Here is a 41,732-nt window from a genome sequence, read left to right on the forward strand (position 1 = left end):
TGCGTGAACTGGTCGTAGACGAGGCGGCGCGGCGCACCGATGTCGGTGTGCTCGATGATGTTGGTGACCTTCACCTTCTTGCCGCCGCCGCCCTTCTTCAGGGCGCCGCCGACGGTGTCCTTCAGCCGCCCGAACAGGCCCTTCTTCTCGCCGCCCTGCTCACCGGGCTCACCCGCGGCCGGCTCTTTCGGGTGGGCAGGGCCGAGAACTGGCCTCATCGGGTGTTCACTGGTCGGCCGCAAGGGCGGCCTGATCTTCGATTCCTCTGGCGCGGGCAGACGCCCCCCTTTCCCGGGTAGGCGGGGCAGGGCGTGGGAAGCGCCTGCAGACCCCTGGATTACACACATGGCCCCTCCGACTCGGTCAAAGATTGATCAACGAGCGTCAGGCTTTCGCCGCCACCGCGTGCCGGCATCGGCGGGGGGTACGACCGCCCCGCTTGATCAACATTGAGGCGGAGGGTCTGTCTCCGTCCTCACCATCTGTGATCGAAAGGGACGGGTGCAATGCGTCATATTCGGGAGCGTGCGCGGTCCAAGCGCCCGCTCGCCGCGGCCGCCGCGGCGGGAACGCTCGGTGCGGCCTGCATGCTGGCGACGCTGGGGCCGGGTACCAGCACGGCCTCCAGTCACCGGGAGGCGCCGCTGATCGCCGGTGACCCGCAGGCTGACAACACCGACGTGTACGCCTTCACCAGCCCCGACCGCCCGGACACGGTGACGCTCACCGCGAACTGGATCCCGTTCGAGGAGCCCAACGGCGGCCCGAACTTCTACCCCTTCGCGACCAAGGCGCACTACAACATCAAAATCGACAACGACGGCGACGGGTACGCCGACATCACCTACCGGTGGACGTTCCGCAACGAAGACCGCCGCGGCAACAACACCTTCCTGTACAACAACGGGCCCGTCACCTCGCTGCGGGACGCGACGCTGCTGTTCCGCCAGCACTACTCGCTGACGGAGGTCACCAAGGCCGGCACCCGGACCCTGATCAAGGACGCGATCGCGGCGCCGTCGTTCGTGGGCAAGGCGTCGATGCCCAACTACGCCGCGCTGCGCCAGCAGGCCATCAACACCGTGCCCGGCGGCGGCAAGACCTACGTCGGGCAGGCCGACGACTCCTTCTTCCTGGACCTGCGGGTCTTCGACCTGCTGTACGGCGGGAACCTGAGCGAGACCGGCACCGACACCCTCAAGGGCTACAACGTCAACACCATCGCCCTGCAGGTCCCCAAAACGGCACTGGCGTTCAAGGGCAACCCCCGGCGCAATCCCGCCATCGGCGTCTGGTCCACCACCGACCGGCAAGGACCCGACGCCGAGCTCGACAAGGCCCCGGCCGGGCAGTACCACCAGGTGTCGCGGCTGGGGAACCCGCTGGTCAACGAGGTGGTCTCGCCGGCCGGCCTCAAGGACGCCTTCAACCGGCTGGACCCCTCCCAGGACCACACCGTCGCCCCGCTGGTGAACCGGGTCCTCAACCCCGAGGTGCCGCAGCTGATCCAGAAGATCTACAAGATCCCGGCGCCGGCCACGCCCCGAAAAGACCTGCAGGAGATCTTCCTGACCGGCATCGCCAAGAAGGCCGGCGGGCCGATCAAAGCCGACCTGAACTCCCAGCTGCTGAACAAGGACGCCAACGCCGCCAAGTTCACCCCGGCCGAGGAGCTGCGGCTGAACATGGGGGTACCGGTCACCGCCCGACCGAACCGGCTCGGTGTGCTCGCCGGCGACCTGCAGGGCTTCCCCAACGGACGCCGCCTCACCGACGATGTCGTCGACATCGAACTCCAAGCCCTCGAGGGCGCCGCGCAGACCGGCAAGCTCGTTCCGGCGCTGGCCAAGGGCGACCGCGTCAACACCAACGACGTCGCCTTCGGCCAAGCCTTCCCCTACGTCGCGCTGCCGCACAACAGCGGGTCGGGCAAGGCCACGCCCTCGGGCGGCGCCGCCACCGGGGGAGGGGCCACCGCCGGCCTGCAGCACACCGGCTTGCTGGGGCTGGGTGCCGGCCTGCTGGCCGCCGCCGCCGGAGCGCTGATGTTCCACCACCGCAGGCGCATCCTTCCCGCCAGGCAGAATGCGGCCGAGTAGGACCATCACGCGGCTGCACACCGCACTGAGTCCGGCACTGGATTCGGCAATGTCGTCGGTACTGCGCACGGCACGGTTCCGGAGGCGGTGCGCCGTGCCGGCCGCCGGTGGCCGCCGGGACCGGGTGGTCCCGGCGGCCACCGCGGTGCTAGCAGCCGCGGGAGCGTATGCGATCGCTGTCGCTCTCGCTGACCAGCAGCACCCACCTCAACCACCTCGCCCCGCAGCGACCGTGTCGAACACAGCCCCCTCCGCCCACGCCGGACTCGCCGGCCCGTCTCTGGAACCGATGCCCTACGCAACGCCGACCTGGATCGACATCCCCGCCATCAAGGTTGCGGCCCCGCTCATCTCCCTGGGGCTGAACGACGACGGAACACTCCAGGTGCCCTCGCCGGGCCCCGACTACGACAAGGCCGCCTGGTACAGCGGCTCGGCCGCGCCCGGCCAGCCGGGAACCGCCGTCATCGAAGGCCACCTCGACTCGGCCCGCGACGGCCCCTCTGTGTTCTACCGCCTCGGCGCCCTGCGCCCTGGCGACACCGTCGCCGTCACCCGCACCGACCACCGAACCGCGATCTACCGGGTTGACACCGTCAAGCGCTACAGCAAGACCGCCTTCCCCACCAGCACCGTCTACAGCGACACCGACACCCCGTCGCTGCGGCTGATCACCTGCGGCGGCGACTTTGACACCCGCACTCGCCACTACACCGACAACACCGTCGTCTTCGCCACCCTCACCAACGCCCCCCAGCACATCCGGTCGCCGGGAGCGTCCAGTTAGTCAGTGGCTCTCTCGCTCTTTCGGCGGTAACGGAGGGTGTCATCCTGTCACGCTAGGGGGTGATCAAGGGCGGCGGTCTTATCGGTGTGGTGTTCTCGGACCTGTCCGGCCTGGTTATCGACGATGGCGGACGAGGGGAGCAAACCGGGTACCCACCTGTACTGATCGATGCCGAGACCCGCTGTCGGGTCGACGTCCAGCCCGACCGCAGGCCCGTCACTCCCGCAGCGTGGCTTCGCGAGCACCGGGGCGCGCGGGTGCCTCCGGTCAGCCGGTGCGTGCTCCGCGGAGTTCGGCGCGCAGGATGTCGATGGCGGTCTGGGCGCAGTTGCCGCAGATCCATACGCCGGGTCCCGCGACCAGGGGGCCGAGGTCGGTGCAGCCGCAGAAGGAGCAGGCCCGGCCCGTGCTCTTGCTCTTGCCGATGCGGCGGTGTCGGCGCTGGACGGGCGCCACCCATTCCTGGAGGTCTCTCGTGAGCTGGGAAATGTCGGTGCCGAGGTCGTCTAGGACGCGGCGGGCGGCCGATCCGGGGTCGGTGGCCAGGCTGAACAGCAGGTGCTCGCAGCGGAGCTGGGTGTGGCCGCGGCGGGCGGCCAATCGGCGTGCTGCGGCGATGGCCTGTTCGGCTTCGCCGTCGCCGACGACCCGGCGTTCGGTCCCGTCTCCTGTGGTGATCATCGCGGGTTCGAGCAGGCGGGCGGCCGCCTCGCGGACCGTGCCGCGGGTGACGCCGAGCCGGTCCAGGACGCCGGCCGACACCCCGCCGTGTAGTAGGCCGAGCAGCAGGTGGTGGGTGCCGGCCGCGCTGTCATCGGCGTCCGCTGCGGTGTGGGCGACCTGGAGGCAGGCCTGCAGCCTCGGGACAATGGCCAGGTTCTCGGCGGCGTCGGCGATCTGGTCGTCGACCTGGAGCCGGTTGGCGAACTTCTGCCGTGCGGCCTGCTTGGAGACGCCGAGCCGTTCCCCGATCAGCGTCCAGGACACGCCCGCCGCCCGGGCCGCCCCCACGTAGTGCTCGATCAGCGCGTCGGCCGCGGTGCCGGCCTCGGCGGCGACGGCGACGGCGGCCGCCAGCAACTCCAGCGGGTCATCGCCGTCGGCCCGCTGCTGCGCGGCCGCCACAAGATTCGGGAGGTTCATCTCGCCCACGCGACAACCTTAGATTGTCGATATCAAATCGACAACGCTGGGTTGTCGAGCTGGTTCGCCGTGGTTCAGTCCTGGCTGTGGGGGATGTGGGTGCAGCAGGCCAGAGGGGAGGCGTTGTCGGCGGCCAGGGAGCGGGCCAGAGCGATCAGGTCGGCCGCGCGCGGATCGCCGACGGAGTAGCGCGCTCTCCTGCCGTCGCGGCGGGCGGTGACGTAGCCGCAGTCGACCAGGCAGGACAGGTGTACCGACACCCGCGGCTGCGAGATGCCGGCGTGCGCGACGCAGTCGGCGGAGGTGCGCTCGCCGCCGAGGATGTACTCCAGCAGCTTCAGCCGGGTGGGGTCGGCCAAGGCGCGAAAGAACCTCGCCACCGTGTCCAGGTGGGCGCACGGCACCTCGGTCGCATCACGGGCGGGCGATGCGGGGGCAGGGGGGTGGTCGGGCATGCGGCCTCCACGACGAGAACTATTCGCCTATGCGCATAATGCTGGGAGCAGTGAGCTATTCGGTTAAGCGCATAGATCGCGGGAGGGTGCGGTTCCTGATGCGAGGAGGTGCTGCGGTGAACGCAGCGGGCAGCGGATACGACCTGGCGGTCATCGGCTCGGGCGGCGGGGCGTTCGCCGCGGCGATCGCCGCACGACGCGAGGACCGCTCGGTGGTGATGATCGAACGCGCCACCACCGGGGGGACGTGCGTGAACACCGGCTGCGTGCCGTCCAAGGCGCTGCTGGCCGCCGCCGAGGCCCGCCGCAGCGCACTGGAGGGACGGCGTTTCCCCGGCATCCGCACGGAGGCCGGTCCGGTGGACTTCGACGCGCTGATCGCGGGCAAGGACAGGCTGGTTCAGCAGATGCGGGCTGAGAAGTACACCGAACTGGCCGCCGAGTACGGCTGGGACATCCTTGGGGGCACCGCCCGCTTCACCGGCAGCCCGGACGACCCCGCCCTGGAGGTCGCGCCGGCCGACGGCGGCGGCAGCCGCCGGATCGAGGCCGCGCACTATCTAATCGCGACCGGCTCGGTGCCGTGGGCGCCGCCCGTCGACGGGCTTGCCGAGGCTGGCTACCTCACCTCCACCACTGCGATGGACCTGGACGTCCTGCTGGCGAGCCTGCTGGTACTGGGCGGCGGGTATGTCGGGCTAGAGCAGGCCCAGCTGTTCGCCCGTCTGGGCGCCAAGGTCACCGTGATCGCGCGCAGCCGCCTGGCCTCCGGTGAGGAACCCGAGATCTCCGCCGCCCTTCAGGGCGTGTTCGCCGGCGAGGGCATCACCGTCCACACTCACACCCGTCTGACCGCCGTGCGCCGGGACTCCGGCGAGATCGTGGCCACCGCCCGCACCGGAGACGGTCAAGTGCTGGAGCTGCGCGCCGCGCATCTGCTGGTGGCCGCCGGCCGCCGTCCGGTCACCGACGGCCTGGACCTTGGCGCGGTCGGGGTCACCACGGGCGAGCGGGGCGAAGTCGTGGTCGACGAGCAACTGCGTACGGCGAACCCGCGGATCTGGGCGGCCGGGGACGTACCGGGCACCCCCAGTTCGTCTACGTAGCCTCCACTCACGGCGCGCTGATCGCCGACAACGCCTTCGAAGGCATCACCGGCCGAGCCGGGCGCACGGTGGACTACCACCACCTGCCCAGGGTCACCTTCACCAACCCGGCCATCGCCTCCGCCGGCATGACCGACGCCCAAGCCGCCGCCCAGGGCTACACCTGCGACTGCCGGGTCCTGCCGCTGGAATACGTGCCCCGTGCGCTGGTCAACCGCGACACCCGCGGCCTGATCAAACTCGTCGCCGACACCTCCACCGGCCGCCTCCTTGGGGCGCACGTCCTGGCCGACGGCGCCGGTGACGTCATCGCCACCGCCGTGTACGCGCTCGCCAACGAGATGACGGTGCAGCAGATGGCCAGCCTATGGTGCCCTTACCTGACCATGGCCGAGGGCCTAAGGCTCGCGGCCCAGGCCTACACCCGCGACGTCACCAAGCTGTCCTACTGCGCCAGCTGAAGCCACCGGGAAGGAACCCGATCATGAGTACGAGCCGGACGCGGCCGATGACGGTCGGCGAGCTGTCCCGCCAGACCCGGGTGCTGGTCAAAACGCTGCGCACCGCGATCAGGGCGTGCGCCTCGGCGGCCATGTTTCTGCGGTCGGCGGACACCGTGGATCCACCAGACCTCCCCGGTCCCTGTGGTGGGCCGCGGGTTCGTGCGTGCATGGACAGCGCGGGCCTGGAGCCGATACCCCGCCGAGACCGACAGGACTGGGCCGCCGCCGGCCAGGAAGAGCTCACTTAACGGCCAGGAAAACGACCATCACTCTGAGTGTCAATATGGTCGCTAAATGTGAGAAGATGCTGGATGTAGAAGATGCCGGTAGGCGCTGAGGCTCGCAGTGACACTCACTTCGACCGGGGGCAGGTGATGACCGCCGAAGGGCAGCGGCAGAAGCTGAGCAGGCTGTACGTTCGGACTGCGGCGCCGCACATTCAGATCACCGAGGCGTCCCTCCTCCACGACACCGTCGGGTTGTGGTGCGCCCGTTTCGGAATTGGGGACCGATCGCCGGAGCGGGACCGGCTGGAGCGCCTCGCCCGAATGGTGTGGGCCTGGCTGATCGAGCACGCCGATTCCGACGGCGACGGGGTGATCGGTGGTCCGGAGTTCGTCGGCGCATACGGCAAGCCAGGGTTCATCGAGAACATCGCCGTCCCGGTCACCCTCGCTTCGACCGGGATGGCCGACCCCAGCGACGACCGCCGATTGTCAATGCACGACTGGGTGAGGCTGTACGCCGCCGGCAATCAGGGGCACGTCTTCGACGCGATATGCATCTTTCGGGCCGGAGCGAGCCGGTCCGGTGACATCGAGGTCCTTACCCGCGACGGTGTCATCCAGGGCGTCTCCGAGTTCTACGAAGGGTGAATATCGCCAGCGGGCGCTCGGGGCACGACTGCAAAGGTCGTCGTGACGGTATGCCGGTGCCCGATGTGGTCCGGCACGCGACTGGATCCGCGCCGGCGTGCCGCAGCACCCGCCGCTGCTGGTCGTCGTCGTAGCGCAGCTGGTAGTGGCCGCCGGCGCGCAGGTTCTCCACGATCTGCGCGGCGATCTCCACCGCTGCGACCTCACCGTCGGCCGGGTTGATCGTTTCGCCCACGCCCAGGCGATAACCCCGCGCGGTGAGCCTGCCCAGACCAGCGCCGAAACCCGGAATCTCCCCGTGTGGGCGCGTCCGGTCTTACTGGTTCGCGGTGGTTCGTCGCCGCGAGTTCAGCGCCGTCTCCGCGCCATGGACATCGCCAGCCTCACCGGCTCACTCACGAGCGGGGCGACGAACTGCCGCGGTCGCCGGGGAAGTACTGTCCCACCGCAGGAGTGCGGGCTGCGCCGTGCGGGGGTTGTGCGGGTCTGTGGCCTGCGGCAGGGTAGCTTCGGCGTTGGTTGCCGCAGCCCATCGCCGCGTATGTCGGCAGGCAAGACCGGCCCCAGATTTGAGGACCGCCATGGACGATGTCGTGATCACCGGCAAGGTGCCTGCCGATGAGCCGCAGCGGTCGCTGCGGGTACTGGCGGTCGAGGATGACCCCGGGGATCAGATGCTGATCCAGGAGTCCTTCGCCCAGCACGCCCCCCACCACCGCCTCACCATGGTCGACGACGGCGAGGAGGCACTGAACTTCGTGCACCGCCGCGCACCCTACACCGACGCCGCCCCGCCCGACATCATCGTGCTGGACCTCAACCTGCCCAAATACGACGGCCGAGCCGTCCTGGCCGACATCCGCAGCACCCCGGCGCTGACGGCGATCCCCGTGGTGATCTTCTCCACCTCAACCGCGCCCGACGACATCCGCGGCACCTACGAACTGCACGCCAACGCCTACATCACCAAACCGACCGACTTCGACGAATTCGCTGCCGTCATCAACAGCATCAACGACTTCTTCGCCCGCACCGCACGACTACCCGCCTCGGTCGGCGCCTGAGGCTCGGACGCCCATGCGAAGACCCGGGCTCTTCCCGCCAAGAGGCTGGGCCTGCCTGCTCGGGGTCGACCCGGGATTCATAGGTCGATCCCGTCGGTCCCGTAGGGGGTGTGCGGTTCTGCGGTTTGTTGTGCGGCGGTGACGCGGCGGGCCAGCGCGGTCAGCCGGGCGGCTTGCGGCCCAGCCGGGCGGCTTCCAGCGCCAGGTCCTCTCCCATCGGGCGGGGCGGGGCAGTGTCCTGGGTCAGTTGCCGGGCGATCGTCGTCAGCTGTGCGGCGATCAGCGTCAGCCATTCGGCGGTCTGGCCATCCTCCAGTGCGTCGTCGGCGCGGTCACCGATCTCGACCGGCCGCAACTGCTCGCGCGGGGCGACCTGGCCTTCGGGATGCCCGGCCGGGGCGAGCACCACCTGTAGTTCCAGGCCCGGGACCCGGCCCGTCCGGCCGCCGGAGCACTCTCCTTACGGTCCAAAATGGCGCTCGGGCATCGCGGTTACCCTCGCGACCAGCGTCGTCACGCCGTAGGGGCCGGGGCCGACACCGCGGACTACCTCGTCCAAAGTGACGCTCATGTCGCGGGGCAACGCGGCTGCCAGGTCGGCGAGCTGCCCAACGTCCGCGATCTCGCGCCCATGCCCGCCGACCACAGCGTTAGCCTCCTCGAACCCCGCCTCGGCGTCCAGGACATGGCCGGGACCGGGCTCGCCACCGCACTGACCCGCTAACACCATCGGCAGATCGTCAGTCATACGGGTCCTCTCTTGGGGGGTCGGGCGGGGCCGGGCCGCCGGAATCCAGGTACCGGAATATAGTCGCGCGCGCCACACCGACGGTGTCGGCGATCCGCCGAACGTGCACCGAGCGCGATGGCGGGTCGGTGCGAGCGCTCTCTCCTCATGACCAAAGACTTGAGGATTCCAGTAAGCCGACCCCACCGAACACGGGGCGCATCAAAGATTTCGCGCGGAACGCCGCTGAGCGCGTCCGCCAACAAGAGCAGGCGTTCTCCGACAGGCACTCTGAGGCTCAGGACCTGTGCACTCGGGGGACGTGAGCAGCCGCAGGACAAGCCGGAAGATCACCGCGGTCAGAGCCTGGCTCGGCCCCTGGGACTCCCTACCCGGGACCAGCCGGACTCGCCCACCTCCGGGAAACGAGTCGGCGTGTGCGTCAGCCACAGGGACGCGTGGGTGACACGCACGTGTGTCGATCAACCAGGCCGACGACCTGCAATGATCTTCCGGTGAAGACACCGTACCTAGATATGGGAGAGCAAGCGACTACCAACAGTAGCTGACGTGCCGCCGCTCGGTACTGGCACCGGGGAGGACCGGCGGGCCGCGAGGGCCAGGGGCATGGGCACGATTCCGGGCGCGGGCATGGCGGGGGACCGAGGGCCGCTATCTGGAGCTGGTGGCCAACGCGCGGGAGCTGGTGGAACTGGCGAGCCGCTGCTACTAGTTCACGCTCTTAGCAAAAGGGCTTCCGCCCCTGGCCGCCGCCCGCCACGCTGGAGAACCGGGCGAGCATCGGCGTGCGGCGCCCCGGCTGGAAGACGTCCGCGCAGGTGAACTCGCTGACGTCGGCGGTCACCTCGAACACTCCGTAGGCGCCGCCGCCCTTGGCGTGCACCACCCGCTCGGGCACCCGCTCGCGGTTGAACTGCGCCATCTTCTCCACGAGATAGATGTCGTGCAGCAGCAGCGGCCCGTCCCGCCCCACGCTCAGTGAGTTCTCGTCGCTGCCGAGCTCGGCGCCCGCGCCCGTCGTCGTCAGGCCCCGCGACGGCGCCGCCCGCCCGTTGCCCTGCTCGTCCATACGCTCCTCGTTCTCTCCTAGCCCAGTGGTGTACCGGAAGCCCTCAGCCCGGCCTCAATCGCAGCAGCCGGCCGCCGATGACGGCCGGAGCCCATTGGCCGGGAGGCTCTGGCCGTCATCGGCGACGTGCTGGGATCGCGGTCCTCAGAGCTTGAGGAAGTCCAGTAGGTCGTTGTTGAACTTCTCCTTGTCGCCCGGCACCAGCGCGATCCCGTGCGAGCCGCCCTCGTAGACCTTGAGGGTGGCGTTGGGGATGATCTCGGCGGACTTGCGGCCGGTGGCGTCGATCGGGACGATCTGGTCGTCGTCGCCGTGCACGATCAGCGTCGGGATGTCGAACTTGCGCAGGTCCTCGTGGAAGTCGGTGCGCGCGAACGCGTCAACGCACTTGACCCCGGCCTGGATGTTCTCCTGCATGGCCATGAACCAGAACGCGTCCCTGTTGCCTTGGGTGACCTTGTTGCCGGGCCGGTTGGCCGAGAAGAACCCCTCGGAGGCGTCCTTCCAGTACTGCGACCGCTCGCGCAGGATGCCGGCCTTGATGTCCTCGAACACTTGCTCGGGGACACCCTCGGGGTTGTCGGGGCCCTGGAGCATCAGCGGCGGGATCGCCGACAGCAGCACTGCCTGGGCGATCCGGCCGGTGCCGTGCCGGCCGATGTAGCGGGCCAGTTCCCCGCCGCCCATCGAGTGCGCCACCAGCGTGACGTCGCGCAGGTCGAGATGGTTGATGAGGTCGTTGAGGTCGTCGGCGAAGGTGTCGAAGTTGTAGCCGTTGAACGGCTGGCTGGAGCGGCCGTGGCCGCGGCGGTCGTGCGCGATCGCCCGGTAGCCGTTCTCGGCGACGAACTTCATCTGGTCTTCCCAGGCGTCGGCGTTCAGCGGCCACCCGTGGATGAAGACCACCGGCCGGCCCTGCCCCCAGTCCTTGTAGAAGATCTCCTCGCCGTCGCGCGTGGTGACGTACCCCATGCAGTTCCCCCCGGTACCGCCTTCGGCGTTGTGGTGGTGGTGATGGAACAGGCCCATCTCGCGTGCCCTCCTTCCAGAACCCCCGGCGCCCGGTGCGGCCCGGGGCTGAGTGAAGCGAGCCGACCGTCGCCGGTCCGCTCTGGGCATCCACGCACCGTTCTCCCCCCGCATTTCGGCCAATCGCGGTACACGCACGTAAAAAAGGGTTTGCCGAGGCCCGATCCGCCCGGATCGCTCTCCAGGGCCGCTGCGGAACCCCAGAGGCGAGAGTCGAGCTGCCGCGCCGCGCCACCGACCACTGGGAAACCTTTTGCAGACCACGGATGATCATCTGCGCGGGTGCGGGTACGCGCGGGGATATCAGTGGTCATCAACATGTCCTGGAGGTCTCTGCATGCCTTACGGATCGGCCGCCACCGGCGGGACGCTCGCCTACACCGGCTTGGCGATGGGCCACATCTGGCTCGCCGCGACCGGCCTCGGCCTGGTGCTGCTCGGCGCGCTCCTGGTCAGGATCGGGTTCCGGCGTGGACGAGGACCGCTTGAGCACTGAAGCCCAGTCGACCCCGAAGGCCCGGCCCAGCGCCGGGTTCCGGGCGCCGGCCGCGCGGTACGCGCCGCCGCGGACCCGCATCATGCTGGCGGCGCTGCCGCTGGCCGGGTTCGCCGCCTGGACCCTGACCCACCTGGTCGCCGTCGTCACCACCTTCCGCACCCCGTTCGGAGCGACGTGCGTGGCCTGGGGCGTGTCGTTCCTGGCGCTGTGGTGGGTCCCGGTGTCGTGGCTGGAGCGGCCGTTCCAGGCGTCCGAAGAGCAGCAGAAGGCCCTCGACGGCCTGACGGTGACCGTCCAGGTGCCGGTCTACAACGAGGACCCGGCCGCACTGCGCGCCTGCCTGCGCTCGGTGCTGGAGCAGAGCCGGCGCGTGGACCGCGTCCACATCGTCGACGACGGATCCACCGACGCCGCAGGCGAGCCCGTCGCCTACGACGACGTGCGCCGCGACTTCCAGGACGCCGCGGCCGCGCTCGGCATCGACACCACCTGGCAGCGCACCCCCAACCGCGGCAAGCGGTTCGCGCAGATGCACGCCCTGGCCGGCGACGACGCCGACGTCTTCATCACCCTCGACAGCGACTCCGTCCTGGACCGCCACGCCGTCCGCGAGGGCCTGCAGCCCTTCGCGAACCCGCGCGTGCAGTCGGTCGGCGGGCACGTCCTCGTCCTCAACCGGACCGCGAGCCTGCTGACCCGCATGACGTGCGTGCTGTACCTGCCGTTCACCCGCGGCGTCCGCAGCGCCCAATCGGTGCTGAAACGAGTCACCATCAACTCCGGAACGCTCGCCTTCTACCGGGCCGATGTGGTGCGCCGCGCCGCGGGCGTGTACGAGCACGAGCGGTTCGCCGGCCGGCCGATGCAGATGAACGACGACTCGATGCTCACCTTCTACGCGCTGCTGGCCGGCGACACCGTCCACCAGCCCAGCTCCATCGCCTTCACCCTCGTCCCCGAGCACCTCGGCCACTACATCAACCAGCAACTGCGCTGGATGCGCGGCACCACCGTCCGGCACCTGTGGTGGCTGCGGTACATGCCCGTCACCGGCGCCGTGTTCTGGATGACGATCACCGAATACCTGCACCTGGTCCTGGCGGTACTGCTCCCGGCCGTGCTGCTGCTCGACCCCTACTACCGGACGCACCTGGACTCGATCGCGGCCGCGGGAGTACAGGTCGCGATCGTCATGAACTACCTGACGGCCCTGCGCATCTTCACCGTCCGACGCAGCGACGAGCCCGCATGGGCGCGCGCGGCGCTGTTCGCCTGCACACCGCTCATCGCCCTGTGGCGGCTGCTGGTCCTGCGGCCCCTCTACCTGTACGCGATGTGCACCTGCCGCCACGTCGGCCGCTGGGGAACCCGCCAGACCGTCGAAGTCTCCCTCGCAGAACCACAGTGACGGGCCCCCTCCAAGGAGAAGCGACCCGGTGAGGAGTCCACGCTCAGTGCCCAGCAGCACTCCAGCGAAGATGATGCGGTTCCCTTACCCGGCCGATCCGATGACCACCGAAGGCATCACAGGAACTATGATTCGGTAATCACAAGCCGTGAATCTGGTGACCATCGACTTGCGGGGCCGCCCATGCAGCCGTCCGGCGCCAAACCCTGGACGTTCCTGACCAACCACGCCCGCGTCCTGGCCATCGTCGCCCGCGACCCGCACAGCCGTGTCCGCGACATCGCCGACCACATCGGCATCACCGAACGCGCCGTGCAGCGCATCGCGACCGACCTGGAAGCCGGCGGCTACCTCACCCGCACCCGCACCGGCCGCCGCACCCACTACACCCTCCACCCCGACCAGCCGCTCGACGACGACCTCCCCGGCCCCATCAGCGCGCTGCTGGACCTGCTCACCGGCCCCCCGCGACGCGGGAGCGACCTGCCCTAGCGAACTCCAGAGCAGGGCTCACCAGGCAGGCGACGACGGAGCCGGCCCAGCCCCGGGCACATCACCGAAAGCGTCCACGACGCGCACCGGCCCATCCACCCCGGTCCTGGCCAGCAACTCAGCCAACCGCGGGCCCGGACGCACCACCACCAACTCACCGCCGAGGGCACCGACCTGCTTCCACAACCGCACCAGCGCGTTGATCCCCGACGAATCGCAGAAGGTCACCTGCGACACCTCCAACGCGATCCGCGGCGGCCTGGGCAACGCCACCAGCGCGGCCGTCCGACCGATCAAGACCGGAGCGGTGGCCACATCGAACTCGCCGCTCAACTCGACCACCACCCACCGCCCGGCCGGCCCGATCCGCGCGCTCAACCTCGACACCAGCGACGACCGACCCGGCGTCGCCGTCATCCCCCGCACCCTCCACTGGGCTTCCAGGCATCCATAGCCTCCAGCCTAGGCACGAACAACCCTGATCAAGCATTCAACCGCGGATCCCATGTCCGGCCGGAAAGGCAGAGTCCCCCGAAGGCACCGCCCTCACCTCGGGGGACTCACGTGAACGGATCAAAACACCCCTGGGGCAGTCCGCAACCGAAGGCAGCGAACCACGCCGAGGGGCGAAGCCCGGCGAAACTTCCAGATTCCCGTCACGGCCACTTCGAACACAGGCACAGCCCCATGATCAAGAGCTCGGCGAGAACCCGTAGCGGGCCGCCGGCCGGAGCCTGCTGCGGCCCCGCAGGTCAGGATCGCTGCCTGGTCCTGCGCCGGGGCGATCAGGAAGGCCAAGCTGGATGATCGGGAAGGGCAGTGTGGATATCCAGCGCCCGATCGAGGCCGGTGATGTGCAGGAGTCCGGCCACTCCGCAGGTGGGATTGAGCATGACCATGCGGCCGTGGGCGAGCCCGATCCTCTTCCATGCGATGACGAACTCACGGAGCGCGGAGGAGTCACAGAACGCGAGTTGGCTGAGGTCGACTGCGATCAGAGGCGGGCTGTGCAAGTTGATCGCCGCGTTGAGATAGCGAGTGAGGCTTGGGGCGCTGACGAAGTCGATCTCTCCCGCGACGGTGAGAACAACCCACCCCTCCCGCCAACTGAGAGCGAAGGTGGCATGGTCGTCGGGTGCGGCTGCCATGGTGCGAATCCTTCGGGCGGGAGCGTCGAACCGTTGAGATTCTCCGTTTGAGATTCTCTACCACCTTGCGTGATCGATTCAACACTGAAGGTCATGGCCCGCATGTCGGCCCAGGTAGCGACCGCATCTCGGGGAACGAAAGTTCTAGATGCTCGAAGCGTCCACCGGGTCCGGCGGTCTCGAAAATGGGTGAGGCTGCGTGCGAGTACCTGGAGATGGTGCTGGGGCGCGCGCCCGCTCAATGGCCGGACCGCCGGGCCGGTGTTGCTGGCCGACCGGAGCGCACCGGGCCGGGACGGCGCCCCCCGGCGGCCAGCGACGTGTGCACGGACAGTCGGCTGCGGCCGACTGTCCTAGTGAGGACGCACCCAACGTCAAGGTGCTGTAGCTGCGCAGTAGCCCGGCCGCGCTGGACGACTGCGCCTGCCCCGCCGCCGAGGCCCCCGCATGTGTGCGCCCGTCCGGTTCATCGGTGTCGGTGCAGACTCTCAGGTGCCGGCGCTGCCCGCCGGCCCCGGTCGGCTTGCTGCCTGCTTGCCGCAGAGGCGCCTGCCGGTCCCACTGCGGGGCAGCGGTGGATCCCCGGCTGGAGCGGTCCGCGTCGGGAAGAGCGGTTCCTCCGTCGGGATGCCCCGTAGCCCTGGCGGCTCCTGCCGCCCCAGCGGTGGCGGCGGCGCGTTCGGCTTCGGCGCGCCGCGCCTCGCGCACGCCGACTACCAGGAAGCGTCCGAGCGCGGTCGCCGCCAGCGCGATGGTGATCGCGCCGAGCCCCTAGAGGAACGACAGGTGCTCGGCGATCTGCCGTGTCTGGCCGCCCAGCGCTCTACCTGGGCCGCCGCCCCACAGCGGGGCGATCGTGGTGCCGACGACGAACCACGGCCCTCCCGCGATGGCCAGCCACGAGCCGACCATGGCGACGGGACGGACGGCGCTGATCATCAGGATCAGCCCGCCGAGCGCGACGGCGATCGCCGGCAGGATGGACAGCACCAGCCGGTCGGAGGTGTAGTCCCAGGTGGCGGTCGACCCGAACCCGAAGCTGAAGTAGGGGCCGACGAACGGGATGAGCCCGCCCCACAGCCCAGAAGCACCAGTAGCAGACCGTTGACCATGCCCCGGCTGCGTGTCGCCTTCAGCACCCCGGACATCGGAGTGCGTGAAGGGCTCGCCCTCCCAGTCATGGCTATACCTCCTTGAATGCGCGGAAATGCCCTGTTTTGTCGTCGTGTCCGGCCCGTGTCGCTCCAATCGGGCCGGTTCTGAGGCGGTCATTTGTTTGCCGTAGTCGAGATCATTCCTGTGAATCTCATTCCGGTTACGTGACCTGGTGTCTCCCGATAATGGGCTGGGTTCGGTCTGAACTCATCGTCGACGAACACGGCGGCGGGAGGGGAGCAGACCGGCCAAGAGTCGCGGGGCCGCAGGGCGTGATGGATCAGCACCGGAACGGCCCCGTGGTGTTGGCGCATACCGGCCGTCCAGGGCGACCGGGCAACGATGGCCAGGGGAGACGGCCCTTCCCATCCCCAGGCGGAGACGGAGACCCGTGCTGACTAGGCGCAACGCGCTCCTGCTGCTGGTGACGGGTGTGCTGGCCGCCACCGCCGTTGTGGTCGTCGGGATGTTCCGCGGGCCCGACTCGCCGTCCACTTCGTCGTCCGGGGCAGGGCCAGGCAGCCCGGCAGGGGCCGCGCCTGAGGGCGTCATCGCCCGGTACCAGCAGACCTTGCGGCGCGCACCGGGGGACTACTCGACATGGGCTGCGTTGGGTGCGGCATATGTCCAGCAGGCCAGGATCACCGTGAACCCGGACTTCTATCCCAAGGCCGAGGGCGCCCTGCGTCGTTCTTTGACGTTGAACACCACCGACAACTATCAGGCGATGATCGGAATGGCTGCGCTGGCCAACGCGCGCCACGAGTTCGCCGCCGCCGTCGGCTGGGGAAAGCGGGCCCGGCGGATCGCCCCGTCCAGCCCAGATCTGTACGGGACGCTCAATGACGCCTACACCCAGCTCGGCGACTACCGGGCCGCGACCGCGGCGGTCGCCCGCCTGAACGACCTAGGCCCTGGAGTCGCGGCGTTCACGCGCGCGTCCTACGAGCTGGAGATGCACGGCCACGCCGCGGCGGCCCGCAGGGTGCTGCGGCAGGCGCTCCAGAGCGCCTACGCCCCCTCCGACGTCGCGTACTGCCGCTACTACCTGGGTGAATTGGCCCTGCACTCCGGGGACCTCGGTGAGGCGGCCCGCCAGTACCAGGCGGCCAGCACCGCCGACCCCACCTACCTCCCCGCACTGCAGGGCATCGCCAAGACCCGGGCGCTGCGCGGCGACCTCACCTCGGCGATCAACGGCTACCGCGATGTGGTGGGCCGCGTCCCGCAGCCGCAGTACGTGGCCGAGTACATCGAGCTGCTGCGGGCCGCCGGCCGCGCCGGCGAGGCCGCCCGCCAGCAGGACCTGCTGCGCTCGGAGCAGAAGCTGATGGCCGACAACGGCGTCGTCGACGACCTGAGCGCCTCCGAATACGCCGCCGACACCGGGGACGCGGCCGGCGCGTTGCGGCACGCCCGCGCCGAATGGTCGCGCCGCCACAGCGTCATCGTCGCCGACGCCCTCGCCTGGGCCCTGCACCGCAACGGCCACGACCGCCAGGCCCTGCGGTACGCGCGGCAGGCGACCCGGCTCGGCTGGCGCAACGCCCTGTTCTACCAGCACCGCGCCGACATCCACGCCGCGCTCGGCGACCACGGCGCAGCCCACCGCGACCGCGCCAGGGCGCACCGCATCAACCCGCACCTGGACCCCAGGTTCCCCGCCATCGGCCGAGCATCGTGACCCGGACCGAACCCGATGCCCTGCGCCTGCGACCGTCCCGGCCACGCTGGCACACCCGACGCTGGGGTGCTCCCGGGCGGATCGCCGAAGGGCGGGCAGGTGGCTTGGTGTCGGCCGTGCTGGCACTGCTCGCCGGGCTCATCATCGCGATCTACTGGGGACCGGCCCTCCCCGCCCACGCCGCCGCTGTTCAGGCGACCGTCGGCGCCGGCGCTGGGCAGGCTGGCGCGGCCGGACCCGTTCATCCGCTGGGGAACTTCACCGTCAACCACTACCACGGGCTCCGGCTCTTCCCCGACCACATCGAGGACACCGCGATCGTCGACTCCGCCGAGATCCCCACCCTCCAAGAGCGCGGCACCGTCGACACCGACCACAACGCGGCGATCAGCGCCGCCGAGGCGGCCCGGTACGCCGCGCGGCAGTGCTCGGCACTCGCCGCGGCGGTCCCACTCACCGCCAGCGGCAGCCCGGTCACTTTGCGGCCGGCCGGCTCCTCCTACACGCTGGCCACCGGGTCGGCGGGTCTGTCCACCAGCCGCCTGACCTGCCGGCTGGCAGGGCCGGCTGCGTTGAAGAGGGCCACCGAACTGCGCTTCGCCGACCACTTCCGCGACGACCGCATCGGCTGGCACGAGATCACCGCCACCGGCGACGGCGTGCGCATCGACCGCTCGTCCGTCCCCACGCGCAGCGTCAGCGACCAACTGCGCCACTACCCCGGCGACCTGCTCACCTCACCCCTGGACATCCGCACCGCGACACTGCATGTCCGCCCCGGCATCGGGTCGACGACCACCCGGCTGCCCGGCCTGCCCTCGGCCGGAATCTTCACCAAGGCCCTCGGCCACCTCACCGGCTACTTCAACTCCCTGGTAGGCGCTGAGCGGCTCACCTTCGGCGTCGGGCTGCTGGCCGTGCTGCTCGCGGTCGTCCTGGGCGCGGGACACGCCGCGCTGCCCGGCCACGGCAAGACGGTCATGGCCGCCTACATCGCCGGGCAACGAGGCCGCCCCCGCGACGCCTTCATCGTCGGCGCCACCGTCACCCTCACCCACACCGCGGGCGTCCTGATCCTGGGACTGGTGCTGTCGGCCTCGGCGACCCTGGCAGGTGAATCGCTGCTGGCCTACCTCGGGGTCTTCAGCGGCCTGACGGTCGCAGCCATCGGCACCGGCCTGCTCCGCTCAGCCTGGCGCTCACACCGCGACAGCACCACCCCCAGCCCCGAACACGGCCCCGAACACGGCCCCGAACACGGCCACGGGCATGGGCATGGGCACGGGCATGGGCACGGGCATGGGCATGCGCATGGGCATGCGCATGGGCATGCGCATGGGCATGCGCATGGGCATGGGCATGCGCATGGGCATGCGCATGGAGCCAGAGGGGCTCGTTTGGGAAGGGCGGGGCTGATCGGGCTCGGGTTTTCAGGAGGGCTGGTTCCCAGCCCTTCCGCGCTCGTAGTGCTCCTGGGGGCGATCGCGCTCGGCCGGACGATGTTCGGTGCCGGGCTGGTGTTGGCTTACGGCCTGGGCATGGCCGCCACGCTCACGCTCGCGGGCCTCGCGCTGGTGCGGATGGAGAGCGTTCTGGCGAAGATCCCCCTCACCGGGCGCGCGATCCACCTCAGCCGGTTCACCCCTCTGGCCACCGCCGCCCTGGTCATCGTGGTCGGCCTCGGACTGGCCCTGCGCAGCCTCAACGGCTCGGTCTAGAGCGGCTCCAATGAACTCATCCCCGCTCGGCGCGCCGCGCGACGGCGGCTTCTGGTTGCCGGGGCTGCGCCGCCCCGACGAGCGGCTTTTGCTGGGCGTCCCGATGTCGCGGCCCGACACCGGAACGCTCCAGCTCGCCCGGCTGCACGCCGCCGGGCTGCGGGTGGCGCGGATGCCGGAGCTGACCGACGCAGACACCCCGCCCGACGCCGAGGCGGTCGCGGCGGCAGCGCCTGGCGGCCGGTCCGGCGAGGTCATGCGGGCCTTGAGGGCCAGGGGCGTCCCGGCATGATCGGCGAACTGTACGAGGAGGCGCTGCGCGGCCGCGCGGCGGTAGAGATCGAGCACGCCGACGGCCGCCGCCGCCCGCTGCCGCTGCGAGACTGGCTGGCGCTGCGTGGCGGCGACACCGCCCTGCTGGACCGCTGCCAGGGCGCCACCCTTGACGTCGGATCCGGGCCCGGACGGCTCACGGTCGCGCTCGCGCGGCGCGGGATCCCGGTGCTGGGCATCGACGTGGCGCCCCGCGCGGTCGCGCTGACCATCGCCGCGGGCGGCCCGGCGCTGTGCCGCGACGTATTCGGGCGGGTGCCAGGTACCGGGCGGTGGCGCACGGTGCTGCTGGCCGACGGCAACATCGGCATCGGCGGCGACCCCGCCCGGCTGCTGCGCCGCGTCCTGGCGCTGCTGGGACCCGGCGGGCAAGTGCTGATGGAGGTCGACCCGCCCGGCGCGGTGTCGCTGACCGAGCCGCTGCGGCTGCGCTCAGGCGGTGCGGTCGGCGAATGGTTCCCCTGGGCGCACGTGTCCGCCGACGGTGCCGCCGCGCTGGCCGCCGAATGCGCGGCCGACGTCGGCGAACTGTGGGAGGAGGCCGACCGATGGTTCGTCACCCTCAACTCCTGACAAGACTTTCGCCCGGAACCGAGCAAACAACCGGCCACCGAGGCCCTGTCACCCCCCCGCACGGTCCCATACCGACGCTCGTTTTCCCGAGCATGACCTGAGTTACCGGCACCGACTGAGTCCCTGCCCGGTCGACGCGGAGACTCGGCGGATACGCCCAAGAGGAGGGCCCGGCAGTTTTAGATCTAGAGGGCGCGGCGCCTTGGCGCAGAGAATTGATCAAAGACGCTGTCGGTTACAACACAGGCAGACCAGAGAGAGAACCGAGCCGGTCATCGCCGTCACGACCACCAGCCGATCTAGGTCGAAGTCCGCGGAGAACGCCGGCTGCACCTCGGCGCCGCTGCCAGCTTCATCGAGGCTCTGCCTAGTGCCGGCCGCGATCTCGTCCAAGAGTTCGCAGAGCCTAAGCAAGATCGCTGTGCTGTCGACTCCGAGACCCCAGGAGATCACCCACCATCCAACGTCCTGTGCTGCACGCGGCTCCGTGGAAGGGATGACCAGGCCGGGGATCTCAAGCAGCGTGCTCATGCCACCGTCCGCATCGACTCCAGTTCGGCGAGTTGCGCGGCGGTGAGCATGTCGGTCGAGACCGGCCCGCGGGCTTCGGCCTCGGCGATGATGTCCCACAGGTTCAGCCCGAGCTGGAAACTGTGGTCCATGCGGTCGCTGAGTTCGGCGCGAGCCCGCGCTCCGGCCGGGTCCAGGCGCGCGGACATGATGAGCTGCTCGGGCGGCGCCACGATGCACATCCGGCACGACAGCCGGGCCATGTAGTAGTACACCCAGTGCCAGGGCATGCCGGCCTCGTCGACTGTGGCCCACACCTGCTCCTCGGTGAGGTGGTGCACGGGGAGCCACACGTCCACATGACGTCGGCCGTTGGAGTCGGCGCGGCGGTGGTAGAACGCACGCTGCTTCCTTCGCGGCGCGGACTCCTGGGCCCGGATACCCATGACCTCCAGAATCCGCACGGGCTCGACCGTGTTCTCGGCCTCGCGGATGTCGCGGACGATCCGGGTCTTGACCGTGCTGATGGGGGACCGTTTCATCTCGCTGCGGCAGTAGGGCTGCTGCGGAAGTGGCCACATCTGCTGCCAACGTCCGCCGATGAATTCGAGTAGGCCCTGCTGCCGCTTGCCGCCTTCGCCGTCGTCGATCTGCCGGAAGGCCACGTGGTGGCGGAGACCGTAGTGCGCTGCCTGGGTGGCAACCATCTCTCTGGCGCCGGGCCACTCATCGTCCTTGCCGAGGTCGGCGAAGACCGTCTCAATGAGGTCCAGGGGCAAGCCGGCCTCGCGCACCGCGCGGACCGTGGCGATGAGCGCTGCCGCGCTGTCCTTGCCTCCGGACATGTTCACCAGCACCTTCCGGTAGCTGGCCAGGTTCAGGTCCGGATACTCCGGGGTCTTCGGAGGCACCGCGAACAGGGCGTCTCCAGTAGGCCGAGGCCGAGCTATGACCCGGCCCCGATGGTCACGGTGGACCATGAGCGCTCCTTCAAGAATGGGCTGGGCCTGGACACCGGCGGGTGAGGTGTCCAGGCCCACGGGGAGAGGTCAGGCGCGGCCGTCGATACGGACCTCAACCGATTCGTTGCCGACGGCCAGCCGGTAGTGCATGTAGTCCTGGTCGTCGGCGCCGCGGCTCTCGATGCTGAGCATGTAAGCCTCGTGGGCGGTGCGAAGCTCAGTGCCCAGTTCGGCGCGTGAGTCGTCGTAGGCCGAGACCTCCCACGCTCGCGCGTAGTCGGCCAGGGTCCCGAGGGTCAGGTGTTCGCCGGCACGCCAGTGGTAGATGCGCGGCTCGCTGTGCTGGCAGGCGACATGGTGCCCAGCCACAGTCACGCCGCTGACAACGATCCTCGCCGACTCCGCGCAGCCGCACGCGGAGGTTGCAGGACAGGTGACCTGTCGTAGCGCATCGACCAGGGCGGCGGTGCTCCGAAGGCTCCCGGCTAGAGACCGGGCATCCTCCGTGCAGTCCATGCCGGTTCCCACGCTGTTCTGCAGCCTCCGGAACCCCCGAAGGAGGCTGTCCCGGCTCTCGACATCGAAGACGCCCGCGAGCTGGTCGAGCAGCTCGTTGATGCGGGCGTGATTCTTGGAAGTAAGCATGAAGCCTCTTCTCTGGGACCCGTGCCTGTGTGCCTGTCGTCGGCAGGCACACAGGCACGGGAGCAGTGGAGGTCAGCCCGCGCAGGCGACCATGGTCATGAGCACGGCCCGCTGCTGGTGGGTGAGGTCAGGAGGGCCGTCGCCGCAGTCGGGGGCCGTGACGAGCGCGGCGCCGTGGAACGGCTGCCAGATGAAGCCGAAGGCGCTGGCGATGGCGGTCGCGAGCGGGTTGGCCACCTGGGTGTAAAGGCCGTCCTCGTCGAACCACATGTCGAACTCGCCGGCCAGCTGGATCGGCTCCACCGTCCGGCAGCCGCCGCCGATGGCCTGGTACATGGCCGCAAGCCGCTCGTGGGTGTCCGTCGGGAGGTTCTCCCACTGGGTGGTGCCGTCCGGCCTGATGACCAAACAGGTTGGCATGGGGGCTCCTGTGTGCTCCGGGGTGATCAACTGCAACCCACCATAGCCAACCCAATAATCATGTCAAGTAGAACTTGGATGAAAAATTGATTGGCTTTCATGGAGGTTGGCCGGCACGCGCAACTGCTCAGAACAGCGGCTCTGCCTGCGCCCCCACGCACACCTCCACCCCGTCGAACTCGAGCCCGCTCGCGCGCGACGCCGCAATCCAGTCCTGCGAGCTGGCCCGCGTGTTCGCTTCCGCACGGGCCAGCCCGACGCCGTGGTTCATGCCGCCGCAGATGCACTCACACTCGGCGACCTCGGTGCGTGCTCCAAAGCACTTGAGGTCGCACCGATTAACGGTCGTCCGCCCGAGATAGACCGCGATCAGCGTCGCCACGGCGTCCTCCTCACCACGAACCGATCAGGAATCGCCGTTCGCCGCGGCTGGCGAGGTCAAGATCGCCTCTAGCCGACCGCAGAACCGGCGCCTCAGCTCGATACCGGTTGGATCCGACACGTCCCGCAGCGACGCCAGATCCGCCTCCCTGCGCAGGTCTTTGATCAGGGCCTGTACCTGGTCGGCGAGACCGTGAACGCGCTCGGCGAAGCCGCTGTCAAGGTGCGGCACGGCGGCCGCCAGCGCCGTGCGCGCCAGGTCCTCGCAGGGAGCCAGGAAGCTGGTGGACGGGTGCGCCTGGACGGCAGCGACGGCGGCATCCAGCGCGCCCTGGGTGATCACAGAGCGCGGCCCGGACGCCAGCAACCGCTCACAGGGCCGGCACGCGCACTCCTCCGCGACTGCCCTGTCTCGGCCGTGCGCAGAACCCGCACTGTGGAGGCCGAGGCCGGACATGTCGCTGTGCGGTGATCCGTACCAGCCATCGCAGACGCGGCACCAGAAGTGCGTGATGTGGCGGCTGCACCATTCGGGATAGGTGCCTTGCCCCGCGGTGCACGTCCAGACGCGCCCCACGCGGGCGGGTGCGCCCTCGGGGAGCGCAGCGAGGAGCCGGGCATGCTCGGCGGCCCAGCCGACCGCCAAAGCGAACACGTCCGGGCCGGACACCACCGGGACTTCGGTGGCCGTGTCGCCGAACACCGACCATTCGTCGTCGTGGGACAGGACGCCGAGCACGTCGTGGCGGGGCGACAGCACCTCGTACCGGTTCGGGGACTGCCAGCGCAGACGTACCAGGACCCGGTCGAGCTTGTCAGTGATCGTCACCAGGTAGGGAGCGTTGGTCACGATGCCCGTCCTTCAGGGTGGACGAGGTCGGGAAGGGTCGTGCCCGGTTCGGTGGTGTGGCCGACGATGTGGCCGGTCTTGCGGTGGTGCCGTTCGGCCCATCGGTCGCTGGAGGTGCTGCTGCCGAACGGCAGCGACAGTCCACATTCGGTGTCCAGGCAGGTCGCTCGCCACCAGTAGCTGGCGCGGGTGGCCATCTCGGTCACCGCGTGCCGTATGTAGGCGAGCAGCTCCGGTGGGCGCCAGGACGGCGGTTCCTGTCGGTGCAGCAGACGCTCGGTCCGGAACGGGCAGGGCTCGACGAGGTGCGGGTTGCGTTCGGCGCGCCATTCGTCCCAGTGCGGTCCGACGTGCCCGCCGGCGAACGTCAGGCCAAGGCCGCCGGAGTGCTCACGCATCGTCTCCTGCAGAAGGGACAGCCAGTACTCGTCACCGCGCCAGCTGATCAGCCGACGCCCGCTCAAATTCCGGAACGCGGCGGCGAGGTCGGCCGGACGGGAGTCCTTGCCCTTGCGGAAGAAGGTGTCGCTTTCGCACACCCTCGCGGATAGGAGCACCTCCCCGTCCCACGTCTCGGCCAGGATGTCCTGCGACATCACCGACGTCGGGTATTCCAGGTACACCAACGCCACCTTCTCCGGGGCACGGCGCACGTCAGCGAGCAGATCAGCCGCCCAGGCGCCGGCCGCCACGCGACCGGCGACACGCTCTCCGTACCACCAGGCGGCGGCCGCCGGTTCGAGGCAACTGCTGCAGTAACGGCGGTCGTCGACGCCCTTGGCATACGGGGTCGCCTGAACGGCGTTGCAACGGGCGCAGGTCCGGGCCTGGTCCCAAGCGGCCTTGCGAGCAGGTGGCAGCGCAGGGAGCTTTTCAGCGTCGGCGACCGCGTACAAGGGCGCATACCCCTTGTAGGCCATGTACGACGCAATCGGTTCCTGCTCGTCGGCGGGGCGGCGCCGGAACTGCTGTCGCAGCATCGTTCGGGTCGCCAGCTGTCGCGACGGCAGGTCGCCGTAACGGTAGATCGGCCGTCCGTCGTCGCAGTACTGGCGGCGCCGGTCGCGACGCCGGTCAGAGGCGGACCGTTCGGGGGCCACCAGGAGAGTTCCGTCCAGCCGCAGCACCCTGCCCTTGTCGGTGTGGACTCGGTGCGGCTCGCCGTCCTTGAGGGGCGGGAGCAGCACACCGGCGTGTCGGGCAGATCCGGTGGCGGCGGTGAGAACGACGCGTTCTCCCACCTGTGCGCCAGGCACGGCGAGAGCGTCGGCGGTGCGATCGATGATCATGTCCGGTCCTCGTAGGGCGGGTAGACGCCCGCCTCGATCAGCACGTCGGTGTTCAGGTCGACGTGTCCGCACGGGTTGGTCCAGATGTCGACTTCGTGGGTCTGGCCACGCATGCCGCGCAGCGTCGGGGCGGGCTTGCCTCGCGGACCTCCGCAGCGGGGGCATCGAGTCCTGATCGTCACCGTGGTGACCTTCACGGGCCGGGCGCGCAGTCCCGGCCCGTAGTCGGGCACTCGAACGGTCATCTCCTCGATCCGTCCGGCCGGCTTCCCGGTGGTGGTCACGCGTCCACCGGCCGGGCGGGGTGGCAACCGGCCTCGACCAGGCAGCACGTGTACAGGTCGTTGTGGCCGCACGCGTTGCGCCAGGTATGCACGTAGTAGTGCTCGCCGTCTTCGGGGAGGCGGCTGATGCGGGGTTCGCCGCGCGGGCGGTCGCAAGCGGGGCAGGTCCACACCAGCGTGACCGTGCGGATGGTGATGCCCTCGTAGGACCGGGAGGTGCCACGGTCGGGGAGCTGTACGGTGCGCGTGTCGGCGTGCGGCGTGGCATCGTGGGTGACGCCCGAGATGACGTCGGCGGCGTCGAGCTGGACCCAGACGCCGGCGGGCCGCAGCACCAGCCGGCCGGCGTGGTAGCCGCGGATCAGCTCGGCGGTGTACTGGGCGCCTTGGCGGGTGGTGAGGTCGGCGGTGGCGCCGACCAGCTGCTGAGGGGTTGCGGGCTCGCTGTCCAGGAGGAGCTGGGAGCGGCTCATACCGCTGCCACGCAGGCGCGGGAGGAGCGGATACGCATCGGGTCGGGTTCCCTTCGTCTGCACCAGACGCAGGGAACGGGCCCTACGTCATTATCCTGTACAGACGAGAATTACGTTCCGCTCCTTCGAGCTCTCCAGGTAGGCCGGGACGCCCTCGGCGTCGCAGCGGTCCAGCCGGGAGCGCAGCAGCGCCCCGCCGAGCCCGTTGCCCTGCGCGGGCGGATCGGTGCCGAGCACCGCCAGGTACCAGTGCGGCTCCGGCGGATGGTGCTTCTCGATCTCGCCGAGGGCGCGCAGCGCCGCCGGCACCCGGCGGCCGAGCGCGCGCAGCAGCGGCCCGGCCTGCGCCGCCTGGGCGCGCGCGGGGACGCGCCAGAGCCCTGGCGGGTCCCACAGCGCGGCGGCCTCCACGTCCGGTCCGCGGCCCGCCGCCTCGGTGCCCTCGTGCCGCAGGTGCACGTGCCGCAGCAGGATGCCGAACACACCGGTCAGCCGGCGGACGCGGGACGCCTCGTCGGGCAGGATCCAGCGCCAGACCGGGTCGTCGTCGAACGCGCGCCCGAGCACCGCGGCGATCGCGGCGGCGTCGGCGCCGCCCGCCGCGCGGACGAGCGGGGAGGGCTGGGACTGGGACGTCATGGCGCGGCCTCCTCGGGACGCGCCGATCCTCGCCGGGGCCCGGCGCCCCCGTCAAGGCGCGCAGCACCGGCGGGGCCGGAGGCGGTCAGTGGCGGCGGCCGCGGCGCCCGCGGCGGCCGCTGCGCTCCTCGCGGGCCCGGCTCAGCTCCTCCAGCACCAGCGTGGCGCCGATCCCGATCAGCCAGGAGTCCTTGGCGAGCGGGATCCCCTGCTGCGTGGGGCGCAGCCCCTCGCGCATGCCGGGCAGCCGCAGGTAGAGGCCGATGAGCCCGCCCGCGAACGCGGTGAGCGCCCCGCCCGCCAGCAGCGTCGGGACCAGCGGGGTGACCAGCGCGGTGCCGAGCGCCACCTCGGTCGCGCCGAGGTTGCGGGTGAACTCGCCCTTGTCCTGCGACTCCAGGAACGGGTAGGCGGTCTTGGCGGTCCCGTGGATGTAGTCGGCCGTCCCCTCGTCGCCCTTGAGCTTCGACAGGCCCGAGTTCAGCACGAACGCGCCCACGATCAGCCGGACGGGCATCTGGTGCGCGCGAGCAAGAAAACGCATCGTTCCCCATAACGATCGGGAGATTCAGGGCGCAAGGATCATTCCCGCGCGTGGCCCGCTACACCTGAAGCCGCGGTCAAGTCTCGGCCACGGCTCGTCGCCCTCCGCCGCTCAGGACGCGAGGCGGTCCTCCGTGAAGCGCTCGGCGGCGGCGCGCAGCGCCTCGACGCACGCCTCGACGGCCGGGCCCGCGGCCCCGGTCCGCCACGCCACGTAGATCTTGCGGCGCACGACCGGGCGGGTGGCGAGCATCCGGACGCCGGCGGGCACGGGGTCGCGGCCGAGCCGGGGGATCATCGCGGCGGCCAGCCCGGCGGCGACGAACGCCAGTTGGGTGGGGTAGTCGGCCACGTTGCAGGCGATGTCGGGGTCGACGTTGTGCTCGCGCAGCGTCTGGACGATCTGCTTCTCGCAGGTCCCGCCGGCCGTCCAGGCCGCCCACCGCAGGCCGCGCAGCTCGTGCAGGTCGACGGTGCGGCGGCGGGCGAGCGGGTGCGCGGCCGGGAGCGCCAGGTCGATGACGTCGGAGGACAGCAGGACGTTCGACACCGAGGCGGGGAACGGGGTCGGCAGCGTGTCCCAGCTCTCCACCATCGCCACGTCGAGGTCGCCGCGCGCGAGGGCGGGCAGCACGTTCTCCGTCTCGCCCTCCCGGAGGGTGGGGGACAGGCCGGGGTGCCGCTCGCGCAGCGCGGCGAGCGCGGGCGGCAGCACCGACCGGGCGGCGGTGACGAACGCGCCGAGCCGGACCGGCCCGGTCACGTCCGCGCGCAGCCCGTCCAGCTCGGCGGCGGCCGCCGACAGCTGCGCGAGCACCCGCCCGGCGTGCTCCGCCAGGACCCGGCCCGCGCGGGTGAGGCGCACGCCGCGCCCCCGCGGTTCGAGCAGCCTGTGGCCGGTCTCGCGTTCCAGCTTGGCCAGCTGCTGCGAGACGCCGGACGGCGTCACGTGCATCGCCTCGGCCGCCGCCGCGATCGATCCGTGCACCGAGACCGCGTGCAGGGCCCGGAGCCGTTCCAGGTTCATCGTCACGGTAGAGATGCTACCGATTTCCGCTAAAGAACATTCGCTTGTGCTAATTGATCGTGCGCGGCAGCGTGGAGGGCGTGCGAAGGATCGACCCGCGTCTGCTCGCGATCGCCGGGGCCGTGTTCATCTCCGTCTCCGCGATCCTGTTCCGGCTGTCCGGCGTCTCGTCGGGGACGGCCGCCTTCTTCCGCTGCGCGCTCGCGCTGCCGGTGCTGGCGCCGCTCGCCCTGTGGGAGCGGCGCCGCGCCGGGCCGCGCCGGCGCGGGGCGGTGGACGTCGCGGCCGGGCTCCTGCTGGGCGCCGACCTCGTGCTGTGGGGCGCGTCGATCGACCGGGTCGGCGCCGGGATCGCGACCGTCCTGGTGAACGTGCAGGTCGTGGTGGTGCCGCTGCTGGCGCTGGCGGTCTTCGGCGAGCGCCCGTCCCGGCCGTTCGCGCTCGCCGTCCCGGTGATGCTCGGCGGGGTGGCGCTCGCCGGCGGGGTCGCCGAGCACGGGACGGGCACGGACCCGGCCGCCGGAATCGCGTTCGGGGTGGGCGCCGGTGCCGCCTACGCGGGCTACCTGTTCCTCACGCGCGTCGCCGGGCGGGGGCAGGAGCACCGGGCGCAGCCCGTCCTGCTGTCGACCTGCGGCGCCGGCGCCATGGCGGTCGTGATCGGCGCGCCGTGGCAGGGCGTCGACCTCGCGCCCGGCTGGGCCGCGCTCGGCTGGCTCGCCGCGCTGGCCGTGACGGGCCAGGTCTGCGGGTGGATGCTCATCGGCGCCGCGCTGCCCCGGCTGCGCGCCGAGGAGGGCGGGACGCTGCTGCTCCTGCAGCCGGTCCTCGCCGTCGCGTTCGGCGCGGCGGTCCTCGGCGAGCGCCCCGGGATCTCGCAGGTCGCGGGCTGCGCGCTCGTCCTCGCGGCGGTCCGCCTGGCCGGACGCCCCCGCGCGGCAACGGCGCTGCACCACGCGCGGTTTGGTGTGGACGGTGGGAGGTGATGGTGGGCGTATGAGCCCGCTTCGCACCGGAGGAGGCCGCGATGACCAAGCGACTCGTCGTCTGCTGCGACGGCACGTGGAACGTCGCCGACCAGGCCACCGCGGGGCGGCCTTCCCCGACCAACATCACCAAGATCGCTCTGTCCGTCGCCCCGGAGGACTCCGCGGGGGTGGAGCAGCGGGTCTACTACCACAGCGGTGTCGGGACCACCCGGTGGGAGCGCCTGCGCGGCGGCGCGTTCGGCCTGGGGCTCGCCGGGAACGTCTTCGACGCGTACCGCTTCCTCATCGACAACTACGACGCCGGTGACGACCTGTTCCTCTTCGGCTTCAGCCGGGGCGCGTACACCGCCCGCAGCCTTGCCGGACTGATCCGCAACTGCGGCGTCCTGCGCGGGGAGAACGCCGACCGCGTCCAGGAGGCCTGGGAGCTGTACCGGAATTCGGCCGAGATGCCGTCCGGGGTGGCTTCGGCGCTGTTCCGCCAGGCGTACTCGTATGATCCGCGCATCCGGTTCCTCGGGATGTTCGACACGGTCGGCGCCCTGGGCGTCCCGGCGATGGGGCCGCGATGGCTCAGGCCGCTGGTCAGGCGGCTCAACCATCGCTGGGAGTTCCACGACACCAGGCTCAGCTCCCGGGTCGACGGCGCGTTCCAGGCGCTGGCGATCGACGAGCGCCGGGAGGCCTTCGAGCCCGCGCTCTGGCATCAGAGACCGGGCGTCGACGGCCAGGAGATGAGGCAGGTCTGGTTCAGCGGGGCGCACTGCGACGTCGGCGGCGGCTACCCCGACGCGTCCCTCTCCGACATCGCCCTGCTCTGGATGGCCGACCGGGCGCGGGAATACGGCCTCCGGTTCCGTCCGGGCGCATTCGGTCCCTACGGCCCTGCGGATATGACTCCGAGCACGAGCACCCTGTTCAGGGTGGCGCCGGACATGACGGCCCGTCCGCATGACTCGATGACGAGGTTCTACCGCCTGATGGCGGCCGTGGACCGGCCGATCGGCAAGTGCGCCGACAGTGGGTCCCACCGACTCGACGGGAACGAGTACGTCGCCTCGACGGCCAAGGAGCACTTCGAGGAGGACTTTACGTACAGGCCGCCACAGCTGGCGGAATACCTGAGCTCGAACGGTCGCGTCGAACCCGTGGCGGGCACCCTGGACGGAGCCGCCGGCCGAGCGAAGGGGCAGGCCCGGGAGGCGAAGGCTCGCCGGTGACCGCTCGGCCTGATCGAATGGGTACGGTTCGTCGGTGTGACGACTCCGCCGCCGGCGCCCCCGCCCGCTCCCGAATGGGAGGCCGAACACGAGGTGACGGAGGAGGCGGCCGCCGCGCTGGTCGGCGCCCGGTTCCCCGGTCTCGCGGGCGCCCCGGTGGAGGCGCTCGCCACCGGCTGGGACAACACGGTCTTCCTGGTCGGCGGCGAGTGGGCGTTCCGCTTCCCCCGCAGGCGGATCGCCGTCCCCGGCGTCGAGCGCGAGATCGCGGTGCTCCCCGCGATCGCCCCGCGCCTGCCGCTGCCGATCCCCGAGCCGTGCTTCATCGCCGGGCCGTCGGAGGAGTTCCCCTGGCCGTTCTGGGGCGCGCGGATGATCCCCGGCCGCGAGCTCGCCGAGGTCAGGCCGCCGGACGAGGACCGGGCGGCCCTCGCGGAAGGCGTCGGCGCCTTCCTCCGCGCGCTGCACGACCCGGCGCTCGCCGCGGAGGCGGGGGAGGGGCTGCCGCTCGACCCGATGAAGCGGGCGGACCCCGCCGTCCGCGCCGCGCGGACGCACCCGCGGCTGGACTCGCTGGTCCGCCTCGGCGTCTGGGAGCGGGACGCCGCCGTCATGGACCTCCTCGCCGGCGCGCGGCGGCGGGACGCGCCGGACGGCGGACCGGTGATCGTCCACGGGGACCTGCACGTCCGGCACCTGCTGCTCGACCGGGACGGGCGGGCCGCCGGGGTGATCGACTGGGGCGACCTGTGCCGGGCGGACCCGGCCGTCGACCTGTCGATCGCCTACGCCGGATTCGCCGGCCCCGCCCGCGCCGCGCTGCTGGCCGCGTACGGTCCCGTCCCGCCGGAGCGGGAGGCCGCCGCCCGCGTGCTGGCGCTGAACCTCAGCGCGACGCTCGCCGAGTGGGCCGCCTCCACCGGACGCGCGGCCCTGCTCGCCGAGGCGCTCGCCGGCATCGGCCGCGCCGTCGCGGACTGAGCGGGCGTCCGAGCGGGCCGCCGGGCGGGCGGCCGGGCGGGCGGGCCTCAGACCCGCATGTACACGCGGATAGCGGTGCCTTCGGGACCGGTGTACACGCGGACGAGGTCCGCGAGGTGGTTGACCAGCAGGATCCCGCGCCCGCCGAACGGGCTCATCGCCGCCGGGCGGCGCCCGGCGAGCGGGTCGTCGATGGTGCCGGCGTCGCTGACCTCGCAGACGACCTGGCCGTCCTCGGACCAGATCCGCGCCGTCCCCTTCCCGCCGCCGTGCAGGCAGGAGTTGGCGGCCAGCTCGTGCACGGCCACCTCGAGGTCCCCCGCCGGGTCCGGCGCGAGGCCGAGGTGCCGGGCCCAGTGGCAGGTGAACTCGCGGACGCGGGGCAGCGCGTCCAGGTCGAAGCTCATCCGCGCGGCGTCGGACGGCTCGGGGAGCGGCAGGTTGTAGGACTCGATGACGCGGCCGGGCGCGTAGTCCTCGCTGGCCCGCGCGCCGTTCCGGTCGATGACGACCGGGTGGGTGGCCCGGGCGTCGGAGATCACGGCGTCGTCCAGGCCCGCCACGTCGTAGGGGCACAGGATGGAGACCTCGCGGCCGGCGAAGGCCAGGTTGATCAGCGCCTCGTGCTGGGCGCAGGCGGGGTACTCGGTGTCGGTCCGGCCGGGCCAGATCGGCTCCCCGATGATCCGGACGCGCCCGGCGGGGTGCCGGTCGGCGAACTCGCGGAGCACGCCGGGGATGATCCGGCCCGGGTTGCGGCCCGCCTCGGTCATGTCCAGCCACCGGACGCCGTCGGCGGCGGCGCCGAGCGCGGCGCGCAGCACGCCGAGCCGGGGCCCGGGGACGGCGACGGCGACCGGTTCGCCGGCGTCGAGGCCGTCGCGGAGGAACGGGACGGTCCCGGCGAGGTACTCCTCCTCGCCCCGGTAGAAGAGGGCGGGATGGACGAACGGATCCCCCGGTGGCGCGTCGTCCGGATCCATGTCGTCGGGGCCCCCAAGCCGTCAGTGAACGCCGTTCATCCCACGGTTACCCGTGAACGAGCAGGTGAAAACGGGGTGAATCATCTCATAGCGCTCGCTGGCGGAGGAGGGCGGCGTCCACCACATCGGTGAGCCGGCCCCTGCGGCGGTACGCGGCGCGCTGCCGCTCCGCGCCCGTCCCGCCGGTCATCAGCCGCCGCACGCCGGCCGCGACCCGGTCCAGGTCGCCGCTGTCGCGCAGCGCCGGCAGGACGTGCGCGAGCAGGTCCCCGGCCAGCTCGCGGAACGCCGCCGGCCGGCCCGTGCACACGTCCACGCCGTCGCCCGCCAGCCCGTCGCGGGCCGCCAGCCAGTACGCCGCGCGCAGCATCTCCTGCGGCGGATCGGGCGGGGGCTCCCCGGCCTCCACCGCGCGCACCGACATCTCCACCAGCGCGCGGATCAGCGCCGCGAACACCGACGCGTCCGCCGCGGTCGGCGCGACGTCGCCCAGCCGCACCTCGACCGTGGGCAGCCGCGCCGACGGCCGGACGTCCCAGAAGATGGTGCCGGTGTCCATCAGCGCCCCGCAGCCCAGCAGCGTGCCGACGAGCTCCTCGTAGTGCGCGTACGACTCGAAGTACGGCGGCGGCCCCGCGACCGGCCAGCGCGCCCACGTCATGACCCGCCAGCACGCGTGCCCGGTGTCGCGGCCCGCCCAGTACGGCGAGTTGGCCGCCAGCGCCAGCAGCGTCGGCAGCCAGGGCCGCAGATGGTTGCTGACCGCCACGGCCCGCTCCCGGTCGGGCATCTCGACGTGGACGTGGCAGGAGCAGATGCTCTGCTCGTCGTCCAGCGCCCGGTAGACCGCGAGGCTCTCGGCGTAGCGGGCGCCCGCGCCGATCGGCGCGGGCACGAGGTCGCCGAGCACGGGCGTGCCGGTCGCGGCCAGCCGCACCCCCTCGGCGGCCGCGGCGCCCGCCATCGCGGCGCGCATCGCCTCGACCTGCTCCTCCAGCTTGTCGAGGTCGTCGCAGGGCGGGGTCTTCGCCTCGGCCAGGAAGTCGACCAGTTCGGTGGAGGCGCGCTCGCCGAGCGCCCGCTCCGCGCGCCGCACCACGGCGGCGGCACGGGGGACGACCTCCCGGGAACCGGGATCGACGACGAAGTACTCCTCCTCGATTCCCATTCGCAGGGCCATCCCACCACCTCGGGGTCGGGGGCTCGCAGGCGGCCGTGTCACTTCGACGGTACGTTCTCGCGGCCCGCTTCGCACCCGCCGGAGGTGGCCGCTCCCGGGACGGGATTCCTCTTGACCCTCTTTTGACCCGCCGCTCAGCGGGCAGTGCCGAGGGGGAGACACCGCGCAACGGCGAAGGAAGGTGGTCCGGATGACCGGCTCGACCTCGGTCGGCGTGCTCGTGGTGGTGCTGGCGATCGCGGCCCTGGTGCTCGTCGGCCTGATCTACTTCGGCGGGCGGAGGAGGGGCCCGCACAACGGGCTGGACAGGGACCGCCGCTGACCGGCCCGGCGGACCGGCCCGACGAACCGGGCCGGCCGGACGCGTCAGACGGGTCGGACGGGGCTTCAGGGGCCCTTGTCGACGAAGTACATCGACAGGGCGATGATGTGGGTCACCACCACGACGCCGATGCCGAAGAAGAACAGCATCTTCGCGGGCCCGTGGGGGAACACGGTCCCGGGCTTCAGCGGCCCGCGCTCGCGCTGGCGGGCCGCGATCCGCTCCTCGATGGGCGGCCGCCCGAACACGGCTACTGGCGCGGGTCGTCGACGACGACGTCGGTCATGATGTCGACCGCGAGGGCGATGATCCCGCCGATCACGGCGACCGCGGCGCCCGCCCCGAAGACGATCCAGTCGGGGCCCATGACGATGCCCACGCCGCCGATGACGAAACCGACGAAGATGATGGCCACGGCGATCCAGGACTTCGGGCGTCCGGCGTGGCTGCCAGTCGACATGCGCAGTCTTCTCTTTCCGCGTTCGGTGGGGGACGGAGACCCGTCGTGATCGGGTCCTCGACGCCGAACTCTAGCAACGACCGGCCCGCCGGCCCGCAGCGGGGCCGCGGCGCGCCGACCGGCTCCGGTCCGGACGCGGCGCGGCGCCGGCCGGAGCGGTGGCGCGCCGTCACACGAACGCGCCGTGGCCCGTCGCCGCGCGGCCGACGATCAGCGTGTTGATCTCCCGGGTGCCCTCGTAGGAGTAGAGCGCCTCGGCGTCGGCGACGAACCGCCCGATGCCGTAGTCGAGGACGATCCCGTTGCCCGCCATCAGCTCGCGGCCCCAGCCGACCGCCTCGCGCATCCGGCTGGTGCAGTAGGCCTTGGCGAGCGCCGAGTGCTCGTCGCGGTAGAGCCCCTCGTCCTGGAGCTGCGCCAGCCGCACCACCATGCCGAGCGAGGCCGTCGCGTTCCCGAGCATCCTGACCAGCAGGTCCTGGACGAGCTGGAACTTGGCGATCGGCCGCCCGAACTGCTCGCGCCCCACCGCGTAGTCGCGGGCGATCCCGTACGCGGCGAGCATCACGCCGACCGCCTGCCAGGCGACGCCGCTGCGGGTGCGGCGCAGGATCGCGGCGGTGTCCTTGAAGCCCTTCGCGCCGGGCAGCCGGTCGGACTCGGGGACCACGCAGTCCTCGAACGCCAGGTCCGCGTTCTGCACGGTGCGCAGCGCGATCTTGTTCTCGATGCGGGTCGCGGTGAAGCCGGGCGCGTCCTTGCCGACGACGAACCCCTTCACCTGGTCGTCGGCCTCGTCCCTGGCCCACACCACGACCAGGTCGGCGAACGTGCCGTTGCCGATCCACCGCTTGGCGCCGTTCAGCACCCACGAGTCGCCGTCGCGCCGGGCGGTGGTGCGCAGCCCCAGCGCGACGTCGGAGCCGCCCTCGGGCTCGGTCAGCGCGAACGCGCCGATCTTCTCCATCCGCGCCATGGCGGGCAGCCACCGCTCGCGCTGCTCCGGCGACCCGCAGCGGCCGATGCTGCCCATCGCCAGCCCGGTGTGCACGCCGAAGAACGTGGCCATGGACGGGTCGACGCGCGCCATGTCCATGGCCAGGAACCCGCTGAGCAGGCTGCTCGGCCTCTCCCCGGGGCACTCGTCGTGGGCGAGCCCCGCGATGCCCAGCTCGCCGTACCCGGGGACGAGGTCGAAGGGGAACTCGGCCCGGTTCCAGCAGTCGTCGGCGATCGGCGCGACCTTGGACTCCAGGAAGGCGCGCACGCGCTCGACGATCTCCTTCTCGCGCTCGTCGAGCAGGTCCTGCATGTGGTAGAGGTCACCCGGCAGCGCATCCAACGTCATGCGGGTGCCTCTTCCCCGTGCCCCGACCGCTAACCGGCGGCGGATCCGGGCCTCCCGGCGGTTCTGGTGACCGGGACCCGGTCTCGGACGCGGTGTAGGCGTGCGCTTACCATCCAGGGCATGACGGTGCCGCCTGAAGAACTCGAACTGGCCGCCGCCTTCCCCCCGGCCGAGCGGGACCGGTGGCGGGAGATGGTGAAGGGGGTGCTGCGCAAGTCCGGCGCGGCGACCGAGGAGACCCCTCTCGGCGAGATCGAGTCCCTGCTGACCCGCGAGACCTACGACGGAGTGCCGGTCGCCGCGCTCTACACGCGCGACGACGCCCCGCCCGGACGGCCCGGGCTCGCCCCCTACGTCCGCGAGGTGCGGCCCGACGGCGAGGGCCTCGCCGGCTGGGACGTCCGGCAGCAGCACGCCCACCCGGACCCGGCCGTGACGCGCGAGGCGGTCCTCGCCGACCTGGAGAACGGCGCCACCTCGGTGTGGCTGCGGCTCGGCGAGGGCGGGACGCCCGTCGCCGCGCTGCCGGAGGTCCTGCGCGGCGTCCTGCTCGACCTGGCGCCCGTCGTGCTGGACGCGGGAGAGCGGACGGCGGAGGCCGCCGAGGCGTTCCTCGCGCTGGTCGCCGAGCGCGGGAACGGGCCGGACGCGTCGGGCAACCTCGGCGCCGACCCCCTCGGCCTCCAGGCCCGCACCGGTACCGCCGGGTCCCTGGACGAGGCGGCGGCGCTGGCCGTCCGGTGCGCCCGGGAGTTCCCGAGGCTGCACGCGGTCGTCGCGGACGGCACCCCGTACCACGACGCGGGCGGCGGGGACGCCGAGGAGCTGGGCGCCGTGGCCGCCGCCGGCGTCGCCTACCTGCGCGCCCTCACCGGCGCCGGGCTGGGCGTGGACGAGGCGTTCGGGCAGATCGAGTTCCGGGTGGCGGTGAGCGCCGACCAGTTCTCCTCGATCGCCAAGCTCCGCGCCCTGCGCCGGCTGTGGGCCCGGATCGCCGAGGTCAGCGGCGCCGCGGAGGGGACGTCCGCGCGGATCCACGCGGTCACCTCGTCGGCGATGATGACGCGCCGCGACCCGTGGGTGAACATGCTGCGCACCACCGTCGCGGCGTTCGCCGCCGGGGTCGGCGGCGCCGACGCCGTCACCGTCCAGCCGTTCGACGCGCGGCTCGGCCTGCCCGACGACTTCGCCCGCCGCATCGCCCGCAACACCCAGACGCTGCTGCTGGAGGAGTCGAGCCTCGCCCGCGTCGTCGACCCCGCCGGCGGCTCCTGGTACGCCGAGAGCCTCACCGAGGGCCTCGCGCAGGCCGCCTGGGCCTGGTTCACCGAGATCGAGAAGGCCGGCGGCCTCGCCGCCGCCCTCGGCTCCGGCCTCGTCGCCGACCGGCTCGCCGCGACCTGGGCGCGCCGCCGCAAGGACCTCGCCCGCCGCAAGGCCCCGCTCACCGGCGTCAGCGAGTTCCCGAACCTCGCCGAGACGCTGCCCGAGCGCGACGCCGCGCCCGCGCGTCCCTGCGGCGGGCTCCCCGTCGTCACCTACGCGCAGGACTTCGAGGCGCTGCGCGACCGGTCCGACGCGCACGCCGAGGCGACCGGCGCCCGCCCGAAGGTGTTCCTCGCGACGCTCGGCCCCATCGCCGTCCACACCGCGCGGGCGTCGTTCGCCGCGAACCTGTTCCAGGCCGGCGGCATCGAGACGGTCGCGGGCGCGCCCGAGGAGTTCGCGGCGTCCGGGACGACCGTCGCCTGCATCTGCTCCAGTGACAAGCTGTACGAGGAGCAGGCCGCCGAAGCGGCGCGCGTCCTGAAGGACGCCGGTGCGGTGAAGGTCTGGCTCGCGGGTAAGGGAACCTACGAGGGGGTCGACGCCCGCGTGCACGCCGGATGCGACGCGATCGAGGCGCTGGAGACCACCCTGCACGATCTGGGAGTGAACGAATGATCCCCGACTTCACCGAGATCGACCTCGGGACGGCGCCCCCCGCCGACGCGACCGCCAAGCGGTGGCGCGCCGCCGTCGCCGACGCCACCGGCAAGGACCCCGAGGCCCACACCTGGGACACCCCGGAGGGCATCGGCGTCCCGCCGCTGTACACCGCCGACGACCTCGCCGGGCTCGACTTCCTCGGCACCCTGCCCGGCATCGCCCCGTACCTGCGCGGCCCGTACCCGGCGATGTACGCCACCCAGCCGTGGACGATCCGCCAGTACGCCGGGTTCTCCACCGCCGAGGAGTCCAACGCCTTCTACCGGCGCAACCTCGCCGCCGGGCAGAAGGGCCTGTCGGTCGCGTTCGACCTCGCCACGCACCGCGGCTACGACTCCGACCACCCGCGCGTGGCCGGCGACGTCGGCATGGCGGGCGTCGCGATCGACTCGATCTACGACATGCGGCAGCTCTTCGACGGCATCCCGCTCGACCGGATGAGCGTGTCGATGACCATGAACGGCGCGGTGCTGCCCGTCCTGGCGCTGTACATCGCCGCGGCCGAGGAGCAGGGGGTGAAGCCGGAGGGCCTCGCGGGCACCATCCAGAACGACATCCTCAAGGAGTTCATGGTCCGCAACACCTACATCTACCCGCCGGCGCCGTCGATGCGGATCATCTCCGACATCTTCGCGTACACCTCGCAGCGGATGCCGAAGTACAACTCCATCTCGATCTCCGGCTACCACATCCAGGAGGCCGGGGCCACCGCCGACCTGGAGCTGGCCTACACCCTCGCCGACGGCGTGGAGTACATCCGCGCGGGCCGCGAGGCGGGCCTGGACATCGACGCGTTCGCGCCGCGCCTGTCGTTCTTCTGGGCGATCGGCATGAACTTCTTCATGGAGGTCGCCAAGCTGCGCGCCGCCCGCCTGCTGTGGGCGAAGCTGGTGAAGCAGTTCGACCCGAAGAACCCCAAGTCGCTGTCGCTGCGGACGCACTCGCAGACGTCCGGCTGGTCGCTGACCGCGCAGGACGTGTTCAACAACGTCGCCCGCACCTGCGTCGAGGCCATGGCCGCCACGCAGGGCCACACCCAGTCGCTGCACACCAACGCGCTGGACGAGGCCCTCGCGCTGCCGACCGACTTCTCCGCCCGCATCGCCCGCAACACCCAGCTGCTGCTCCAGCAGGAGTCCGGGACGACCCGGACGATCGACCCGTGGGGCGGCAGCACCTACGTCGAGCGCCTCACCTACGACCTCGCCCGCCGCGCCTGGGGCCACATCGCCGAGGTCGAGAAGGCCGGCGGGATGGCCAAGGCGATCGACGAGGGCCTGCCGAAGCTGCGCATCGAGGAGGCGGCGGCCCGCACCCAGGCCCGCATCGACTCCGGCCGCCAGCCCGTCATCGGCGTCAACAAGTACCGTCCGGACGCCGAGGAGCGGATCGAGGTCCTCAAGGTCGACAACGCCGCCGTCCGCGCCCAGCAGATCGAGAAGCTGCGGCGGCTGCGCGAGGAGCGCGACGAGTCCGCCACGCAGGCGGCGCTCGGGGCGATCACCGCCGCGGCGGAGGCCGCCGAGAACGGCACCCGCCCGTCCGACCTGAGCCACAACCTGCTGGCCCTCGCCATCGACGCGGCCCGCGCCAAGGCGACCGTCGGTGAGATCTCCGACGCGCTGGAGAGGGCGTACGGGCGGCACGCCGCGCAGATCCGTACGATCTCCGGCGTGTACCGGGAAGAGGCGGGGAAGGTGTCGAGCATCGAGAAGGCGCGTGCCGCGACCGCCGCGTTCGAGCAGGAGGAGGGCCGCCGGCCCCGCATCCTCGTCGCGAAGATGGGCCAGGACGGCCACGACCGCGGCCAGAAGGTGATCGCGACCGGCTTCGCCGACCTCGGCTTCGACGTCGACGTGGGCCCGCTGTTCCAGACGCCGGGCGAGGTCGCCCGGCAGGCGGTCGAGGCCGACGTGCACATCGTCGGCGTCAACTCCCTCGCCGCCGGGCACCTCACGCTGGTGCCCGCGCTGCGCGAGGAGCTGGCCGCGCTCGGCCGCGACGACATCATGATCGTCGTCGGCGGCGTCATCCCGCCGCAGGACTTCGACGAGCTGCGCGCCGCCGGCGCCGCCGCGATCTTCCCGCCCGGCACCGTGCTCGCCGACGCGGCGATCGGCCTGCTGGACGAGCTGACCGCGAAGCTGGGGCACTCGGCGCGGTGAGGCCGGCCCTGGAGGACTACGTCTCCGGGGTCCGGGACGGGTCGCGGGCGTGGATCGCGCGGGCGATCACGCTCGTCGAGTCGGCCCGTCCCGACCACCGGGAGCTGGCGCAGCGGCTGCTGGTCGAGCTGACCCCGCACACCGGGGACGCCCGCCGCGTCGGGATCACCGGCGTGCCGGGCGTCGGCAAGTCCACGTTCATCGACGCGCTCGGCACGAAGCTGACGGGGGAGGGGCACAAGGTCGCGGTGCTGGCCGTCGACCCGTCCTCGACCCGCACCGGTGGCAGCATCCTCGGCGACAAGACCCGCATGCAGCGCCTCGCCGCCGACCCGGACGCCTTCATCCGCCCCTCCCCGACGGCCGGGACGCTCGGCGGCGTCGCCAAGGCCACCCGCGAGGCGATGGTCGTGATGGAGGCCGCCGGGTACGGCGTCGTCCTCGTCGAGACGGTCGGGGTGGGGCAGTCCGAGACGACGGTCGCCGAGATGGTCGACTCGTTCCTGTTCCTCACCCTGGCCCGCACCGGCGACCAGCTCCAGGGCATCAAGAAGGGCGTCCTCGAGCTGGCCGACGTCATCGCCGTCAACAAGGCCGACGGCGACCACAAAATGGAGGCCAAGCGGGCCGCCCGCGAGCTGTCCGGCGCGCTGCGGCTGCTGCGCAGCGACGAGCGCGCCCGCGCCACCCCCGTGCTCACCTGCAGCGCGCGGGAGGGCACCGGCCTCGACGAGGTGTGGGACGAGATCGTCGGGCACCAGGAGCGGCTCCGCGAGTCCGGCGAGCTGGAGGCGCGGCGGCGCCGCCAGCAGGTCGGCTGGACGTGGGCGATGGTCCGCGAGCGGCTGCTCGGCGAGCTGCACGCCCACCCCGCCGTCCGCGACATCGCGCCCGGCCTGGAGAAGGGCGTCGCGGACGGGACGCTCACCCCGGCGCTCGCCGCCGAGCGGATCCTCGAGGTGTTCTCGCGCGGCTGCTGAGGGGCCTTCCAGACGTCCGAAATCCCGGGTTGCCCGGGCTCCCGGTCGCGGCGGACGGGGATCAGGTACAACAGTCGGATGGACGTCATCGCGCTCGATGATCCGACGGACGCGCAGATCCGGGAGTGGCACGCCGTGCTGTCCGCCGTGCACGCCGCCGGTCCGGCGGGGGAGCCCGCGCCGGAGCCGGAGCAGACGGCCGAGCGGCTCCTCGGCGGCGATCCGGGCTCGCGGCAGCGGCTGTGGGCGGTCACCGGCGGCCGGGGCGCGGCCGGCGGCGGGGGACTGGCCGGCGTCGCGGCGCTGCGGCTGCCCGGCGAGCCGGGCGCGGACCGTCCCGCCGAGATCGACATCCAGGTCCGGCCCCGGGACCGGCGCCGCGGCGTCGGCCGCCGGCTGCTCGCGGCCGCCGCCGAGGGCCTGCGCGCCGACGGCCGCACCAGCGTGATCGCGCAGGTCCACGCGGGCACCCCGGCGGTGCCGTTCCTGGAGTCGCACGGCTTCGAGTGCGTGCTGGTGCTGCGCGGCATGCTGCTGCGGCTGGACGAGGTCCCGCCGGAGCGCATCGCCCGGCTGGTCGCGGCGGGCCCGCCGGGCTACCGGCTGATCCGCTGGCGGGGCGTCGTCCCCGACGAGCACGCCACCGCCCTCGCGCACGCCAAGTACGCCATGGCCGACCTCGCCGAGTACGAGGGCGCCCCCTGGGACGCGCACCGCGTCCGCGAGACGGCCGAGGTGGTCGCCAAGCGCGGGGACGACCTCTACACCGTCGCCGCCCTCGACGCGTCCGGCACGGTCGTGGCCGGCTTCACCGAGGTCGTCGTCCCGCACGACGCCGCCGGCCGGGCCGCCCAGTACGACACCGCCGTCGCCCCCGAGCACCGCGGCCGCCGCCTCGGCATCTGGGTCAAAGCCGCGATGCTCGAGTGGCTCGCGGCGGAGCGCCCCGAGGTCCGCGAGATCGAGACCGACAACTCGGGCGACAACGAGCACATGCTCGCGGTCAACGAGGAGCTCGGCTTCCGGGTCGAGCGCGAGTCCCTGGAGTACCAGGCGCCGACCCACGCCCTCCCCTGATCCCGCCCAGAGGGGCGTCCGGCCGCGCCTTGTCCACAGAAAAACTGGTGCCTAGGCGGGGCGGTATCCGAGAGATCGGGTGCCGCCCCGTTCACGTGGGGGGATGCGCGTTGACCTGGGGGTTTGG

47 protein-coding genes and 2 pseudogenes are annotated in these 41,732 nt (G+C 71.6%); 21 read left to right on the forward strand and 28 right to left on the reverse strand.

The window, feature by feature from the left end:
- Nucleotides 1–218, reverse strand: a pseudogene (locus ABT299_RS43050) (hypothetical protein); the annotation flags it as partial.
- 288 nt (nucleotides 219–506) lie between these two features.
- Here ABT299_RS43050 and ABT299_RS43055 point away from each other — a divergent pair.
- Complete coding sequence (locus ABT299_RS43055; RefSeq protein ID WP_500254298.1) at nucleotides 507–2,099, forward strand: DUF4331 domain-containing protein; 1,593 nt, start codon at nucleotides 507–509, stop codon at nucleotides 2,097–2,099.
- A 289-nt stretch (nucleotides 2,100–2,388) separates the two neighbouring features.
- Nucleotides 2,389–2,886: a class F sortase gene (locus ABT299_RS43060; protein ID WP_500254299.1), complete on the forward strand. Its 498-nt coding sequence runs from the start codon at nucleotides 2,389–2,391 to the stop codon at nucleotides 2,884–2,886.
- A 267-nt stretch (nucleotides 2,887–3,153) separates the two neighbouring features.
- On the opposite strand, the gene ABT299_RS43065 is transcribed toward ABT299_RS43060, so the two are convergent.
- Nucleotides 3,154–4,029, reverse strand: a complete 876-nt coding sequence (locus tag ABT299_RS43065) for a Clp protease N-terminal domain-containing protein (RefSeq protein ID WP_500254335.1) — start codon at nucleotides 4,027–4,029, stop codon at nucleotides 3,154–3,156.
- Between the two features lie 74 nt (nucleotides 4,030–4,103).
- Nucleotides 4,104–4,484, reverse strand: a complete 381-nt coding sequence (locus ABT299_RS43070; RefSeq protein WP_500254300.1) for an ArsR/SmtB family transcription factor — start codon at nucleotides 4,482–4,484, stop codon at nucleotides 4,104–4,106.
- Between the two features lie 116 nt (nucleotides 4,485–4,600).
- Here ABT299_RS43070 and ABT299_RS43075 point away from each other — a divergent pair, with 116 nt between their 5' ends.
- The 3 genes from ABT299_RS43075 to ABT299_RS43085 all read left to right on the forward strand — a co-directional run bounded on the left by ABT299_RS43075 (nucleotide 4,601) and on the right by ABT299_RS43085 (nucleotide 6,968).
- Complete coding sequence (locus ABT299_RS43075; protein ID WP_500254301.1) at nucleotides 4,601–5,590, forward strand: FAD-dependent oxidoreductase; 990 nt, start codon at nucleotides 4,601–4,603, stop codon at nucleotides 5,588–5,590.
- 68 nt (nucleotides 5,591–5,658) lie between these two features.
- Nucleotides 5,659–6,051, forward strand: coding sequence for an oxidoreductase dimerization domain-containing protein (locus ABT299_RS43080; protein WP_500254302.1), 393 nt, complete (start codon nucleotides 5,659–5,661; stop codon nucleotides 6,049–6,051).
- Nucleotides 6,052–6,467: 416 nt separating this feature from the next.
- Nucleotides 6,468–6,968, forward strand: coding sequence for an EF-hand domain-containing protein (locus ABT299_RS43085; protein ID WP_500254303.1), 501 nt, complete (start codon nucleotides 6,468–6,470; stop codon nucleotides 6,966–6,968).
- On the opposite strand, the gene ABT299_RS43090 is transcribed toward ABT299_RS43085, so the two are convergent.
- Nucleotides 6,934–7,203, reverse strand: a complete 270-nt coding sequence (locus ABT299_RS43090) for a hypothetical protein (RefSeq protein WP_500254304.1) — start codon at nucleotides 7,201–7,203, stop codon at nucleotides 6,934–6,936. The two genes, ABT299_RS43085 and ABT299_RS43090, sit on opposite strands and share 35 nt — an antisense overlap.
- A 346-nt stretch (nucleotides 7,204–7,549) precedes the next feature.
- Between ABT299_RS43090 and ABT299_RS43095 the strand changes: the two genes are divergently transcribed.
- Nucleotides 7,550–8,032: a response regulator gene (locus ABT299_RS43095; protein ID WP_500254305.1), complete on the forward strand. Its 483-nt coding sequence runs from the start codon at nucleotides 7,550–7,552 to the stop codon at nucleotides 8,030–8,032.
- Between the two features lie 160 nt (nucleotides 8,033–8,192).
- Here ABT299_RS43095 and ABT299_RS43100 read toward each other — a convergent pair whose 3' ends face one another.
- The 4 genes and pseudogenes from ABT299_RS43100 to ABT299_RS43115 all read right to left on the reverse strand — a co-directional run bounded on the left by ABT299_RS43100 (nucleotide 8,193) and on the right by ABT299_RS43115 (nucleotide 10,878).
- Entirely contained in the window at nucleotides 8,193–8,441 is a 249-nt protein-coding gene (locus tag ABT299_RS43100; RefSeq protein WP_500254306.1) for a hypothetical protein, read from the reverse strand.
- Between the two features lie 51 nt (nucleotides 8,442–8,492).
- Entirely contained in the window at nucleotides 8,493–8,780 is a 288-nt protein-coding gene (locus ABT299_RS43105) for a hypothetical protein (RefSeq protein WP_500254307.1), read from the reverse strand.
- Nucleotides 8,781–9,531: 751 nt separating this feature from the next.
- Nucleotides 9,532–9,849: pseudogene (locus tag ABT299_RS43110) on the reverse strand (catalase); the annotation flags it as partial.
- 144 nt (nucleotides 9,850–9,993) lie between these two features.
- Entirely contained in the window at nucleotides 9,994–10,878 is an 885-nt protein-coding gene (locus tag ABT299_RS43115; RefSeq protein WP_500254308.1) for an alpha/beta fold hydrolase, read from the reverse strand.
- 337 nt (nucleotides 10,879–11,215) lie between these two features.
- Between ABT299_RS43115 and ABT299_RS43120 the strand changes: the two genes are divergently transcribed.
- From ABT299_RS43120 to ABT299_RS43130, 3 genes are all read left to right on the forward strand, one after another.
- Nucleotides 11,216–11,374 (forward strand): hypothetical protein, encoded by a 159-nt coding sequence (locus tag ABT299_RS43120; protein WP_500254309.1) that lies wholly within the window; start codon nucleotides 11,216–11,218, stop codon nucleotides 11,372–11,374.
- Nucleotides 11,364–12,785, forward strand: coding sequence for a glycosyltransferase family 2 protein (locus ABT299_RS43125; RefSeq protein WP_500254310.1), 1,422 nt, complete (start codon nucleotides 11,364–11,366; stop codon nucleotides 12,783–12,785). Before ABT299_RS43120 ends, ABT299_RS43125 begins: the two co-directional genes overlap by 11 nt.
- 183 nt (nucleotides 12,786–12,968) lie before the next feature.
- Nucleotides 12,969–13,277, forward strand: a complete 309-nt coding sequence (locus tag ABT299_RS43130; protein ID WP_500254311.1) for a MarR family transcriptional regulator — start codon at nucleotides 12,969–12,971, stop codon at nucleotides 13,275–13,277.
- 18 nt (nucleotides 13,278–13,295) lie between these two features.
- Here ABT299_RS43130 and ABT299_RS43135 read toward each other — a convergent pair whose 3' ends face one another.
- From ABT299_RS43135 to ABT299_RS43145, 3 genes are all read right to left on the reverse strand, one after another.
- On the reverse strand, nucleotides 13,296–13,694 hold the full coding sequence (locus ABT299_RS43135) for an STAS domain-containing protein (protein WP_500254312.1): 399 nt from the start codon (nucleotides 13,692–13,694) through the stop codon (nucleotides 13,296–13,298).
- Nucleotides 13,695–14,062: 368 nt separating this feature from the next.
- Nucleotides 14,063–14,425: an STAS domain-containing protein gene (locus ABT299_RS43140; RefSeq protein WP_433145157.1), complete on the reverse strand. Its 363-nt coding sequence runs from the start codon at nucleotides 14,423–14,425 to the stop codon at nucleotides 14,063–14,065.
- Nucleotides 14,426–15,196: 771 nt separating this feature from the next.
- Nucleotides 15,197–15,697, reverse strand: a complete 501-nt coding sequence (locus ABT299_RS43145) for a hypothetical protein (protein WP_500254313.1) — start codon at nucleotides 15,695–15,697, stop codon at nucleotides 15,197–15,199.
- 274 nt (nucleotides 15,698–15,971) lie between these two features.
- On the opposite strand from ABT299_RS43145, the gene ABT299_RS43150 reads away from it, so the two are divergent.
- The 4 genes from ABT299_RS43150 (at nucleotide 15,972) to ABT299_RS43165 (ending at nucleotide 19,888) form a co-directional block, all read left to right on the forward strand.
- Nucleotides 15,972–17,264, forward strand: coding sequence for a tetratricopeptide repeat protein (locus ABT299_RS43150; RefSeq protein WP_500254314.1), 1,293 nt, complete (start codon nucleotides 15,972–15,974; stop codon nucleotides 17,262–17,264).
- 107 nt (nucleotides 17,265–17,371) lie between these two features.
- Entirely contained in the window at nucleotides 17,372–18,982 is a 1,611-nt protein-coding gene (locus ABT299_RS43155) for a HoxN/HupN/NixA family nickel/cobalt transporter (protein ID WP_500254315.1), read from the forward strand.
- Between the two features lie 10 nt (nucleotides 18,983–18,992).
- The gene (locus ABT299_RS43160) at nucleotides 18,993–19,274 is read left to right on the forward strand and encodes a hypothetical protein (protein ID WP_500254316.1); all 282 of its coding nucleotides are present in this window, start codon (nucleotides 18,993–18,995) and stop codon (nucleotides 19,272–19,274) included.
- Complete coding sequence (locus tag ABT299_RS43165) at nucleotides 19,271–19,888, forward strand: class I SAM-dependent methyltransferase (RefSeq protein WP_500254317.1); 618 nt, start codon at nucleotides 19,271–19,273, stop codon at nucleotides 19,886–19,888. Before ABT299_RS43160 ends, ABT299_RS43165 begins: the two co-directional genes overlap by 4 nt.
- A 219-nt stretch (nucleotides 19,889–20,107) precedes the next feature.
- On the opposite strand, the gene ABT299_RS43170 is transcribed toward ABT299_RS43165, so the two are convergent.
- The 12 genes from ABT299_RS43170 to ABT299_RS43225 all read right to left on the reverse strand — a co-directional run bounded on the left by ABT299_RS43170 (nucleotide 20,108) and on the right by ABT299_RS43225 (nucleotide 27,911).
- Nucleotides 20,108–20,419, reverse strand: coding sequence for a hypothetical protein (locus ABT299_RS43170; protein ID WP_500254318.1), 312 nt, complete (start codon nucleotides 20,417–20,419; stop codon nucleotides 20,108–20,110).
- A complete protein-coding gene (locus ABT299_RS43175; protein WP_500254319.1) occupies nucleotides 20,416–21,309 on the reverse strand; it encodes a phosphoadenosine phosphosulfate reductase domain-containing protein in 894 nt (297 codons plus the stop codon). Before ABT299_RS43175 ends, ABT299_RS43170 begins: the two co-directional genes overlap by 4 nt.
- Nucleotides 21,310–21,447: 138 nt before the next feature.
- Nucleotides 21,448–22,005, reverse strand: a complete 558-nt coding sequence (locus tag ABT299_RS43180; protein ID WP_500254320.1) for a hypothetical protein — start codon at nucleotides 22,003–22,005, stop codon at nucleotides 21,448–21,450.
- Between the two features lie 72 nt (nucleotides 22,006–22,077).
- The gene (locus tag ABT299_RS43185; protein ID WP_500254321.1) at nucleotides 22,078–22,425 is read right to left on the reverse strand and encodes a DUF3846 domain-containing protein; all 348 of its coding nucleotides are present in this window, start codon (nucleotides 22,423–22,425) and stop codon (nucleotides 22,078–22,080) included.
- 127 nt (nucleotides 22,426–22,552) lie between these two features.
- Complete coding sequence (locus ABT299_RS43190; protein ID WP_500254322.1) at nucleotides 22,553–22,807, reverse strand: hypothetical protein; 255 nt, start codon at nucleotides 22,805–22,807, stop codon at nucleotides 22,553–22,555.
- Nucleotides 22,808–22,831: 24 nt separating this feature from the next.
- The gene (locus ABT299_RS43195; protein WP_500254323.1) at nucleotides 22,832–23,656 is read right to left on the reverse strand and encodes a hypothetical protein; all 825 of its coding nucleotides are present in this window, start codon (nucleotides 23,654–23,656) and stop codon (nucleotides 22,832–22,834) included.
- Entirely contained in the window at nucleotides 23,653–24,945 is a 1,293-nt protein-coding gene (locus ABT299_RS43200) for a hypothetical protein (RefSeq protein WP_500254324.1), read from the reverse strand. The genes ABT299_RS43195 and ABT299_RS43200 overlap by 4 nt, the downstream gene beginning before the upstream one ends.
- On the reverse strand, nucleotides 24,942–25,229 hold the full coding sequence (locus ABT299_RS43205; RefSeq protein WP_500254325.1) for a hypothetical protein: 288 nt from the start codon (nucleotides 25,227–25,229) through the stop codon (nucleotides 24,942–24,944). Before ABT299_RS43205 ends, ABT299_RS43200 begins: the two co-directional genes overlap by 4 nt.
- Nucleotides 25,226–25,702 carry a hypothetical protein gene (locus ABT299_RS43210; RefSeq protein ID WP_500254326.1) on the reverse strand — a complete coding sequence of 159 codons (477 nt, stop codon included), beginning with the start codon at nucleotides 25,700–25,702 and terminating at the stop codon, nucleotides 25,226–25,228. Before ABT299_RS43210 ends, ABT299_RS43205 begins: the two co-directional genes overlap by 4 nt.
- A 90-nt stretch (nucleotides 25,703–25,792) precedes the next feature.
- Nucleotides 25,793–26,341, reverse strand: a complete 549-nt coding sequence (locus tag ABT299_RS43215) for a GNAT family N-acetyltransferase (protein ID WP_500254327.1) — start codon at nucleotides 26,339–26,341, stop codon at nucleotides 25,793–25,795.
- 85 nt (nucleotides 26,342–26,426) lie between these two features.
- On the reverse strand, nucleotides 26,427–26,885 hold the full coding sequence (locus ABT299_RS43220) for a hypothetical protein (protein WP_190854128.1): 459 nt from the start codon (nucleotides 26,883–26,885) through the stop codon (nucleotides 26,427–26,429).
- Between the two features lie 111 nt (nucleotides 26,886–26,996).
- Complete coding sequence (locus tag ABT299_RS43225; protein ID WP_190854444.1) at nucleotides 26,997–27,911, reverse strand: LysR family transcriptional regulator; 915 nt, start codon at nucleotides 27,909–27,911, stop codon at nucleotides 26,997–26,999.
- A gap of 80 nt (nucleotides 27,912–27,991) precedes the next feature.
- On the opposite strand from ABT299_RS43225, the gene ABT299_RS43230 reads away from it, so the two are divergent.
- From ABT299_RS43230 to ABT299_RS43240, 3 genes are read left to right on the forward strand one after another with little or no spacing between them, the layout of a single operon-like run.
- On the forward strand, nucleotides 27,992–28,897 hold the full coding sequence (locus ABT299_RS43230; RefSeq protein WP_500254328.1) for a DMT family transporter: 906 nt from the start codon (nucleotides 27,992–27,994) through the stop codon (nucleotides 28,895–28,897).
- A gap of 41 nt (nucleotides 28,898–28,938) precedes the next feature.
- On the forward strand, nucleotides 28,939–30,120 hold the full coding sequence (locus ABT299_RS43235; RefSeq protein WP_500254329.1) for a T6SS phospholipase effector Tle1-like catalytic domain-containing protein: 1,182 nt from the start codon (nucleotides 28,939–28,941) through the stop codon (nucleotides 30,118–30,120).
- 36 nt (nucleotides 30,121–30,156) lie between these two features.
- Nucleotides 30,157–31,101, forward strand: coding sequence for a phosphotransferase (locus ABT299_RS43240; protein WP_500254330.1), 945 nt, complete (start codon nucleotides 30,157–30,159; stop codon nucleotides 31,099–31,101).
- Nucleotides 31,102–31,148: 47 nt separating this feature from the next.
- Here ABT299_RS43240 and ABT299_RS43245 read toward each other — a convergent pair whose 3' ends face one another.
- Entirely contained in the window at nucleotides 31,149–32,084 is a 936-nt protein-coding gene (locus ABT299_RS43245; protein ID WP_500254331.1) for an anti-sigma factor RsbA family regulatory protein, read from the reverse strand.
- Nucleotides 32,085–32,169: 85 nt separating this feature from the next.
- Nucleotides 32,170–33,264: a carboxylate-amine ligase gene (locus ABT299_RS43250; RefSeq protein ID WP_387030329.1), complete on the reverse strand. Its 1,095-nt coding sequence runs from the start codon at nucleotides 33,262–33,264 to the stop codon at nucleotides 32,170–32,172.
- A 190-nt stretch (nucleotides 33,265–33,454) separates the two neighbouring features.
- On the opposite strand from ABT299_RS43250, the gene ABT299_RS43255 reads away from it, so the two are divergent.
- Nucleotides 33,455–33,586 (forward strand): hypothetical protein, encoded by a 132-nt coding sequence (locus ABT299_RS43255; RefSeq protein WP_500254332.1) that lies wholly within the window; start codon nucleotides 33,455–33,457, stop codon nucleotides 33,584–33,586.
- A 65-nt stretch (nucleotides 33,587–33,651) separates the two neighbouring features.
- Here the strand turns inward: ABT299_RS43255 and ABT299_RS43260 are convergent, their stop codons facing one another.
- From ABT299_RS43260 to ABT299_RS43270, 3 genes are all read right to left on the reverse strand, one after another.
- A complete protein-coding gene (locus ABT299_RS43260) occupies nucleotides 33,652–33,834 on the reverse strand; it encodes a hypothetical protein (RefSeq protein ID WP_173091808.1) in 183 nt (60 codons plus the stop codon).
- Between the two features lie 2 nt (nucleotides 33,835–33,836).
- On the reverse strand, nucleotides 33,837–34,046 hold the full coding sequence (locus tag ABT299_RS43265; RefSeq protein ID WP_151542630.1) for an HGxxPAAW family protein: 210 nt from the start codon (nucleotides 34,044–34,046) through the stop codon (nucleotides 33,837–33,839).
- Nucleotides 34,047–34,215: 169 nt separating this feature from the next.
- Nucleotides 34,216–35,394 (reverse strand): acyl-CoA dehydrogenase family protein, encoded by a 1,179-nt coding sequence (locus ABT299_RS43270; protein ID WP_190854115.1) that lies wholly within the window; start codon nucleotides 35,392–35,394, stop codon nucleotides 34,216–34,218.
- A 120-nt stretch (nucleotides 35,395–35,514) separates the two neighbouring features.
- Between ABT299_RS43270 and ABT299_RS43275 the strand changes: the two genes are divergently transcribed.
- The 4 genes from ABT299_RS43275 (at nucleotide 35,515) to ABT299_RS43290 (ending at nucleotide 41,605) form a co-directional block, all read left to right on the forward strand.
- Nucleotides 35,515–37,338: a methylmalonyl-CoA mutase family protein gene (locus ABT299_RS43275; RefSeq protein ID WP_500254333.1), complete on the forward strand. Its 1,824-nt coding sequence runs from the start codon at nucleotides 35,515–35,517 to the stop codon at nucleotides 37,336–37,338.
- The gene (scpA, locus tag ABT299_RS43280; RefSeq protein ID WP_387030326.1) at nucleotides 37,335–39,548 is read left to right on the forward strand and encodes a methylmalonyl-CoA mutase; all 2,214 of its coding nucleotides are present in this window, start codon (nucleotides 37,335–37,337) and stop codon (nucleotides 39,546–39,548) included. The genes ABT299_RS43275 and scpA overlap by 4 nt, the downstream gene beginning before the upstream one ends.
- Nucleotides 39,545–40,528 carry a methylmalonyl Co-A mutase-associated GTPase MeaB gene (gene meaB, locus ABT299_RS43285; RefSeq protein ID WP_500254334.1) on the forward strand — a complete coding sequence of 328 codons (984 nt, stop codon included), beginning with the start codon at nucleotides 39,545–39,547 and terminating at the stop codon, nucleotides 40,526–40,528. Before scpA ends, meaB begins: the two co-directional genes overlap by 4 nt.
- A gap of 78 nt (nucleotides 40,529–40,606) precedes the next feature.
- A complete protein-coding gene (locus ABT299_RS43290; RefSeq protein ID WP_387030321.1) occupies nucleotides 40,607–41,605 on the forward strand; it encodes a GNAT family N-acetyltransferase in 999 nt (332 codons plus the stop codon).
- Nucleotides 41,606–41,732 lie beyond the last annotated feature (127 nt).

This window comes from Spirillospora sp. NPDC000708 (genome assembly GCF_040299565.1).
In the GTDB taxonomy this organism is placed as follows: Bacteria; Actinomycetota; Actinomycetes; order Streptosporangiales; family Streptosporangiaceae; genus Spirillospora.

Coding starts and splice junctions, on each gene's coding strand:
- ABT299_RS43055 (WP_500254298.1), top strand. CDS start 507: ATGCGTCATATTCGGGAGCGTGCGCGGTCCAAGCGCCCGCTCGCCGCG.
- ABT299_RS43060 (WP_500254299.1), top strand. CDS start 2,389: ATGCCCTACGCAACGCCGACCTGGATCGACATCCCCGCCATCAAGGTT.
- ABT299_RS43065 (WP_500254335.1), bottom strand. CDS start 4,029: ATGAACCTCCCGAATCTTGTGGCGGCCGCGCAGCAGCGGGCCGACGGC.
- ABT299_RS43070 (WP_500254300.1), bottom strand. CDS start 4,484: ATGCCCGACCACCCCCCTGCCCCCGCATCGCCCGCCCGTGATGCGACC.
- ABT299_RS43085 (WP_500254303.1), top strand. CDS start 6,468: ATGACCGCCGAAGGGCAGCGGCAGAAGCTGAGCAGGCTGTACGTTCGG.
- ABT299_RS43095 (WP_500254305.1), top strand. CDS start 7,550: ATGGACGATGTCGTGATCACCGGCAAGGTGCCTGCCGATGAGCCGCAG.
- ABT299_RS43105 (WP_500254307.1), bottom strand. CDS start 8,780: ATGACTGACGATCTGCCGATGGTGTTAGCGGGTCAGTGCGGTGGCGAG.
- ABT299_RS43115 (WP_500254308.1), bottom strand. CDS start 10,878: ATGGGCCTGTTCCATCACCACCACCACAACGCCGAAGGCGGTACCGGG.
- ABT299_RS43120 (WP_500254309.1), top strand. CDS start 11,216: ATGCCTTACGGATCGGCCGCCACCGGCGGGACGCTCGCCTACACCGGC.
- ABT299_RS43130 (WP_500254311.1), top strand. CDS start 12,969: ATGCAGCCGTCCGGCGCCAAACCCTGGACGTTCCTGACCAACCACGCC.
- ABT299_RS43135 (WP_500254312.1), bottom strand. CDS start 13,694: ATGACGGCGACGCCGGGTCGGTCGTCGCTGGTGTCGAGGTTGAGCGCG.
- ABT299_RS43140 (WP_433145157.1), bottom strand. CDS start 14,425: ATGGCAGCCGCACCCGACGACCATGCCACCTTCGCTCTCAGTTGGCGG.
- ABT299_RS43145 (WP_500254313.1), bottom strand. CDS start 15,697: ATGACCGCCTCAGAACCGGCCCGATTGGAGCGACACGGGCCGGACACG.
- ABT299_RS43160 (WP_500254316.1), top strand. CDS start 18,993: ATGAACTCATCCCCGCTCGGCGCGCCGCGCGACGGCGGCTTCTGGTTG.
- ABT299_RS43165 (WP_500254317.1), top strand. CDS start 19,271: ATGATCGGCGAACTGTACGAGGAGGCGCTGCGCGGCCGCGCGGCGGTA.
- ABT299_RS43170 (WP_500254318.1), bottom strand. CDS start 20,419: ATGAGCACGCTGCTTGAGATCCCCGGCCTGGTCATCCCTTCCACGGAG.
- ABT299_RS43180 (WP_500254320.1), bottom strand. CDS start 22,005: ATGCTTACTTCCAAGAATCACGCCCGCATCAACGAGCTGCTCGACCAG.
- ABT299_RS43185 (WP_500254321.1), bottom strand. CDS start 22,425: ATGCCAACCTGTTTGGTCATCAGGCCGGACGGCACCACCCAGTGGGAG.
- ABT299_RS43200 (WP_500254324.1), bottom strand. CDS start 24,945: ATGATCATCGATCGCACCGCCGACGCTCTCGCCGTGCCTGGCGCACAG.
- ABT299_RS43210 (WP_500254326.1), bottom strand. CDS start 25,702: ATGAGCCGCTCCCAGCTCCTCCTGGACAGCGAGCCCGCAACCCCTCAG.
- ABT299_RS43215 (WP_500254327.1), bottom strand. CDS start 26,341: ATGACGTCCCAGTCCCAGCCCTCCCCGCTCGTCCGCGCGGCGGGCGGC.
- ABT299_RS43220 (WP_190854128.1), bottom strand. CDS start 26,885: ATGCGTTTTCTTGCTCGCGCGCACCAGATGCCCGTCCGGCTGATCGTG.
- ABT299_RS43225 (WP_190854444.1), bottom strand. CDS start 27,911: ATGAACCTGGAACGGCTCCGGGCCCTGCACGCGGTCTCGGTGCACGGA.
- ABT299_RS43235 (WP_500254329.1), top strand. CDS start 28,939: ATGACCAAGCGACTCGTCGTCTGCTGCGACGGCACGTGGAACGTCGCC.
- ABT299_RS43245 (WP_500254331.1), bottom strand. CDS start 32,084: ATGGATCCGGACGACGCGCCACCGGGGGATCCGTTCGTCCATCCCGCC.
- ABT299_RS43250 (WP_387030329.1), bottom strand. CDS start 33,264: ATGGCCCTGCGAATGGGAATCGAGGAGGAGTACTTCGTCGTCGATCCC.
- ABT299_RS43255 (WP_500254332.1), top strand. CDS start 33,455: ATGACCGGCTCGACCTCGGTCGGCGTGCTCGTGGTGGTGCTGGCGATC.
- ABT299_RS43265 (WP_151542630.1), bottom strand. CDS start 34,046: ATGTCGACTGGCAGCCACGCCGGACGCCCGAAGTCCTGGATCGCCGTG.
- ABT299_RS43270 (WP_190854115.1), bottom strand. CDS start 35,394: ATGACGTTGGATGCGCTGCCGGGTGACCTCTACCACATGCAGGACCTG.
- ABT299_RS43275 (WP_500254333.1), top strand. CDS start 35,515: ATGACGGTGCCGCCTGAAGAACTCGAACTGGCCGCCGCCTTCCCCCCG.
- scpA (WP_387030326.1), top strand. CDS start 37,335: ATGATCCCCGACTTCACCGAGATCGACCTCGGGACGGCGCCCCCCGCC.
- ABT299_RS43290 (WP_387030321.1), top strand. CDS start 40,607: ATGGACGTCATCGCGCTCGATGATCCGACGGACGCGCAGATCCGGGAG.